50 protein-coding genes are annotated in these 55,770 nt (G+C 58.6%); 24 read left to right on the forward strand and 26 right to left on the reverse strand.

Annotation, left to right across the window (positions count from 1 at the left end):
* Positions 1 to 287 precede the first annotated feature (287 nt).
* Positions 288 to 896 carry a heme-binding protein gene (locus ACQ4N7_RS23785; RefSeq protein ID WP_430713932.1) on the reverse strand — a complete coding sequence of 203 codons (609 nt, stop codon included), beginning with the start codon at positions 894 to 896 and terminating at the stop codon, positions 288 to 290.
* A gap of 286 nt (positions 897 to 1,182) precedes the next feature.
* Here ACQ4N7_RS23785 and ACQ4N7_RS23790 point away from each other — a divergent pair, with 286 nt between their 5' ends.
* On the forward strand, positions 1,183 to 1,383 hold the full coding sequence (locus ACQ4N7_RS23790) for a chlorophyll a/b-binding protein (protein WP_430713933.1): 201 nt from the start codon (positions 1,183 to 1,185) through the stop codon (positions 1,381 to 1,383).
* 452 nt (positions 1,384 to 1,835) lie between these two features.
* The gene (locus ACQ4N7_RS23795; RefSeq protein WP_430713934.1) at positions 1,836 to 2,330 is read left to right on the forward strand and encodes a hypothetical protein; all 495 of its coding nucleotides are present in this window, start codon (positions 1,836 to 1,838) and stop codon (positions 2,328 to 2,330) included.
* A gap of 104 nt (positions 2,331 to 2,434) precedes the next feature.
* On the opposite strand, the gene ACQ4N7_RS23800 is transcribed toward ACQ4N7_RS23795, so the two are convergent.
* Entirely contained in the window at positions 2,435 to 2,707 is a 273-nt protein-coding gene (locus tag ACQ4N7_RS23800) for a WGxxGxxG family protein (protein WP_430713936.1), read from the reverse strand.
* A 636-nt stretch (positions 2,708 to 3,343) separates the two neighbouring features.
* Between ACQ4N7_RS23800 and ACQ4N7_RS23805 the strand changes: the two genes are divergently transcribed.
* The 3 genes from ACQ4N7_RS23805 to ACQ4N7_RS23815 all read left to right on the forward strand — a co-directional run bounded on the left by ACQ4N7_RS23805 (position 3,344) and on the right by ACQ4N7_RS23815 (position 4,544).
* On the forward strand, positions 3,344 to 3,823 hold the full coding sequence (locus ACQ4N7_RS23805) for a nucleoside deaminase (RefSeq protein ID WP_430713937.1): 480 nt from the start codon (positions 3,344 to 3,346) through the stop codon (positions 3,821 to 3,823).
* A gap of 191 nt (positions 3,824 to 4,014) precedes the next feature.
* Complete coding sequence (locus ACQ4N7_RS23810; RefSeq protein WP_430713938.1) at positions 4,015 to 4,242, forward strand: hypothetical protein; 228 nt, start codon at positions 4,015 to 4,017, stop codon at positions 4,240 to 4,242.
* Positions 4,242 to 4,544 (forward strand): hypothetical protein, encoded by a 303-nt coding sequence (locus ACQ4N7_RS23815; protein ID WP_430713939.1) that lies wholly within the window; start codon positions 4,242 to 4,244, stop codon positions 4,542 to 4,544. The genes ACQ4N7_RS23810 and ACQ4N7_RS23815 overlap by 1 nt, the downstream gene beginning before the upstream one ends.
* Here the strand turns inward: ACQ4N7_RS23815 and ACQ4N7_RS23820 are convergent.
* From ACQ4N7_RS23820 to ACQ4N7_RS23835, 4 genes are all read right to left on the reverse strand, one after another.
* Positions 4,522 to 5,184: an MOSC domain-containing protein gene (locus tag ACQ4N7_RS23820; protein ID WP_430713940.1), complete on the reverse strand. Its 663-nt coding sequence runs from the start codon at positions 5,182 to 5,184 to the stop codon at positions 4,522 to 4,524. The genes ACQ4N7_RS23815 and ACQ4N7_RS23820 overlap by 23 nt on opposite strands.
* Positions 5,185 to 5,252: 68 nt before the next feature.
* Positions 5,253 to 5,627, reverse strand: coding sequence for a group I truncated hemoglobin (locus tag ACQ4N7_RS23825; protein WP_430713941.1), 375 nt, complete (start codon positions 5,625 to 5,627; stop codon positions 5,253 to 5,255).
* A gap of 86 nt (positions 5,628 to 5,713) precedes the next feature.
* On the reverse strand, positions 5,714 to 6,457 hold the full coding sequence (locus tag ACQ4N7_RS23830; RefSeq protein WP_430713942.1) for an SIMPL domain-containing protein: 744 nt from the start codon (positions 6,455 to 6,457) through the stop codon (positions 5,714 to 5,716).
* Between the two features lie 323 nt (positions 6,458 to 6,780).
* Positions 6,781 to 9,366, reverse strand: coding sequence for an endonuclease MutS2 (locus ACQ4N7_RS23835; protein WP_430713943.1), 2,586 nt, complete (start codon positions 9,364 to 9,366; stop codon positions 6,781 to 6,783).
* Between the two features lie 406 nt (positions 9,367 to 9,772).
* Between ACQ4N7_RS23835 and ACQ4N7_RS23840 the strand changes: the two genes are divergently transcribed.
* Positions 9,773 to 11,704 carry a sensor domain-containing diguanylate cyclase gene (locus ACQ4N7_RS23840; protein ID WP_430713944.1) on the forward strand — a complete coding sequence of 644 codons (1,932 nt, stop codon included), beginning with the start codon at positions 9,773 to 9,775 and terminating at the stop codon, positions 11,702 to 11,704.
* A 367-nt stretch (positions 11,705 to 12,071) separates the two neighbouring features.
* Entirely contained in the window at positions 12,072 to 13,076 is a 1,005-nt protein-coding gene (gene arsS, locus ACQ4N7_RS23845; protein WP_430713945.1) for an arsenosugar biosynthesis radical SAM (seleno)protein ArsS, read from the forward strand.
* 142 nt (positions 13,077 to 13,218) lie between these two features.
* Here arsS and ACQ4N7_RS23850 read toward each other — a convergent pair whose 3' ends face one another.
* The 6 genes from ACQ4N7_RS23850 to ACQ4N7_RS23875 all read right to left on the reverse strand — a co-directional run bounded on the left by ACQ4N7_RS23850 (position 13,219) and on the right by ACQ4N7_RS23875 (position 17,663).
* Positions 13,219 to 13,863, reverse strand: a complete 645-nt coding sequence (locus tag ACQ4N7_RS23850) for a helix-turn-helix domain-containing protein (protein ID WP_430713946.1) — start codon at positions 13,861 to 13,863, stop codon at positions 13,219 to 13,221.
* A 112-nt stretch (positions 13,864 to 13,975) separates the two neighbouring features.
* On the reverse strand, positions 13,976 to 14,833 hold the full coding sequence (locus tag ACQ4N7_RS23855) for an urease accessory protein UreD (protein WP_430713947.1): 858 nt from the start codon (positions 14,831 to 14,833) through the stop codon (positions 13,976 to 13,978).
* 6 nt (positions 14,834 to 14,839) lie between these two features.
* On the reverse strand, positions 14,840 to 15,448 hold the full coding sequence (locus ACQ4N7_RS23860; protein WP_430713948.1) for a DUF3318 domain-containing protein: 609 nt from the start codon (positions 15,446 to 15,448) through the stop codon (positions 14,840 to 14,842).
* Positions 15,449 to 15,539: 91 nt separating this feature from the next.
* The gene (locus ACQ4N7_RS23865) at positions 15,540 to 15,734 is read right to left on the reverse strand and encodes a chlorophyll a/b-binding protein (protein WP_430713949.1); all 195 of its coding nucleotides are present in this window, start codon (positions 15,732 to 15,734) and stop codon (positions 15,540 to 15,542) included.
* 526 nt (positions 15,735 to 16,260) lie between these two features.
* Positions 16,261 to 16,977 (reverse strand): sensor histidine kinase, encoded by a 717-nt coding sequence (locus ACQ4N7_RS23870; protein ID WP_430713950.1) that lies wholly within the window; start codon positions 16,975 to 16,977, stop codon positions 16,261 to 16,263.
* 53 nt (positions 16,978 to 17,030) lie between these two features.
* Positions 17,031 to 17,663 (reverse strand): L-threonylcarbamoyladenylate synthase, encoded by a 633-nt coding sequence (locus tag ACQ4N7_RS23875; RefSeq protein ID WP_430713951.1) that lies wholly within the window; start codon positions 17,661 to 17,663, stop codon positions 17,031 to 17,033.
* Positions 17,664 to 17,784: 121 nt separating this feature from the next.
* Between ACQ4N7_RS23875 and ACQ4N7_RS23880 the strand changes: the two genes are divergently transcribed.
* Positions 17,785 to 18,180 carry a tetratricopeptide repeat protein gene (locus ACQ4N7_RS23880; RefSeq protein ID WP_430713952.1) on the forward strand — a complete coding sequence of 132 codons (396 nt, stop codon included), beginning with the start codon at positions 17,785 to 17,787 and terminating at the stop codon, positions 18,178 to 18,180.
* Between the two features lie 101 nt (positions 18,181 to 18,281).
* Here ACQ4N7_RS23880 and ACQ4N7_RS23885 read toward each other — a convergent pair whose 3' ends face one another.
* Positions 18,282 to 19,694 carry a thiol-activated cytolysin family protein gene (locus ACQ4N7_RS23885; protein WP_430713953.1) on the reverse strand — a complete coding sequence of 471 codons (1,413 nt, stop codon included), beginning with the start codon at positions 19,692 to 19,694 and terminating at the stop codon, positions 18,282 to 18,284.
* A 424-nt stretch (positions 19,695 to 20,118) separates the two neighbouring features.
* Between ACQ4N7_RS23885 and ACQ4N7_RS23890 the strand changes: the two genes are divergently transcribed.
* Positions 20,119 to 20,544, forward strand: a complete 426-nt coding sequence (locus ACQ4N7_RS23890) for an ExbD/TolR family protein (RefSeq protein WP_430713954.1) — start codon at positions 20,119 to 20,121, stop codon at positions 20,542 to 20,544.
* A gap of 56 nt (positions 20,545 to 20,600) precedes the next feature.
* On the opposite strand, the gene cobN is transcribed toward ACQ4N7_RS23890, so the two are convergent.
* Positions 20,601 to 24,530, reverse strand: coding sequence for a cobaltochelatase subunit CobN (cobN, locus tag ACQ4N7_RS23895; protein WP_430713955.1), 3,930 nt, complete (start codon positions 24,528 to 24,530; stop codon positions 20,601 to 20,603).
* A gap of 202 nt (positions 24,531 to 24,732) precedes the next feature.
* Between cobN and ACQ4N7_RS23900 the strand changes: the two genes are divergently transcribed.
* A complete protein-coding gene (locus tag ACQ4N7_RS23900; protein WP_430713956.1) occupies positions 24,733 to 26,946 on the forward strand; it encodes a hybrid sensor histidine kinase/response regulator in 2,214 nt (737 codons plus the stop codon).
* Positions 26,947 to 27,135: 189 nt separating this feature from the next.
* Here ACQ4N7_RS23900 and ACQ4N7_RS23905 read toward each other — a convergent pair whose 3' ends face one another.
* The 3 genes from ACQ4N7_RS23905 to ACQ4N7_RS23915 form a co-directional block, all read right to left on the reverse strand.
* Positions 27,136 to 27,927 (reverse strand): TPM domain-containing protein, encoded by a 792-nt coding sequence (locus ACQ4N7_RS23905; RefSeq protein WP_430713957.1) that lies wholly within the window; start codon positions 27,925 to 27,927, stop codon positions 27,136 to 27,138.
* A gap of 472 nt (positions 27,928 to 28,399) precedes the next feature.
* Positions 28,400 to 29,911, reverse strand: a complete 1,512-nt coding sequence (locus ACQ4N7_RS23910; protein ID WP_430713958.1) for a sensor histidine kinase — start codon at positions 29,909 to 29,911, stop codon at positions 28,400 to 28,402.
* Positions 29,851 to 30,534 carry a response regulator transcription factor gene (locus tag ACQ4N7_RS23915; protein ID WP_430713959.1) on the reverse strand — a complete coding sequence of 228 codons (684 nt, stop codon included), beginning with the start codon at positions 30,532 to 30,534 and terminating at the stop codon, positions 29,851 to 29,853. Before ACQ4N7_RS23915 ends, ACQ4N7_RS23910 begins: the two co-directional genes overlap by 61 nt.
* A 147-nt stretch (positions 30,535 to 30,681) precedes the next feature.
* Between ACQ4N7_RS23915 and ACQ4N7_RS23920 the strand changes: the two genes are divergently transcribed.
* A complete protein-coding gene (locus ACQ4N7_RS23920) occupies positions 30,682 to 31,227 on the forward strand; it encodes a hypothetical protein (protein ID WP_430713960.1) in 546 nt (181 codons plus the stop codon).
* A gap of 464 nt (positions 31,228 to 31,691) precedes the next feature.
* Entirely contained in the window at positions 31,692 to 32,132 is a 441-nt protein-coding gene (locus tag ACQ4N7_RS23925) for a GNAT family N-acetyltransferase (RefSeq protein ID WP_430713961.1), read from the forward strand.
* 164 nt (positions 32,133 to 32,296) lie between these two features.
* Here ACQ4N7_RS23925 and ACQ4N7_RS23930 read toward each other — a convergent pair whose 3' ends face one another.
* On the reverse strand, positions 32,297 to 32,743 hold the full coding sequence (locus ACQ4N7_RS23930; RefSeq protein WP_430713962.1) for a hypothetical protein: 447 nt from the start codon (positions 32,741 to 32,743) through the stop codon (positions 32,297 to 32,299).
* Positions 32,744 to 33,637: 894 nt separating this feature from the next.
* On the opposite strand from ACQ4N7_RS23930, the gene ACQ4N7_RS23935 reads away from it, so the two are divergent.
* Both ACQ4N7_RS23935 and ACQ4N7_RS23940 read left to right on the forward strand, forming a co-directional pair.
* A complete protein-coding gene (locus ACQ4N7_RS23935) occupies positions 33,638 to 34,468 on the forward strand; it encodes a hypothetical protein (RefSeq protein ID WP_430713963.1) in 831 nt (276 codons plus the stop codon).
* A 130-nt stretch (positions 34,469 to 34,598) separates the two neighbouring features.
* On the forward strand, positions 34,599 to 35,303 hold the full coding sequence (locus tag ACQ4N7_RS23940; RefSeq protein ID WP_430713964.1) for a histidine kinase: 705 nt from the start codon (positions 34,599 to 34,601) through the stop codon (positions 35,301 to 35,303).
* A gap of 441 nt (positions 35,304 to 35,744) precedes the next feature.
* Here the strand turns inward: ACQ4N7_RS23940 and ACQ4N7_RS23945 are convergent, their stop codons facing one another.
* On the reverse strand, positions 35,745 to 36,776 hold the full coding sequence (locus ACQ4N7_RS23945) for a sulfate/molybdate ABC transporter ATP-binding protein (protein WP_430713965.1): 1,032 nt from the start codon (positions 36,774 to 36,776) through the stop codon (positions 35,745 to 35,747).
* Between the two features lie 367 nt (positions 36,777 to 37,143).
* On the opposite strand from ACQ4N7_RS23945, the gene ACQ4N7_RS23950 reads away from it, so the two are divergent.
* From ACQ4N7_RS23950 to ACQ4N7_RS23980, 7 genes are all read left to right on the forward strand, one after another.
* On the forward strand, positions 37,144 to 38,220 hold the full coding sequence (locus tag ACQ4N7_RS23950; protein WP_430713966.1) for a sulfate ABC transporter substrate-binding protein: 1,077 nt from the start codon (positions 37,144 to 37,146) through the stop codon (positions 38,218 to 38,220).
* 93 nt (positions 38,221 to 38,313) lie between these two features.
* On the forward strand, positions 38,314 to 39,156 hold the full coding sequence (cysT, locus tag ACQ4N7_RS23955; RefSeq protein ID WP_430713967.1) for a sulfate ABC transporter permease subunit CysT: 843 nt from the start codon (positions 38,314 to 38,316) through the stop codon (positions 39,154 to 39,156).
* The gene (gene cysW / locus ACQ4N7_RS23960) at positions 39,149 to 40,021 is read left to right on the forward strand and encodes a sulfate ABC transporter permease subunit CysW (RefSeq protein WP_430713968.1); all 873 of its coding nucleotides are present in this window, start codon (positions 39,149 to 39,151) and stop codon (positions 40,019 to 40,021) included. Before cysT ends, cysW begins: the two co-directional genes overlap by 8 nt.
* 399 nt (positions 40,022 to 40,420) lie before the next feature.
* Positions 40,421 to 40,732, forward strand: coding sequence for an NIL domain-containing protein (locus ACQ4N7_RS23965; protein ID WP_430713969.1), 312 nt, complete (start codon positions 40,421 to 40,423; stop codon positions 40,730 to 40,732).
* 243 nt (positions 40,733 to 40,975) lie between these two features.
* Positions 40,976 to 41,773, forward strand: a complete 798-nt coding sequence (locus ACQ4N7_RS23970) for a Crp/Fnr family transcriptional regulator (RefSeq protein WP_430713970.1) — start codon at positions 40,976 to 40,978, stop codon at positions 41,771 to 41,773.
* Between the two features lie 11 nt (positions 41,774 to 41,784).
* The gene (locus ACQ4N7_RS23975; RefSeq protein ID WP_430713971.1) at positions 41,785 to 42,585 is read left to right on the forward strand and encodes a class II glutamine amidotransferase; all 801 of its coding nucleotides are present in this window, start codon (positions 41,785 to 41,787) and stop codon (positions 42,583 to 42,585) included.
* A 316-nt stretch (positions 42,586 to 42,901) separates the two neighbouring features.
* The gene (locus ACQ4N7_RS23980; protein WP_430713972.1) at positions 42,902 to 43,654 is read left to right on the forward strand and encodes a fatty acid desaturase; all 753 of its coding nucleotides are present in this window, start codon (positions 42,902 to 42,904) and stop codon (positions 43,652 to 43,654) included.
* A 120-nt stretch (positions 43,655 to 43,774) separates the two neighbouring features.
* Here ACQ4N7_RS23980 and ACQ4N7_RS23985 read toward each other — a convergent pair whose 3' ends face one another.
* A complete protein-coding gene (locus ACQ4N7_RS23985; protein ID WP_430713973.1) occupies positions 43,775 to 44,053 on the reverse strand; it encodes a hypothetical protein in 279 nt (92 codons plus the stop codon).
* Between the two features lie 196 nt (positions 44,054 to 44,249).
* On the opposite strand from ACQ4N7_RS23985, the gene ACQ4N7_RS23990 reads away from it, so the two are divergent.
* A complete protein-coding gene (locus ACQ4N7_RS23990; RefSeq protein WP_430713974.1) occupies positions 44,250 to 47,405 on the forward strand; it encodes a UPF0182 family protein in 3,156 nt (1,051 codons plus the stop codon).
* Between the two features lie 65 nt (positions 47,406 to 47,470).
* Here the strand turns inward: ACQ4N7_RS23990 and ACQ4N7_RS23995 are convergent, their stop codons facing one another.
* On the reverse strand, positions 47,471 to 48,070 hold the full coding sequence (locus tag ACQ4N7_RS23995) for a GIY-YIG nuclease family protein (protein ID WP_430713975.1): 600 nt from the start codon (positions 48,068 to 48,070) through the stop codon (positions 47,471 to 47,473).
* 258 nt (positions 48,071 to 48,328) lie between these two features.
* Between ACQ4N7_RS23995 and ACQ4N7_RS24000 the strand changes: the two genes are divergently transcribed.
* Complete coding sequence (locus ACQ4N7_RS24000; protein WP_430713976.1) at positions 48,329 to 48,565, forward strand: DUF2283 domain-containing protein; 237 nt, start codon at positions 48,329 to 48,331, stop codon at positions 48,563 to 48,565.
* A 56-nt stretch (positions 48,566 to 48,621) separates the two neighbouring features.
* Here ACQ4N7_RS24000 and ACQ4N7_RS24005 read toward each other — a convergent pair whose 3' ends face one another.
* Positions 48,622 to 49,110: a hypothetical protein gene (locus ACQ4N7_RS24005; protein ID WP_430713977.1), complete on the reverse strand. Its 489-nt coding sequence runs from the start codon at positions 49,108 to 49,110 to the stop codon at positions 48,622 to 48,624.
* A 197-nt stretch (positions 49,111 to 49,307) separates the two neighbouring features.
* Here ACQ4N7_RS24005 and ACQ4N7_RS24010 point away from each other — a divergent pair, with 197 nt between their 5' ends.
* Positions 49,308 to 50,246 (forward strand): glycosyltransferase family 2 protein, encoded by a 939-nt coding sequence (locus ACQ4N7_RS24010; RefSeq protein ID WP_430713978.1) that lies wholly within the window; start codon positions 49,308 to 49,310, stop codon positions 50,244 to 50,246.
* Positions 50,247 to 50,365: 119 nt separating this feature from the next.
* On the opposite strand, the gene ACQ4N7_RS24015 is transcribed toward ACQ4N7_RS24010, so the two are convergent.
* The 4 genes from ACQ4N7_RS24015 to ACQ4N7_RS24030 form a co-directional block, all read right to left on the reverse strand.
* A complete protein-coding gene (locus ACQ4N7_RS24015; protein WP_430713979.1) occupies positions 50,366 to 50,572 on the reverse strand; it encodes a hypothetical protein in 207 nt (68 codons plus the stop codon).
* Between the two features lie 270 nt (positions 50,573 to 50,842).
* Entirely contained in the window at positions 50,843 to 51,823 is a 981-nt protein-coding gene (locus tag ACQ4N7_RS24020) for a GDSL-type esterase/lipase family protein (RefSeq protein ID WP_430713980.1), read from the reverse strand.
* A gap of 160 nt (positions 51,824 to 51,983) precedes the next feature.
* Positions 51,984 to 54,860 carry a tetratricopeptide repeat protein gene (locus ACQ4N7_RS24025; protein ID WP_430713981.1) on the reverse strand — a complete coding sequence of 959 codons (2,877 nt, stop codon included), beginning with the start codon at positions 54,858 to 54,860 and terminating at the stop codon, positions 51,984 to 51,986.
* Between the two features lie 128 nt (positions 54,861 to 54,988).
* Positions 54,989 to 55,522: a pentapeptide repeat-containing protein gene (locus ACQ4N7_RS24030; RefSeq protein ID WP_430713982.1), complete on the reverse strand. Its 534-nt coding sequence runs from the start codon at positions 55,520 to 55,522 to the stop codon at positions 54,989 to 54,991.
* Between the last annotated feature and the right edge of the window lie 248 nt (positions 55,523 to 55,770).

Consider the following 55,770-nt stretch of genomic DNA (forward strand, 5'->3'; position numbering starts at 1 on the left):
CAGGCGACGATCCTCAAAAGCACTGCCCTCCAACGTTTCAGCGTGAATCATAATAGGATTCTTCACGGCGATTGCCCCATGATTACTGCCGCATCCTACTACAACATGACTTATGTGTACTTAGTAGGATATAAGGGGCAGAGGGATTTAGGGTGAGGGCTAATGCACCCCTAGTACAGCTCTATACACGCCCGACTTGTAGGGGCATTGCACCGCAATATCCTCCAAGGGGTGCCAGTTTTGAATCAGAGTTTTGTGAATCGGATTCGGTATGTAACGTCCTGGCGTTAGCGGCGCTCTACCGGAATTTGAATGTCGCTCCGCTTGAGCGGATCGGGAATGTAAGGCCCATCGTAGAAAAACCGTCGGGGCTGCCCCACCACCCTGTAGTCGGGATGAGCCAACAGCCAGGCCTGGAGCCGCTCGATGCTGCGGGTGTAAATGTCATAGTCGTAGCCGCCCCTGACGCCGATGCTGACCACCGTCATCGGCGGCATGTCTTCGACCTGCACCTCCTCGGCTACTTCCTGGGGCACGATATCCAGGCTGCGGTACAAAAATGAGACGGTGGCCTCTCCTTGGGCTGCCCCACCCTCCTCAAGCGTCGCCGCAGGGTACCGCGTCTCGACCGGGGCCGTCATCGAGATATCGTTGCTGCTGATGTGGCGAAACAGGGGCGAAAACCCTCGGGAAGAGGCGTTGGCCAGGTCCCCCGCTACCTGCACCGTCGCGGCTCGGTAGGGTGGATATTGCTTAAGCTCAATTTCACCCTCTGCAGTGGGCGGTGGAAAGCCCTGCGGCAAGGGAGCAGAGGCCGCACTGTAGGCCCAAAAGAGCAGACCCCCCACCCCCACCACAACGACTCCCAGTATCAGCAAGCTCTGGCTCAGTTTCATGGCAAATTGTCCTGTACATTCTCGACCGATTTTTCTGTCAATTATGCTGTTAGTGTAGCGACTGACAGAAAGGTGTAAATCCCAACAGTTTGGGTGGACAAAAACCGGGCTACTTTTAGCGCGATCGCCCTTTAGCAATCGGCCACTGATCTGCCCCTAAAAGGTATCTCTCCAAAAGTAGATAAGGCGGCGGCCCTAACCCCGCTACTATCTGTCTCTTTGGAAAGATGGTCCTTTTATTGAGCATTGTTAAGTTGTCGTCAGTGATGTCAACCAAGGTAACACTATGCAAGACGTTAAAGAACGCTCGACAGTAACCCAAGACGTGCAACAGCCTTACTACTATCCCGGTACTCACTGGCGCTTTGGCTTTGTTCCTAGTGCTGAGATTTGGAACGGTCGCCTGGCCATGATTGGCTTCCTTTCCGCCATTCTAATCGAGATCTTCTCTGGACAGGGTGTGCTCCACTTCTGGGGAATCATGTAGGCCCAGCGGTCAGCATTAAAATTGTATGAGCAGCGGCATTGAGACTAAATCAATGCCGCTTTTTTGCTTTTCTATTTCCTTGAAAAACCTTTAGAAGCCTATACAAGACCCAATCTGGCAATCCCCGACTCATGATCAGAAATCCCGCAGGGACGTAGCAGGCTACGCCCATACAAATTGAGGATATACATTCGGGATCTGGTATTGAATCGTTTTTTCCGTTTTGCGCTCTTTTTACAATCACCTGAAAAGCTGACGAGCAAAATTAGTCGAATACCAAATGGAGTACGAATAAAGATGCGAGAGCTTGCTTTGCAAGTCTACCTATCTACAGAGCATAGTTGTAGCTGATATTGTCACTATAAAAGGTGAATCTTGGGCTGGGTTACGAGGCTGAGCCGCAAGCCCTACTCAAGACCTAAACAGCATTTAGCATTTAAGGAATTTATCCTATGACAGCCCAAACAATGCAAGCAAGGCAAAACCGTGAAATCGTTGCGGTTTACGGCAGCCGTCGTGAGGCCGATCAGGCGAAAAAAGCTATTCAAGACTCTGGCATCACAGGGCAGCGAGTCTATATTGACGACCATGTTTCCCCCACTACTCAGGTGTACGCCCAGGGTACAACCGTAGGAGGCCAGGCGGGCTTCTTCGCCGGCGGCTTCTTAGGCGGCGCGTTGGGAGTGGTTATTACTATTATTGCTGTCTTCCAAATGACCGGAGACTACCCCCATTCAAACCTCAGCCGTTTGATGGTGCTTGGCTTCACGCTGGCAGGTGCGGTGTTTGGTGCCCTGGTGGGCAAAGGGCTACGAGACAGTCAGCCCATTGACCAGAAGATTAAAGGCGACCCTGATTTGTCTCGTCAATTTCGTCTGATTGTTGAGGGCAACAACGACGAACTGCGCCAGGCTCGGCAAGCGCTCAACCAACCGCCGACTAGCTAGGCTTAGTTCATTTGATTAGCTAATTAAAAAGCGGGGATTACCAGTTGTTAATCCCCGCTTTTTGGTTTGATTTTGCACCGCTGTTTAGCTATCTAAGCTACCAATTAATAGCGATGGGTGTAATCAGAAGGCGTGTTGACGCGATCGCTGGTGGTGACTGTACGGCGATCGCGCCCCTTCAGACCAGCCAGACCGATCAGGCCCAGCAGCCCTAGCCAGCCCCAGTCAAATCCATCATCCTCAGCGGCAACGTTTTCATAGGGGGCGATTGGGTCATCTACAGTAGCCTGGGCAGGCGAGTACAGAGAGGGCAGAACAGCCATGCTGGCGGCCAGCGCACTGACTCCAATCCATTTCGACAAAGCATTAGTTTTCATGATTTGGGTTCCTAAGAACAAACAACACTTTCTAAGCGAACAAACAGCTTTAGCACAATCAAGACTAGAGCTGTTAATCAATCCGCTTTGTCTAACAGGTTAGAAGGTTTTTCGCGGCCTGCTATTCATCGTTAGTCAGAGACTTTTTTGATTCAGCCTCTAGCAAAGGATTCACCCTATACTTAACCGCAAAAGCAAGAGAGCTTCGCCCTTGCCGTACTTCTGCGATAGGTAGAATTCGCCAACCCCATAGATTAAATTTAAGTAAGTAAGTCTAGTTATCTACAGGACGCATTTCGATTCCGCTCAACGCTCGATCCGTTGCTGAGCAGAGGGTTGAGCGAAGTCGTTTTGCTCCGCAACGCTATCGCGAACACGACGTGTCTCCCTTCGGGAGAAAACCCGGCGGCTAAACTGGATCTAATTTGACCCTCCTACTTGTTTCAGGTCTTTCTGCACAGGAACAGGTTTGACGTAGGGATGTTGCACCGCAATGCCTCTTCCAGAGAATTTTTCTGTTAAAGTATCTTCACTAAATCGACGGCTGCAAGACCTGCTAACTGGCTAATCCTTGGCGACTAATTAGCCTGGCTAAAACCGTTTTAGGGTTAACTTACTTGAGGTGTGAATGCGGTGATGAATAACCCCACCCCGGCCCAAATGGTTGAGCATCTGCGGCGAGCTAACCAGGTCGCTCAGGCGGCTTTAGCTCAGGGGCATCATCCCTTTGGGGCGATTTTGGTGGCCCCCGACCACCGTACCGTGCTGTTGGAGCAGGGCAACGTAGACGCGGTCAACCACGCCGAATCGACTCTGATGCGGCGCGCCCATGCCGAGTTTGAGCCTACTTTTTTGTGGGGCTGCACGCTTTACACAACGGTTGAACCCTGCGTCATGTGTGCCGGGGCGCAGTACTGGGCCAATGTAGGGCGGTTGGTTTACGGCCTTGCGGAACGGCAGTTGCTCTTGCTAACGGGCAACCACGCGGCAAACCCAACGCTGGATGTGCCCTGCCGCTACGTGTTCGACCACGGCCAAAAAGCGATTCAGGTTTGGGGACCGATCGCGGCGGTAGAGGCCGAGATTGTAGCCCTGCACCAGGGATTTTGGCGTTAGCCTACCCAGCACCCCTCTGAGTCTCGCTCTATCCCCACGCGCCGTTAAGTCATGGTTTGTGAACTTATCTAGCGCGATAGAGGCACATTCGCGCTAATTCTGTAAAAATAGATACAGAAATGCTTGACTAGTCCTCTTTAGCAGCGATGAAGAGGGCTGGTCGTCAGCCGTGATTCCTAGAAAGGCGACCTATGACCCCGCAACTTCAGTCTCAATCCGACGCTAAACTTGCTCCTAGTTGGCCCCCGGTTTGCCACATTGCCTACACCCGCGACACCTGGGTAACCTTGGCCAACCTGCCCAGCGAGTATGCTGCCGCCGAGGCCAAGCTGCTCTGTCAAGCCTCGCCCGATACCTGGGTGGCCTGGGTGCCCGACCACGGCGAAACCGTGCTGCACAAAAGCCACTTTTACGTCTAATGTATCCCGATTCTCTAGAAGGTTTAGCGGTAGATTTACCGCCAGACTCGCCCCCAGACTCGCCTATCGACTGGGACGAGCTGTTTGAATACCTGCCCGGCACCCTGGTCGAGCGGGTTGACGAGCCCGGCACCCTCTACGCTATTGAGGGCTATGAGGCTACGATGGTGCCGCCCATCTGGCTTGTGGATGATCCGCGTCCGCGCTACCCCCACGAGCTGCGGATTGTGTCTCGCCAACCGGCGCAGGTATGTACTCTGGCCCAGGCTGAAACCCAGGCTAGAGCGGCGCACCCCGCTTGAGCAGTTTGTCTTGCCAGTTGGGCGAGAGCAGAGGGCATTGGGCTAGCTCAACTGCGGCCGCCCGATCGCTCAGGTCGTGGTGCATGACCTGGTTGGCGCGGGCTACGGTCCACTGGGGGTAGGGGCGATCGCACAGCGTTATTGCCACCCCCGGCTCGACGACACCCTCCTGCAGCACCCGAAAATACCAGCCGCTGCGCCCGTTGGCCTTGACCTGTAGGGCCAGATCGGCAATGCGCCAGCGGCGAGACAGCTTCCAGCAGGGCTGTCGGGGCTGCGAAACCTGCACCCTGGCGCTGCCGATCGCATAGATATCGCCGATGCAGACGTCGGCTTCGGTTTGCCCTGCCACCGTAAAGTTTTCGCCAAAGCCGCCGTAGGGCAGCTCGGATTGGTTGAGGTGCGATCGCCAGTAGGGGTAGTGGTCGGCGCTGTAGGCCAATACGGCTTTATCAACGCCGCCGTGGTTTTTCAGGTCGGCCTGACCGTCGCCCGCCAGATTGGTTGGGCTCAGCCACACCTCCCCCTCGATCGGCTGCTTAAAAAATCCGGTGGTCCAGCGCCGATCCATAGGGTCGGGGGCCGCGTCGGTGCCCAGGGTTTGGGGCAGGCCCACCTGAATGCTGACAAGCTCGGGCATGGTAGTCAAACAATAAGCGACAAAAAAAGAGCGTGTCTTAGCTAAGACACGCTCTCTCTAGAATACGCCTACTGGTTCAAGACATCTCGCTTGTGCTGGGGTGCGGCTGCAATGGCGGCCACCTGCGACCTGAGTTCTTCAGATACGCCCATTTCCTCCAGGGTCAGCATGAGGTCTTCGGCAACGGCGTCAAAATGTTCGCTGCCCAAGCCGTGGTTTTGCACCAGTTCTTTATGGGCTTCGCGCATGTAGCGCCCGTCATAGCGATCGGTGCCGCCAAAGGCGTAGGTCAAAAAGGCTTTTTGATGCGATCGCTGCTTAGCCATATCAACATTGGCAAAGAAGTGTTTGATGCGATCGTCCTGTAAGACCCGCTCATAAAATTTATCGACCGCCAGGTTAACGGCAGAAGCACCACCAAGTTGGTCAAAAAGAGTCGTCATAGTCTGCTCTGGGGTAAGGGATAGTGACTTTAGAGTGCCCTAGCACCAAAAAACATCCCTCCCCCCAGGCATCTTAATCGGGTTCTTTAGTAGCGAATCTGGAGGGTTACCTGAGCCTGTACCGTTTGCTCACCTCCTACCACCGGAGTTGAGGCGTCGTTCTGCACGGCTCCGTACTCGGCCCGGCGCATCATGGGCACCGGCATGGGCGGCGCTGCCCCATTGATTTGAATGCTGACGATCTCCTGCGATCGCAGATTCAGGCTGCCCAGTACCGTGCCTGCCTGGGCCTGGGCGTCTTCTACGGCTTCGCGCAGCGCCTGCTGGCGGGCGGCCTCCAAAGTAGCGTCGTCGGCAATAAAGCTAACGCCGCGAATTTGGTTGGCCCCGGCATTCACCGCGTCATCAATCAGCGACCCTACGCTTTCGGTGGGCATGCGAAAGCTGACGGTGTTGCTGCCGGTGTAGCCAATTACATCCTGGCGACCGTTCTCGTAGTTGTAGCGGGGGCTAAGCTGAATGCCGGTGGTCTCCAGCTTTTCGACCTGGCGCGACCTGAGCAGCTCGACCACCGCCGAGGTGCGCTGAGCTACCTCGCGCTGTACGGCAGCCGCATCGGTGCCCTGCACATCGACCCCCAGCTCCACCCGGGTTTTGGTCGTCTGCACCGACTCCTCACCCTGGCCGGTTACGGTTAGCGTTCTCATGGCAGCCTCCTGGGCGATCGCGGTGGAAGTAAAGACAGGCGCAAAACCCAGACCCGAAACCAGGGTCGCAGACATCACCGCCGCCGCCGCCATTCGTCTGGGGGTAAAAGACTTAATTTTCATGGACCTCACACTCATTGATTAGAAGCTTGTCCATTCACTGTGCCACGGCGATCCCAGGCTGGCGGCGTTGTTACCAATTTCGATACAGAGCACCGAGGCCACTGGGCTTGATAGACTAAAACCATGGTTGCAGGGTGCTAATGCCAGCCGCTTTGAACTTGGCCATGGAAACTGATCGCACAGCACACGACAGTCTATATTTAGCATTGGCGATCGCAACTCAGTGTCGGCTAGCAACTGCCGATCTCAAGTTCTTTAATGCTCTCGCCAATAGCCACTACGCTGACCAGATGTGCTGGGTAGAGGCGATCAAATCCTGAATCTTACAAATAGGCCACCGTTACCCCAGTGCCACCGTCGGCCTGGGCGGCGGGCTCGAACCGCTGCACCTGGGGATGGCGCTTGAGGTAATCGTGTACCCCGGCTTTGAGCTTACCGGTGCCGTGGCCGTGGATGATCCACAGGGCACCGCTGCCCCTGGCAATGGCCTCCTCCAGCACCGACTCCGACTCCGCCACCCGCATGCCGCGCAGGTCAATGGTGTTGCGGCTGGTGCGAATGGCTGGGGCCGGGGGCGCAGCCTGGGCGGCGGGCACAGTGTCAACAGGTTTAGCCTTGACGGGCACCTCAGCCTTTTCGCCCCGCAGCGACTCGATATCGGCCAGGCTGACGGTGGTTTTCATTAGCCCAAAGCGGACGGTAATACGGTGGTCGTCGTCCGGGGCGGTGAGCACCTCGGCGGTTTGGCCCAGGCTGGGAATGCGTACGCGATCGCCCACCGTCGGTCGGTAGCCCGGCTTTGTCGGCGCAGGGGCCGCCGCTGGCAGATGAGCTTGAGCGATCGCATCGACGGCCTCGGTGGCCCGCTGGGCATCTTGAGCCGTAGCATCGCCCTTCTGTAGCCGTCGAATGACCTTGGCAATGTCGCGCTTGGCGTCGGCGATCGCCGCCTGCACTGCGGCCTGCTGCTGAAGCTTGAGCTCCTGCTCGCGATCGCGCAGCAGATCGGCCCGGTGCTGCACCTCGTCATGGAGCTTTTCGGTCGCCGCCAGTAGCTCTGCCGCCGCCTGCGATCGCGCCTCCTGATCGCGGCGCTGGGCCTCTAGCCCGGCAATCACCTGGTTGACATCATTTTGAGACCCCACCCCCATCAGGGCGGTGGCCTCATCGACAACCGTTGTATCAAGGCCCAAACGCCGCGCGATTGCCAGCGCATTCGATCGCCCCGGAATGCCCCACAGCAGCCGGTAAGTCGGCGACAGCGTGGTTTCGTCAAACTCCACCGAGGCGTTCTCAAACCGCGCATCCTGATACTTCAGCGCCTTCAGCTCGCCGTAGTGGGTGGTGGCCATCGTCAACTGAGCCCGATTGGCCAGGTGCTTAAGCAGCGCGATCGCCAGCGCCGTTCCCTCGCTGGGGTCGGTGCCCGCGCCTACTTCGTCGAGCAGGACGAGGGCGTTGGTGGGTGGATGGGTAGGCGGGTGGATGGGGGGATGAGGGGATGAGGGGGTGAGGGGATGGGGGGATGAGGGAGATGAACCCTGGTCGCGTGCCGCAGCCGCCGCAGCCGCGACTCCCTCACCGACCTCACCGACCTCACCGACCTCACCGACCTCACCGACCTCACCGACCTCACCTACCTCATCTACCTCATCTACCTCACCCTCTCCACTCCCCAATGCCGCCAAAATCCGCCCAATCCGGCGAATATGGCCCGAAAACGTGGACAAGCTCTGCTCGATCGACTGCTCGTCGCCGATGTCGGCCAGCACCTGCTCAAACCAGGGCAGCTCCACCGGCTCGCGGGCGGGAATGTAAAGGCCGACGCGGGCCATCAGCGCCGCCAGGCCCAGGGTTTTGAGGGTGACGGTTTTGCCGCCGGTATTGGGGCCGGTAATGGCCACTACCCGCAGGTCGGGGCGAATTAGCAGGTTAATCGGCACCACTTCGGGTCCTTGCTCGTGGCGCTGCTGCCACACCAGCAGGGGGTGACGCAGCTGGCGCAGGGTGGTTTGCTCGTGGGGCTCGGTAAAGCGGGGCGGGTTGGCCCCCAGCCAGAGCGAGTAGCGGGCGCGGGCGTGGGCCAGGTCCAGCTCGGTGACGATCGCGAGCAGCGCCGCCAGGTCGTCGTAAACCAACGCCACCGCATCGCTGAGCTGGCGCAGAATAACTTCTTCCTCGGTTTTTTCCTGGCGCTGTAGCTGGCGCAGGCGGTTGCCCAGCTCGACCACCGCCTGGGGCTCAATGTAAAGGGTGGCCCCGCTGGCCGAGGCGTCGTGCACAATGCCGGGTACGGCATCTTTTTGAGGCGCTTTGACGGGCAGCACAAAGCGATCGCCCCGCTGGGTTATCAGCGGCTCCTGCATGGCTCCGGCCTGGCGCTGCAAAATGCGCTGCAGCCGCTGCTGAATATCCTGGCGGGTTGACTTGATGCGATCGCGAATGCCCCCCAGCTTGGGGCTGGCCCGGTCGGTCACATCGCCGCGATCGTCGATGCAGTGGTAGATTTGCTGCTCCAGGTCGGGGTGAGTGCTCAGGTCGGCCACCAGCGCCTGCAGCACCGGCAGGTCTTCCGGTGGCTGACTATCGATGGTGCGGCGCAGCTGACGGGCACCGTTGAGGGTGGTGGCGATCGCCAGCAGTTCCTCGCCGCTTAGCAATCCCTGGCGATAGGCCCGCTCCACCGCCGCGCCCACATCGCGAATGCCACCAAAGTTGAGGCCGCTATTGTGTTCCTCCAGCCAATAGGCCTCCTGGGTTTGAGCCAGCAGCGCCTGACTGGCCGCCTGACTAGCCGGAGCCAGCAGCGCCTGGGCCGCCAGCGTGCCCATTTTGGTTGCAGCAAAGGTTGACAGGTGCTGGCACAGCCGAGGCCATTCCAGCAGGTTCAGGGTTTCTTGGTGAATCAACGACAGCTCAGACAGAAGAATACGCTCATTTAGGCAGATACATCCTTTTAGTATAAAGAACTCAGCCTGTAGAACGCCCCCTCGCTCGTCCAAAGAGCCCATCCCGTTTCCGTGATTCAACTGATTTGCCCTGTAACATAGCCGAGTAAAATCTGAGTCCTAATTTCGGTAAAGATACTCAACCTCTTCACCAGGCCAGTTGTTAAGCCCTCCTCAACAATGGCCCACCCGCACCAAGCAACGGGCACTCTAGATACTGAAGTAACGCACACTACAACAACAGCTGTGTCTGCTGACCCCAAGCGCCGCCAAGTCGCCATCTCAGATCACCCTTTAGGCCTTTGCTCCACTCGCCCTCAATTCCTCATACCCTCATCAATACTCACCTATCCCGGTTCCCGAATCTGTGCTTGAAAACGATCTGATCAACGCCGCTGCCTTAATGGCAACCATTGATCCCTCGCCCCTCAGCGTGGACGCAGAGAACTCTTTGCACCGGGTGATCAAAGCGATGGGGCAGGCCGCCAAAACCTATGCGCTGGTCTATTGCAGCGGCGCTTTATCGGGAATATTCAGCTACGACAATGCCGCCCAGGCCGCCACACATCAGGTCGACTTTAGCCAAACCTCAGTCGCCCTCTGGATGACCCCTATCGCCTGGCTGCGTCCCCTCAAGACCTTCCCGTCCTGGCCCCAGGGCTTTAGCCGCCTCCACCCCGAGCAGCCCTACCTACCCGTAGTCGATCAGGCCCAACACTGGCTCGGGCTGCTGACCCCAGACGGCTTCTGTACCCTCCCCAAAAGTGCCGAAACAGTATCAACTAGCCGAGCAGAACTCACCGCCTGCCACTTCTCCGTCGCCCTGTTTCAGCAGCAGCAAGAGCGGTTGGCGCTGGCGCTCCAGGGTGCCCAAATGGGCACCTGGGACTGGGACTTATCCCAGGGAACCATTGTGATTTCAGATGAGCAAGAGCGCTTATTGGGGCTAGCCCCAGGCGAGTTTGACGGCAGCTACGACACCCTCTTTACCCACCTGCACCACGACGATCAGGCTACCGTACACCAGGCTCTACAGAAGTCGATTCAGCTCAAACAGCGCTACGGGGTCGAGTTTCGAGTGCTGCACCGCAGTGGTCAGACCCGCTGGCTGTCGGCTCGGGGCCAGGTGTTTGATGACGGCGAACACGCTCCCCGACTGGCTGGAGTCACCCTCGACATCTCTGACCAAAAGCGGGCCGAGGCCGAAACCAAGCTCCAGTCGCAGCGGGAGCGGCTGGTCGCCGAAATTGCCCAGCGCATTCGGCATCTACTCGATTTAGACAGCATTTTGGCCCAAACCGTGACCTCGGTGCAAACCTTCATCGAGGCCGATCGCGTCATTGTGATCCAGTGCGGGGCCGATATGAGCGGCGAGGTCATTCAGGAATCACAGTCTGGAGCCTACCCACCCATGCTGGGCTGGGCGCTGCGCGATCCCTGGTCGGTGGGTGAGACGTTTTTGGCCCACTACCGGGCCGGGCGCGGGCTGGCCGTCGAGAACGTTTATACCCAAAATTTGCCCCCCAGCCAGCTAGCGTTTCTAGAATACTTTCAAATTCAGGCCGAAATAGTAGTGCCCCTGCTGGAGGATCAGACCCTGTGGGGGCTGCTGATCGCCCACCAGTGCCGATCGCCGCGAGCCTGGCGCACCTCCGATGTGCGGCTGCTGCAAAACCTGGCCACCCAGGTGGGCATCGCCATTCAGCAGGCCAGAATGCACCGCGAGCTAACGCTGGCCAATCAGCGGCTCAAGCGTATGGCCTATCTGGATGGCCTCACCCAGGTCGCCAATCGCCGTCGCTTTGAGCAGTATCTCGACCGAGAGTGGCGGCGTATGGGCCGAGAGAATGGCCCACTTTCGCTGATCATGGCGGATATCGACAGCTTTAAGGGCTTTAACGATTGCTATGGTCACCAGGCAGGCGACAACTGCCTGCGGCTGGTGGCCCGCCTGCTCAACCGAGCCGCCAAACGCCCCGGTGACCTGGTCGCTCGCTACGGCGGCGAAGAATTTGTGCTGGTGCTGCCCAACACCGACTTAACGGGAGCCGAAACCGTAGCCGAAGACATTCGCCTGCTAATTCGCGGTCATCGGATTGCCCACGAAGGGTCGGCGGTGGCCAAGATAGTGACCATGAGTTTTGGCGTCGCCAGCGCCCTACCTGCCGTTGGCGGCAGCCCCGCCGACCTGGTTAAGCGGGCCGACGATGCCCTTTACACCGCTAAGCACCAGGGCCGCGACCAGGTTAGGGTGGATGGGGAGCCGATATCGACTCTGGGCGGCAGTGAGGCCGACTAACCAATGGGACCGGCCAACATCTGTACCCCCCAGTCGTAGCCCAACAAAATGTAGCCTGGCAAAATGTAGCCTGCCAAAATGTAAAAGCGCAATAAACGCTGCTCTCAAGCTATTTTCAGCTCTTTGAGTTCTAATGATAGCGGTGGCCAGTTCGCTTAGGACCTTGGGTAAGCGCCAGTAGCGAAGACTCGGGTAGCAAACTGGCGTATAGCCATCGCTCCAGCAACTTCGGATTGTCCTATCGGATTGTCCTAAACGTCCTGGCGCTGGCTGTACAAAAGCTGCCTTCGACCGTCGGCACGCCCGGTTTTTATCCAGACCGGCCCGGTAATCGTATTACCAATGCTGTTTTACTGATATAAATTTCATGGTTCAGTCTCCCCCATCTCCTGCCGCTACCGTTACCCCCTTTGACCAGCGCCTCGACCATCCCCTGACTAAGCTGCCGATTAGCGTGCTGCAAATCAATTTGGGCCGCAGGTGTAACCTGGCCTGTACCCACTGCCACGTCGAGGCTGGCCCCAACCGCACCGAAGAGCTTTCCCCCGCCGTGACCGATCAGCTAATCGAGCTGATGCGCCGGTTTCCACAAATTACCACTGTCGATTTGACCGGCGGTGCTCCTGAGATGAACTACGGCTTTCGCCCCCTGGTTGAGGCGGCGCGCGAGCTGGGAAAGACGGTCATGGTGCGATCGAACCTGACCATTTTTTTTGCGCCGGGCTTTGCAGATCTGCCCGAGTACTTTGCCCGCCATCAGGTGCAGGTGGTGGCCTCGCTGCCCTGCTACCTGGAAGACAATGTTGATAAGCAGCGGGGATCTGGTGTCTACAGCGAGTCAATTCGGGCTTTGCAGCGGCTCAATCAGCTGGGCTACGGCCACAACCCGGCCCTGGGCCTAGACCTGGTATATAACCCGCCTGTACCCCGCAGCGCTGAGTTTTCGCTCACCCCCAGCCAGGCCGGGCTACAGAGCGATTATGAGCAGTATTTGCGATCGCACTTTGGCATTGTCTTTAACCACCTCTACACCATCACCAACCTGCCCATTGGTCGGGTGAAGCAGTACCTGCAGGGCAAAGACCTCTACTGGCCCTACCTGCGCTTTTTGGCCGACCACCACAACCCCGCCACCGTACCCAGCCTGATGTGTCGCAACCAGCTCTCGGTCGACTACGACGGCATTCTCTACGACTGCGACTTCAACCAAATGGAGGCTGTCCCCTCCCTATCGTCTAGCGGTCAGCCCCTAACCGTAGCCGATCTGCTGGCGGCTAACTCGCTCGACTTGATTGCGGAGGTACAGACGCGCCCCTTCTGCTACGGCTGCACGGCTGGGGCCGGGTCGAGCTGCGGCGGGGCGTTGACTTAGCCTGTTCTTGGGGCGGGCGTGGCAGCGCCAATGGGAGAGTTGTAGCCAGACTTGACGACAGGCCCTCACCTGTTGCTTGGGTCGGGCGTGGCAGCGCTAATGCGAGAGCTGTGGCCAGACTTGACGACACGCCCTAGAACCCTTACAGCGTGGGGAAATCGGCGGCCAGACTGGCCCCCTCTAAACCCAGAGCAGAGGCATATTTTTGAATAAAGGCGCGAATGTAAAACGGCTCTGGCAGCTGTTTCAAATTGCCGGTCTCAATCGCTTTGAGAGTGTAGGGCTGAATGTAGGTTTGCTGATAGATGTCGTCTAGCGACAGAGCTTTTTCCTGGCGAATCTGCTGCAGGTAGGCCCCAACTTTTTGCAGGCTAGCCTGCTGGATAGCGGCAAAATCGGCCCTGGCCTGCAGCTTTTTGGCCAGGGTTTCGTGAATGTAGTGGCGCTGGTCAGAAAAGCGGGCCGAGGGAGCTGAGGCTGCCCCCGTCTGAGGCCGAGCCGAAATGGCGTCGGGCCGAGGCTGAGCGGTGACGCGCTGGGGGGTAGATGGGGCCGGTCGAGGCGTCGCTGCTTCGAGGGTAAACCCCTCAGACTCACTGTCTTGCAGGCGCTGGTCGAGGCGGTAGCGATTGAGCAGGCCCAGGGCTACCAGGGTTGTTACCGGCAGAGTTGCGACCGCCACCTGCTGCGCCGCTATGGATATAGCGGCTGTCGCGCCTGCCCCCAAAATCAGAGCATACTCTGAGGAGGGTGGCAGCTTAGAGCCCGAAAATTGAGGAGTCTTCATAGCATCTTCAGGGAGTTTCTATGGTTTACCTTTTCGGCAAGGGCAACCCTGCGTCCGGAAGGAGCGGCTAAAGTTCTCTCGCTGGGGTGCAGCGATCGCACAGCCAGCCTTGCTAGCGGGGCCACAGCCGAGAGGCTGCCCCCGGTCGCCCCAGGTAGTGGGGGCGCAGGTATTGCCAGGCCATTAAAAACCAGCGCCGCGCCGCCTGGCTGGATGGGCCTCGGTAGCGGCAGAGGACGCCAGTTTGCAGGCGAGTAACACCGGTATCGCCAGGTTGATCGGAGGGCCAGAGCTGGCGGAGAGCTTCGATATGGGATGTGTCGGGGCTATAGCCGAGCAGGGCAAAACTGCCCACCACCGGGTGCCCAGCCAGGCCGTTAGGGCTATGTAGAGGAGCGCTGCCGCCGCCCAGCTGCTGGCGATCGCACCACAGAGGCCGGTCATCTTGCCAGACTTCGAGCTGCGATCGCCACTCGCCCCGCTCAAAGGTTTCGCCCCGAGCGCTGCGACCAAAGCGAGTGATCTCCCAGCCGACCCAGATCGCCCCTGGGGCCAGGTTTACCCGCAGCTGCTGCCGGTAGTGGGCCTGGTTAAACACAATGGTTTCCTGGGGCATCCACTCCAGGCAGCTGCTGGGGGCCAGGGTGATTTCAACCGTCTGGCTAGACGGCGACTCGGGGCCGCTGCCGTAGACTTTGCTGGCAGCAGCCGTGGTGATCAACACCTGGGCGCGCGGCGCAGCGGCGAGCTGCACCTCTAAACCATCGCCCCCGACCAGCCCCCCGGCGGTGTGCACCAGCACGCTGTGGCACAGCCCCTCGCCCTCAGGGTAGAGGGGGCGCTGCACTCGCAAGGGCGCGCGGGTATAGGTTTGGGTGGGTATACACCGACCCGCCTCGACAGCGTAGCTGAGGCGGGCGATACCGAGCCAGCCAGCCTGATTCGGCAGCGATGTTGACGACGGCACCATAGTCATCTAGCGCGGGTAGCTCTCGGGTACCGAAAACTCTGAGCGCCCCGCCTGCATCCGCAGGTTTTGGCAGCGAATTAGCTCGTTGACGGTCAGCACCCGTCGCCCCTCCAGCGGCGGTACAGCCTCAATGGCGCGAATTAGGGCGGTGGCGGCCTCGGCCTGGTCGTAGCCGCGTCGCTGGGCCACCTGCACCGCTTTGTCGTCAGCGGCAATATCGGTTTGGGGGCCGGTCACCCCTCGCCAAACTTGCCAGCCCGCCAGGGCGGTGACTCCGGCGGCGGCTACGACCCCCACCGCATCGGCCTGCAGCAGCTCAACCACGCCCCCCGCCAGCCCGGCCCCCGCCAAAGCCTGGTACCAGTTGGGCTTGAGCACGTTGGCCAGGGTGACCCAGCAGACGGTGCGCAAAAACAGCAGGTCGCGATCGCTGACCGCCAGCTGATGCCACAGATCAAGGTTAATGGAGACCGCGTGGGCCTGCTGCCAGGGGCGCGGAAACTCGGCCTTGATCACGCTCAGCTGGCGATCGTTGAGCATGAGCTTGGTTTTCATGCGGGCCGAGGCGGGCATTAGCTCCCGCAGTCGGCTAATTTCTGCGTTGGGGTTAACCACGGCCTACCCTTTCCAAAACCACCCCTAAGCCTACCATTTCTAATCGCTAGAATGGCGCATAGGTAAGGGGCAGAGCGATCGCCGCCGCCGCTCAGCGCAGCCCTAGCCAGCTAAAAAAGGTCTGGCCCGTAACCAGCTCTAGCAGCAGCAGCGCCACAAAGCCCACCATGGCAAACCGCCCGTTGATGCGCTCGGCATAGCGGGTCCAGCCAAAAGCAGGGGCGGGCTCGGCGGCTGCGGTCGCATTTGGGTCTAGCTGAGCGGAGGAAGCAGGATCCGAGGTCATAGACAATGGGAGAATTTCACTGAACACCTATGAGAAGTTTACCTGCAAACATCTACAAACGTCTGAGCCAAAGTCTTTTACCTATGAATCCTTACGGACTTTAAAACCTTCTTTGAGATAGTCTTTGATTGCCTCAGCTAGTTTTTCATCGACAGTCGGTTTCTTAGGTGGCGGTGGAAACAGAGTCGAATTGGTCCACAAAATGAAGACCACAATAAGAATGATAATAGGGTCCATAGGTTTGGCTGTGACTTGGTTTCAGGGATCCAATCGGGCAGACTGCGATTTAATATCTACAGAGCACCGAGACATCTTTAGCTACAGGGAGGCCGCAGTCGATTTCGGAAATGAGTTGCCCAAACTATATCGAAAGATCTAAAAATAGAACGCCAAATTGGCAATTTTTTTTGGCTAAATAACAGTTTTCTAGTGTTGTTCTACAGCAGGATAGTTTCTGACCAATCGCTTAGCGCTGAGCAGAGCTGCATTTTTAGGGGCGAACCAAGGACCAGATAGAAAGCCAAGTCTAGGCGGGACGGGGTAGCCGCAGGCTTATGTGGCTGGTGGGGTTGGTGCCAGGGCCGAGTCGTTCTAACGTGCCGCCCAAATGGGGCACCAGACGAGCCGCCACCTGGTAGCGAAACTCGGGCGATAGAGCAGCTACGGCTGGGGTTTGGGCCTCGCCGGGGTTGGCCCCCAGGTGAATGACAACGGTGCTGGCGGCGGCATCGTCGGCGACGGTGAGGCTAATTTGGGGGCTGCCCTGGGCCAGGGCGGCTTCGATCAGCATGACCAGCACCTGCTCTAGCCAGGCGGCATCGGTCTGAACGCTCAGGCTGGCCTCAACGGGGCCCAGGCTAAAGCGGCAGTGGCGGTTGATGCACTGCATTTCAATCAGGCGCTGTACACGGGTGAGCAATGGCTCTAGCAGAGTAGGTTGAGGCCGAGGCTGCAGGGTGCCGATGTCGAGCTTAGAGAGCGTAATCAGCAGGTCCAGGTTTTTGAGCACCGTCTGAATGGCCTGGTTGGCCTGGGCGATAAACTCGCGCTCTTCGGCGGGGTCTTCGCACAGGTCTTCGAGAATGAGCTGGTGCAGGCTGATGATTTGGTTGATGGGCGACCGAAGCTCGTGGGAGGCAGTGCCCAAGAAAGCCGCCTGATGCTGGGCCTGGTGTAGCAGGCGATCGTAGGCCAGCTGCAGGGTCGCCAGATCGGTGAAGTCTTTGCCCTGAGGATAATTCATGGCTGTGGGGGAGGAGGGGGTGTTCAAGTCAGACCAAAATTCAAAGTTCAAAGTTAGGGGCTGGGCAGGGCTACTGCGCCCGATCGCAGTATTTCCCAGCCCCCTTTCTGCCAGCGGGCTACGGTAGAGGGCCGCCCGGAGCCCTGGGGCTGGTCGTCGGGGGGCAGTTCACCGCCGATCGCGCCATAAATCTCGGCCTGGGCGGCGACGGCGAGCGTGAAAACCTGGGGAAAGCTGGCGGCGATCGCCCTCATGGTTTCGAGGGGGGGCTGGCCAGAGCGATTGGCGCTGGTGGTGGCCAGGGGGCCGGTGTGGCCCAGCAGATGCCGCGCCAGGGGATGGTCGGGCACTCGCAGGCCAATGGTGCCGGTATTCTGCGGGTTCATGGCGGCGGGCAGGCGGCGGGAGGCGGGCAGCACCAGGGTGAGGGCACCGGGCCAGTACTGGGCGGCGATCGCGCTCCACTGAGCTAGTTCGTCGTCGGTGCCGGTCATGTAGGGCAGCAGGTCGTCTAGACTGGCCCCCATCAAAATCAGGGGTTTGTCGGGGCTGCGCTCTTTGGCGGTGTAAATGCGATCGCCCGCCTCGGGCTGCGCCGCCAGCGCCGGGACTGTATCGGTCGGAAAGCTGACCAGCTCTCCAGCTCGCACCGCCGTAACCAGTTCTGTCAAAGATACTTCAGGCATAGGTTGAACTATAGAGCAATTTTCCGACGGGCTGTAACCCGTACCAAAGGCGGGTAGCATCTCCCCTCAGCGATCGCCTGCCGCAGCTCCACAATGAAAGCTGTTGTCCCAGCTTGCCCCCATGAATTCTATCCACGACCGCGATCGCAGCGCTGTCGCCCTCAATGCTAGAGGCTGTAGCCTGTGCGAACAGAACCAGTTTGCCCAGGCCCTCGACAGCTTTGATCAGGCTCTGGCCCTCGATCGCACCTACTGCACCGCCTGGAACAACCGCGCCAACGCCCTCTGTGGCCTCAACCGGCAGGCCGAGGCCCTGGCCGCCTACGATCGCGCCGTCGCCCTCAACCCCCAGTACCACCAGGCCTGGTTTAACCGGGGCAAGCTGCTGGCCGACATGGGGGCCTACGGCAACGCGGTAGAGTCTTACGATCGCGCGATCGCCCTGGTCGCCGCCCCCCTTTACCTGCACGCCAGGGCAGACATCTGGGTGAAAAAGCGGCTCGTTGCCACAGTGTAGCCCTGTGGCCAAAAACCAAATTAGGAAATCTCCCCGGCCTGGAACCTTCAGGCCGGGGAGATTTTTAGCAATTGACAGGGCTCAGGTTGAGCCGCAACGGGTTAGGCTGCGTCCCACTTGCGGTTCAGGGTAGTGCCATGTACCCGGTAGGTTTTGTTGGTGGGGCCATTCTCCTGGTGGTCCATAATTTGACCCCAGGGATTCCAGGCGAGTCCAGTTTTGGCCCAGGCCTGAATGCGCACATTGGCGGCATCACCCGGCAGGTTGAGCTGGTAGGTATACCCAGCGGTTTGGTTACCCGATTGCCACTGGCGGGCTACGGTGTAATTGCCGTTGGCGTCGGTTTCCTGCCAGGTAATGTCAAACTTGGCGACATAGCCGCCGCTGTGGCGCACGCTCACAAACCCGTTGTTGAACTGACGACACTCAGTTTCAAAGTAGCGGGTAGTGTAGCCCATAGTGGCGAGCGCGTTGTTTTTCAGAAATGCCACAGTATAAGCGATCGGGGTGCCGGGGTTGTCTTGGCGGTAGGCGGCCCCATCTCGAATGATGGAGCTGAGCTGGTCGATATCGTTGGGGTTGGCAATGCGGGCGGCCACGGTTGGGTTACCGCCCAGGGTGACAACCGTAAAGGTTGAGTTGCGAATAATTCGCTCGTAGTCGGCCTTGAGATTGCCTGCGGCGGTACCGCCACCGCTCATGGCGTAGGAGAATGCACCCTCTGCATTAACGCTGGTTTCGTTAGCGCTGGTTTCCATCCGCACCAAGATCATGCGGCCATAGTCTACAGAGCGCACATAGGCGGGGGGCGCACTGGCGCTCATCAGCTGCTGAAGCTGGCTGAGGCTGGTTTCGGGAGCAAACACCTCCGCTGGTTGAGCAGGCGGATCCATTGTGACTGTATAGAACACCTGCTTGTACAGCGCCACGTAGACTGAAGACTCTTGCTTGTGGCTGGCCTTGAGCTGAGCAGACACCTGGTTGCTGGCCCAGTTGGCGCTAAAGCCCAGCTCTAGGGCTGCCTGCTCCGAGGAGAAAGCCTTCTTAATCGATAGGTTCGACTTCGAGACATTCACATAGCCCTCGGCCCGCGACTGTTCGTTCCAAACCTTAAGCACCTCATCGATGGCGGTGGCTACGCTGGAGTTGGTGGGGCTTTGCACAACTTTGGTGCCCTGGCTGCCCAAGCCCGGTAGGTCAACGCGCAGGGTGACAGGGTTGCGAGCTACCGCAGCTGGATCGGGGCGGCCCTCAGCCAGGTTTTGGTTGGCCAGCACCAGTGCCCCAGGAAAGACCACCCCAGAAGTGGGGTTGACGATCGCGATATCTTGCAGGTCGCCCGTGAGAGACCGCTCCCGTTTGGTGCAGATGACAATAGCGTTGGGGTTGGCGGTTTTGGGTGCAGGCAGGGCTTCGGTGCTGCCGTTGGCCGGCAGGCTGAGCAACCGACGAGGATCGTAGTTTAGGCTTTGTACGAACTCATTGATAGCAGCTGGAGTGGTTAAGGTTTGCATTGGAATCTCCTAATGGGGGTGAATGGTAGGAGAGCCGTAGACGCACGATTGTTCGTACGGGGGGCTCTGTCGCAAACCACCGCAGCGGCTTGCTATAGAGAACAACAGCCCCCCTATCTACCATTCCTTGCCCCACTCCGTGATACTACGGAAGCTTCTTTGTGACCCAAATCAACGGCAATTCCTGAGTCAACCACTACACCAATCCTCGCTTACCCACCTCTAAACTCAACCAGCGACACTCTCACCCGCTGCGAGCCGATTGCCGTAGCAGGCGTTGAGAGCTATGAAGGCGATCGCGCCTCCGTTCCACCCCAGGTTAGCCCTATACTAGTGGCATTCCTAAACGTCGGATAACGCCGTTTGGAATCCCGCTCGGGCTGCCTCAGAACCCGTTTTCTGTACCCTCCCTGGGTTAACTCTCATGCGTGCTCGCCGTCGCCGTCAGGTCAACTCTCAGATTCCCGAAGTCAACCTCGTCCCCATGATGGACGTGCTGATGACGGTGCTGACTTTTTTCATCATTATTTCGATGAGTCTGACCGGACAGCAGTTGCTCAACGTGCGCCTGCCCCAGTCGGTATCGGGCGATGGCACGGTCGAAGAGCCCCAAATTGTGCCGGTCGATGCCCTGGTGGTGGGTCTGGATAAAGACGGCAATATGCTGCTAGACAACGAGATCATTACCTTTACCCAGCTCAGCCAGCAGGTACGCACCTACTTCGCTCAAAACCCCAACGGCAAGCTGGTGCTCAAGGCCGATCGCGAGCTGACCTACAGCCAGGTTTCGGGCCTGCTGACCGACCTGCGGGCGATCGGCGGCAACCGGGTCTCACTGGCGGTAGAGTAGCTGGCGGTAGAGTAGCTGACGGTAGAGTTCATGGTGCATCGCTGCCCGGATGCACCCTACGACTGCCGTGATTCCAGCACCCCTTCGGCCTCGTTGGCGATCTGCCGCAGAGCATCGAGCACGGGCTCAGGGGCCGTCTGCCACAGGCCGCGCTGATGGGCCTCTAGCAGTCGTTCGGCCATATCGCGCAGCGCCCAGGGGTTGGCCTTCTGCACAAAAGCTTGAACGTTTGGATCCAGCACGTAGGCCTGGGCCACCCCCTCATACATGTGGTCGGCGACGCAGCGGGTGGTGGCGTCGTAGGCGAACAGGTAATCGACGGTGGCGGCCATTTCAAAAGCCCCCTTGTAGCCGTGGCGCATCACCCCCTCGATCCACTTGGGGTTGACCACGCGGGAGCGGTAGACTTTGGCAATTTCAGCGGCCAGCGATCGCACCTTGGGCTTGGCCATTACCGCATTGTCGCCAAAGTAAGTGGCGGGCTGCTGGCCCTGGAGCGTGCGGGCCGCCACCGTCATCCCCCCCTGAAACTGGTAGTAGTCGTCAGAGTCGAGCAGGTCGTGCTCGCGGTTGTCCTGGTTGTGCAGCACCACCTGCAAGTGCCTGAGCCGCTGCTCAAAGGCCTCGGGCACAGCGTGGCCCTGGGCGCTGCGGCCGTAGGCGTAGCCGCTCCAGTTCAGGTAGGCGCGGGCCAGGTCTTCGTCGGTGGTCCAGTTTTGCGATTCGATCAGCCCCTGCAGCCCGGCCCCGTAGGCCCCCGGCTTAGAGCCAAAAATCCGGTAGCGCGATCGCTGCTCCGCCTGCTCTGCGGTGAACCCCTGCCGCTGCCAATCCTCGCTCTCCTGCCGCACCCGATGGGCCAGAGGATTTTGCTCCGGTGGTTCCTCCAGGGCCGCCACCGCCGCCACCGCCTGGTCAAACAGGTCAATCAAGTTGGGGAACGCGTCCCTAAAAAAGCCCGAAATGCGCAGGGTGACATCCACCCTGGGTCGCCCCAGCGCTGTCAGCGGCAGAATTTCAAAATCCACCACCCGCCGCGAGGGGCCATCCCACACCGGGCGCACCCCCATCAGCGCCAGGGCTTCTGCCAGATCGTCGCCCCCGGTGCGCATAGTCGAGGTGCCCCATACCGACAGACCCAGGGTTTGAGGATACTCGCCGTGGTCCTGGGTGTACTGCTCGATCAGCACTTCCGCCGCCCGTCGTCCCACATCCCAGGCGCTCTCGGTGGGGATGGCGCGAATATCTACCGAGAAAAAGTTGCGACCCGTGGGCAGTACGTCGGGTCGGTTGCGGGTGGGCGCTCCCGCCGGGCCGCTGGGCACGTAGCGTCCGTCGAGGCCCTTGAGCAGGTTGGCGATTTCGTCGGTGGTGCGCGTCAGGGCGGGGGTGAGGGTGTGCTGAATCCAGTGGAGTTCACCCCGTAATCCTGGGTTCTCCCATGAGATGAGTTTGGCCCTCACCCCCGGCCCCTCTCCCGAGAGGAGAGGGGAGCTAGAGCCAATTCCGGTTCCTTCTCCCCCTGGGAGAGGGCTAGGGTGAGGGTGGCTCGGTGCAGTGATTTCTGCTAATAACTCCTCTACCAGCCGAGCGGCCTCCTCTTCCAGCGCCTCGATTGCATCTCCGACAATGCGGCAGTTGGCCAAGGCAGTGAAAGGCTCCCCTGGGTCAGCGGTAAGGGGGTCGAAGTCGAGGCCCCAGGATTCTGCGATGGCGCGGGTCAGCCCCTGGCGACCGGGGCCGGGGTGGCGAGCGATCGCCACGATCAGATCCCGCCGCTGGCGACCCTCAGGGCAATGGCCAAAAATGTGCAGCCCATCGCGAATTTGGGCTTCTTTCAAATCGCAGAGATAGGTGTCGAGGGTGGGGAGGAGGGTGGGGAGTGGGGGAGTGGGAAGGTGGGTGGGTAGATGGGTGGATGGGTGGATGGGTGAGGGATTGGGGGCGAGATCGGCGAGGAGGTGGGTTTCGGTGAGCAGGGTGAGGATGCGATCGCCGATTAGCGCCAGTCGAGAGGGATCTAAGCTCTGGGCTTCGTAGTATTCGTCTACCAGGCCTTCCAGCTTTTCGAGCGGCCCGTAGAGTTCGGCGCGGGTTAAAGGCGGGGTGAGGTGGTCGAGAATCACCGCCTGGGCGCGGCGCTTGGCCTGGGAGCCTTCGCCGGGATCGTTGACGATAAAGGGGTACAGGTGCGGCATGGGGCCGAGCATGGCTTCGGGGTAGCAGTTTTGTGTCAGGCCCACGCCCTTACCGGGCAGCCATTCCAAATTGCCGTGCTTGCCCAGGTGCACGATCGCCTGAGCCCCAAAGCTGTGCCTCAGCCAGGTGTAAAAGGCGAAGTAGTCGTGGGTTGGCTCCAGGTCGGGGGAGTGGTAGTTGAGCGACGGGTCGAGGTCGTAGCCCCGGCTGGGCTGAACGCCGACGAAAATGTTGCCGAGTTGGATGCCAGGAATAGGGGAGCGGTTGGGTGAGGAATTTTGAATTTTGAATTTTGAATTTTGGATTTTCTCCTCATCTCCCCATCTCCTCATCTCCCCATCTCCCCAACGATCTGTCATCCCCGTCCGTACCGCTTCTGGCAGGGTCTCGAAATGCTTCAGGTAATCAGTGATTGAGAGGGACTGGTGGACCTGGCGGAAGTCACGGCCTTCGGGGTCGTTGGTTACCCCAGCGGTGAGCTGTTGAATTAGCGCGTCGCCATCGGTGGGGATGTCGCCAACGCTGTAGCCAGCGGCTTTGAGGGCGCGGAGAACTTCGATCGCGCTCTGGGGGGTATCGAGCCCCACCCCGTTGGCGAGGCGACCATCGCGGTTGGGGTAGTTGGCGAGAATGAGGGCAATGCGGCGATCGCAGATCGGGGTGCGGCGCAGGCTGGCCCACTGGGCGGCCAGGTCGGCCACAAACTCGATGCGATCGGCGACAGGTTCGTAGGTGACCACATCGGTTTCCAGCGCCTCGCTGCGCTGGTTGGCGGCTTTGAACGATACAGCGCGGGTAATAATGCGCCCATCCACCTCGGGCAGGGCCACATTCATGGCAATGTCGCGGGGCGAGAGGCCCAGGCTTTGACTGGTCCAGGCCGCCTCGGTGCCGCCGCTGAGAATGACCTGTAGCACTGGCACATCCAAGCGTTCCCAGAGGGCGAGGTTGGGGCTGGCTCCGTCGAGCTTGGCCACCGAAAAGCTGGTGGTATTCAGCAGCACGTCGATGCCGCTGCCATCCTTAGGCTGCAGCAGATCAACCAGTTCGGCCTGTATGTCAGGGTCTTGCAGCGACGACACAAACACCGGCAGCGGCTCCAGCCCTCGCTCGGCCAGGGCAGCGCAGAGGGCCTCAATGGGGGCGGTATTGCCGGCCAGGTAGTGGGCGCGGTAGAAGAGGAGGCCGACTTTGGAAGATGGGGGGATGGAGAGATGGGGAGACGAGGAAAGGGGTGGAGGGGTGGAGGGGTAGAGGCCGACTTTGGGAATGGGCTGGGGGTCGGGAGGCTGAAATGTGGTGTGAAGGGTGCGATCGCAAATCCACATCAGCCCATTCGCCATATTCTCAACACCGCCTTCGCTGAGGTAGCGCCACAGCTGGTTGGCCACGGTCAGCGGCACGGTCGAGTGGCTGATGAGATCGGGGGCGGGGCGATCGTCGCCGGGCAGCACAATCAGGGCGGCTCCGGTGTCAGCGGCCACCTCGCGCACCACTTCCAGGCCGTAGGGCCAGTAGGCGCGGCCCCCCAGCAGGCGCACTACGATCAGCTGGGCGTGGCGCAGCACGGCGTCGGCGTAGGTGTCGATGGCGAGCTGCTGCTGAAGCTGCAGCAGGCTGGCCACCCGCAGGGCCGGGAAACCGATTGGAAAGCTGGCTCGACTGAGGCTTTGAATATCGGTGTCGGCGGCGGTCAAAAACACCAGCGGTGCCGGGGTTTGCTCGACAAAGATAACGCCCTCGGTATCGGGGGTCCAGCCGCCGGGGGTGGCCGCTAAGCGATGCATGGGCGTTCTCTAAAACAACAAGTAAGGCAACGACAAATCTGAAGGAACTCTAGCGTAAGTCGGGACTGCACCAAAACGAAATGTACGATGGGGTCTATCAAATCTTTTTGCCAAATCCTTTTGTCAAATCCTTAAGGCTTTCTTCCGCCGAACCCCTCGTTCAACCCACCGCAATGGGCGCGTTCAGTCCCAAAATGTAAGGATGCCTAAATCTAAAGACCGTGGCACTGAACAGGCTATGCCCAGGGCCGCCCTGGTTTTGCTGGGGCAGTTTTTGCGTCAGTACAGCCAGCAGCACAAGCTTACCCTGCTCACCGAAGCAGACGCGTCCGCCGTTGACGACGTTAGTTTCTGGTACCTGCGAGGGGCAGATCTGGCGGTGGTGGTGACAGCGCGCCCCCACAAGACCGATCGCGATCGCGCCCTGGTCAGCTTAGTGACCGATGCCGATGCGATCGAGGCCAGGCTGGTGCAGCACGGCCTAGCGCCAGAGCCCCATCCCGGCGGCCCCACCAGCCTGGCGGCCCTGGGCCAGTTTATGCTCGCCTGGGTGCAGGCCTGCGCCGAGGCCAGTACCACCAGCGCCGTCGCCCCGGCCCAAACCGTGATCAATCGGCAGCAGGAGCGCCGTCTGCTGCTCAACCAGGTGATTACCAAAATTCAGGGCAGCCTGGAGCTAACCGAAATTCTCGAAACCACCGTTGCCGAGGTGCGTCGTTTTTTGCAGGCCGATCGCCTGCTGATCTACCAGTTTGACCAGCCCCCAATAACGACCGTCAAGCCGATGGAGGGCGCGGCAGCAGAGCCAAGCGGGCCGTTTGAGAGCGTTGGCTACATTACCTACGAGTCACGCGCCAGCGATCGCCTGCCCTCGGTGCTGCACTACACCGAACAGCTCTGCTTTCAAAAGCATCCCGACTACCCCGATCGCGCCGAGCACTACCGCCAGGGTTTGCCCATCGTCATTGACGATATTACCGACACCTACCGCGACATTCCCTGCATGCTGGCCTTCTTGCAGCAGGTGCAGGTCAAGTCAAAGGCCGTGGCCCCCATTGTGGTGGGGCAAGACCTTTGGGGCCTCTTGATTGTGCACCAGTGCGACAACCAGCGCTGCTGGCACCCCTGGGAAACCGAGTTTTTGCAGCATATTGCCGAGCACCTGGCGATCGCCATCAACCAGGCTCAGCTCTACCAGCGGCTGCAGCAGCAGACCCAAAACCTCGAAGTCTGCGTGGTCGAGCGCACCCAAGACCTGCGCGATGCCCTGGTTGCCGCCGAGGCCGCCAACCGGGCCAAAAGCGAGTTTTTGGCCACCATGAGCCACGAGCTGCGCACCCCTCTGACCTACATCATCGGCATGTCGGCCACCCTGCAGCGCTGGTCGCTGGGCGAGCTGTCTCCCCGCCAGCGCGACTACCTCTCGACAATTCAGGCCAGCGGCGAGCACCTGCTGCGCGTGATCAACGACATTTTAGATGTGTCCAAAATTGAGAATGGCCGCACCGTGCTGGACGTACGGCAGTTTTCTCTCACCTCCCTCTGCCGCCAAAGCGTCGATGCTTTTCGCAACGAGGCGACCCGCAACACCATCGACATCGGACTCGATCTCAAGCTCAGCAATGGCCAGGATACCTTTGTTGCCGACCCGCGCCGGGTGCGGCAGATTCTCGCCAACCTGCTCAGCAATGCCGTCAAGTTTACCCCCGCCAACGGCAAAGTCGTGCTGCGAGTGCGGCGCGAGCAAAACGACGCCGTGTTTCAAATTGAAGACACCGGCATCGGCATTTCACCCACCGCCCAGCCCCTGCTGTTTGAAAAGTTTCAGCAGCTCGAAAGCGTTCGCCAGCGAGAGCACCAGGGCACCGGGCTGGGGCTGGCGTTGACCAAACAGCTAATCGAGCTGCACAGCGGCTCAATCAAGGTGAGTTCTGAGGTGGGGGTGGGCTCTACCTTTACCGTGCGCATTCCGCTGCAGCGATCGGCAGCCCCTCCCGAAGCCGAAGCCCCCACAGCCGAACCCGTGGTCGGACGCATTGTGCTGGTCGAAGATAACGAAGAAACCGCCACCTTGATCTGCGACATGCTGACCGCCGCCGCCTACCAGGTAATCTGGATTGTAGACGGGTCGCGGGTGCTCGACCAGGTGCATCTGCTTCAGCCCGCAGCGGTGATTCTCAGCCTGAGTTTGGCCAGCGCCGACGGCAGCGATATCATTGTCGCCCTGCGCCAGGGGGCAGACCCAATGGAGACCAAAATACTGGCGCTCACCGAGGTAGACGACCCCGACCAGGCCGAGCGCGCCCTCACAGCCGGGGCCGACGACTGCATTGGCAAACCCATTGACCCCCGGCGGCTGCTGTCTAAGGTCAACGCGATCATGACGGCACAGCCATCGGTGAGAATGAACCACTAGTTTATAGCGCCGAGCCCTGGCCCTTGCCGCAACGGCTAGGGCATGATTCGTACCCCCGAAGCGATCGCCATCGCTCTGTTGCGCTAGCTCAATTCAAATTGGAATTTTTGGCTGTTGGATTTGTGCAGGGCCGAAAAAATCGGGTGCTGTTTTTTAGAACAGCACCCGCCTCAAGCCTTTAGCCCGGCGTTACGTTTCTGAATTGGAGGCCTGGCCACCAAAAGCCGGGGTGAGGTAAGCCACCAGTGCGCCAATCAGAAACCCTGCCACGTTGCGGGTGAGGGGCAGCCACTCGCTGGTGCGGGTGACAACGGGGCCAATGCCAAAGGCAAAGAACAAAATTCCCCACAGGGGCGAAAAAATCAGCACCCATTGCCAGGCTAAGACCTGACCAGGCTTGCGCGGGTGAGCGGCAAAGCCGCAGATTACCCCTCCCACAACGGAGGTAATTAGGGTCAGCACCCACTGCTCCTGGGGCAGACCAGGAACGACGTTACAGCCGCCCTGACGCAGGCAGCCCTGAATTGAATCTAAGGCACTGAGGATAGAGTTATCTTCGCCGTTTTCGCGCACAAAGAACTGATTGCCGTAGCGGGTTTGCAGCTCAATCCAAAAGGTGCGGGGCAGCAGGTCGTAGACGGCATCGCCAACGCTAAAGTTGAGCAGGTTGCCACCCCTGGGGTCGGCCACTAGCATAATGCTGCGATCGTCAAGGCCCCAAAAGTCTTTGACGGCGCGACCTGGGGTTTGGTCGTACTGGGTCAGCACCCGCAGCTTCCAGCCGGTTTCGGTTTCGAACTGGTTGAGCTGTGAGTCTAGGTCTTCTTCTTGGCGAGAGCTGAGCGACCGGGCTAGATCGATAATGGCGGTCTGGCTTTCGGGCAGGAGTTCGGGGTTGTCGTAGGCCAGAGCCGGTGCCGCAGGCAGCCAGGCGCAAAGGCTGATGAAACAAATGACCAAAATATTTAGCGCGTTTCTCATACTCACTTGTCGTAAAAACATGAAACTGACCACAACGACAAAGGCAACCCACCGCCAGCCCAAGCTAGATTAAATCCAAGTCCAGAAGCGGAGTTTTGCCGATGGCAAAACTTCAGATTCCGAGCTGGACTCGGTATCAAGCTAATAGTGGAGCGTATTCCTTAATTTAGTCTATACCTTTGTTAACAGTTGTTTACACAACTCTAATATTTCTCTGTCTTTAGAGCAAGACACACCAGTATTTGACTGATGCCAAATCCGAGTCACACAATCCCGATTCGCAACCGAGGCCTCGTAGGGAGCATTGCACTGCAATGCCGACAAACTGGGTGTATACAGATAAGATTTGGCAGGAGCCAATGGTGACGAGTTCTCGCAGCCGGGTATAGGGGTCAAGGTTTTGGGGCTGCGATCGGCCTTGAACCCCATACCTTAAACCCTTGATAACCTGCATCTTTGGTTTGGCGACCCGCTAGCTGGCGGGCAGGTGCAGGCTAAATCGGGCTTCGCCAGCGGGGCTGGGGGCCAGCACCAGGTCACCACCGTGAGCGCGGGCAATCTCACGAGCCAGGCTGAGGCCCAGTCCCAGTCCGTCGGTGGGGCGATCGCGGGCGGTTTTGCCCCGGTAAAAGCGATCGAATAGGCGGCTGGCCTCGGTGGCGGTGAGGGAGGTAGTGGCATTGGCGATGGTGAGCTGCACCTGCGACGGGTGGGGCTGTAGCTGCACGCGTACCCAGCCCTGGGGCTGGTTGTATTTAGCGGCGTTGGTAATCAGATTTTGCACCACCTGCCCCAGCAGATCGCGATCGCCCGCCACCATCACCCCCGGCTCAATCTCGGCACTCACCGCCAGATCGGGGGCCAGCAGCGACAAATCTTCGAGCTGATCCTGCACTAGAGCGCTGAAATCGACGGGCTGGCGCTGAATGCTCATTTGCCCAGCATCGGCCAGCGACAGCAGCAGCAGCTTGCGCACAATGCTGCTGAGCTGGTGCACCTGATCGAGCAGCTGGCCCAGGGTTTGCTGGGCGGCGGAGCCGGTTTCAACCTGCTGCATGGCCCGCTCTAGCTCACCCTGAAGAATGGTGAGGGGGGTTTTGAGCTCGTGGGCGGCGTCGCCGCTGAACCGCGAGGCCTGGTGAAAGCTGCGCTCCAGACGCTCAAGCATGGCGTTAAAGGCGGAGATCAGCGGCGCAAATTCTGGATCGGGATCGGCGGGCAGCCGCTGGTGCAGCCCCTGGGCGGTGACCTGGCTAATGCTTTGACTGAGCTGGCGCACTGGCCGCAGCGCCTGGCCCGCCAGCCCCCAGGCCCCACCGCCGATCGCCAGCAGCAGCCCCGGAATGGTCAGGGCGTAGATGCGGCGCAGGGTTGCCATCTCCTGCCGCAGGGTGCTGAGGTTGGCCGCGATCGCCAGCTGACCCAGGGGCGTCGTTCGCACCGCCACTCGCCAGGGGCCATCGGCTGACCGCACCGTCATCAAATGGCGCGATCTCTGGCGCGATCTCTGGCGCGAGCGATCACCATCGAACTGGCTCGGTTGAAGGGATATCTGAGTCAGGGCGCTGGGCCACTGGGGCGATTGATAGACCACTTCTCCAGCTCGATTGATCAACACAAGGCCGACCTCGGCATCGGCGGACAGGCCCAGCTCTCGGGCCAGGGCGGCCTCAGGGTCGGTAGGGAAGTCGCCGCGATCGCCGCCGGGGAGAAAATCGCGGCGATCGCCGGGTCCACCGGGGCGGGCCAGCGGCCCGGCGCTTTGCAGGCGGGCATCGAGACTGTCGAGCTTGGCCTGGTAGATCAGCCAGCTAGAGAGCAGGGCAAAGCCCAGCAGCGCTCCCCCGGCCAGGGCCGCCGACCACAGCGCCAGCCGCAGCCGCAGCGAGAGGTGACGAGCAGGATGGCGGTCAGCGGATGAGTTCAACCGCTGGCCTCCGCTGCCCGAAAGCGGTAGCCCACCCCGCGCACGCTCTCGATCCACTGGGCCGCCGCCAGAGGGTCGAGCTTCTTGCGCAGCCGCTGAATGGCGACATCGACCACGTTGGTGCTGGGGTTAAAGTCGTAGCCCCAGACATGCGCCAAAATTTGGGTGCGGGTGAAGACACGACCGGGCGATCGCATCAGATACTCCAGCAGGTTAAACTCGCGCGCGGTCAGCTCCACCTGTCGCTCGCCGCAGGTGACCTCGCGGGTAATGCGATCGAGGCGCAGGGGGCCTGCGGTCAGGATATTTTGGCGATCGCCGCTGGTGCGCCGCACGACCGCATGCATGCGGGCCACCAGTTCTTCTACATAAAACGGCTTGGCAATGTAGTCGTCGGCCCCCAGGTTGAGCCCGGCCAGGCGATCGTCGAGCTCGTTGCGGGCGGTAATTAAAATCACCGGCACCGTGTGCCCCGCCCCCCGCAGCGCCTTGAGCACCGCCAGCCCATCCATGCCCGGCACCATGATGTCGAGCAGCACCACGTCATAGGTGCGATCGCTGGCCAAAGCGTAACCCTCGCTGCCGTTGGCGCAGGTGTCAACCACAAAGCCCTGCTCCTGTAGCCCCTGAGCTACAAAGCTGGCAATTCTGACCTCGTCTTCTACTAATAAAACGTTCATGGGCGCTCACAGCCTAGTCCAGTACTAGCACAGCTAGCGAACCGCAACCATGACAAAGCTGTAATTTAGCGGCCATGGTTTTGCCATCGTGCCCAGGCTTAATAGAAATCGTCCACCTAACTCTATCGGAGTAAGTCACCCATGGTAATGCACCGTTCTCTGATCACCGCCGGTTTGGCTATGGCTCTACTGGGCGGCAGTCTGGGCCTCGCCGCCCTGAGCCAAACACCCCAGAACAACCCCGCTCAACCCAGCGCAGCCGAGCCCGGTCCGAGGGGTGAGGGTCGGGGCCGAGGCCAGGGCCTCGCCAACGCCGCCGCTCAGCTGGGAGTCAGCGAGGCCGACTTGAAAGCTGCCCTGGGCCTGCCTGCCGAACCGCCGCCGCGCCCCGACCTGGCCGCTGCCGCTACGCAGCTGGGCATTAGCGAGACCGACCTGCGGGAGGCGCTGCGGGGAGATGGCGATCGCGGCGATCGCGGCCAGCGCCTGGCCAATGCCGCCACCGAGCTAGGCATCAGCGAAGCCGATTTGAAAGCTGCCCTGGGTCTACCTGCCGAACCGCCGCCGCGTCCCGATTTGGCCACCGCTGCCGCCCAGCTGGGGGTGAGCGAAGCCGACCTGCAGGAAGCTCTGCGCAGCAATATGGGTCGTGGCCCTGGCGGCGGCTGCCAGGGGTCAGAGGCAGAGAGTTAGCCACCATCGAATTAGTGTAAAACTGGCGCTCTGGGGTTTGGTCGCAGTTTGATTCAAGCTCCAGAGCGCCTTGCTTACGCCATGTTGTTCATACCGCTAGCGCGACATTCTGCAACGAGCAAACCAGCTTTAGCCGTGCCCTGCGTGAATGTAGACAGAAATGGCTAGCTTTAGGGCAAAGTCTGCCTGATAATTCTGATTTTTGGGCAGCACCATTGCTCTCTATAGTTTGGCCTCTGTAGAATAGCGGCTACACGATTTGGAGCTAGCACCGAGGCTGGTGCTGGCCACTGGAGGCGATCGCGCTTTGACCACAGCTCCAGCCAGGCACAATTGAGCTATTGTTTCTTTCGATCGACAATGACGGGGTAACGGCCCTGTAGCGCCGTAGGGCTAGATGAAAGAGGTGTGCGGTGCCACCCGCGTCAGAGTCCTGTGGTGGCCGCTTAAATAGGATGCTGCCGATGCACATAAGACCTGGTGGGATGGACGACAGTGGGGCGATCGCAGCCCTGCTAAGCGACCTTGGCTACCCCGCTACCGCCGACTCTGTCGCCTCTAATCTGTCGCGCCAGCTAGCTCACCCCGATGCTGAACTGCTCGTCGCCGTCGAAAATGACGCAGTGATTGGCTTAATCTCGCTGCATTTTATTCCTCAGCTGGCGCTGACGGGCGACTACTGCCGGATCAGCTATTTTTGTGTGGCCCCAGAGGTCCGAAGCCAGGGCGTAGGGGCCGCCCTCGAAGCCGCTGCCTGTGGCTTAGCCAGGGCGCGGGGGTGCGATCGCATTGAAGTGCACTGCCACAGCCGCCGCGAGCTGGCCCATCAGTTTTATTACCGGCAGGGCTATACCGAGTCGCCTAAATATCTGCAAAAGTCTGTCCGAGCCGACCAGCCTGAATAAGTTTTTGATTCACTGTCCGGTTATTGCAGCAGTGTTCGGACAGCCAGGAGGTATATATACAAAATTAATGTGCACCGCTAATGTACACCGCTGCCCAGCTTTTTAGGCTAACAAAGGCAGCAGTGTACATTACCTCAAACTCAGCGATTAGAGATGGTCACAGATTAATCGCTAAAGGCATCCTTGATGTTATCTACCGCACGCTCAACAGCGTTCATAGATTTCTCTGCGGCTCTCTCAGTCCGATCGGCATCTTCCGATGCTCGCTGCTCAATCCGATCCCGATCTCTTTTGGCTTTGCGCTCAACAAAACTTCCTTCGTCGTCAGCCTGATCAACTTTAGAGGCATTTTGACGAGCGGCACGCTTAACGCTATCTTCAGCACTCCGAATAACGTTTCTAGAGCCCTGCTTAACATCATCAGCAGCACCTTTAACCTGGCTGCCCGCATCCGCCGCTGCAATCAAGGTGCCTGCTGGGGCAGCCAGGGCTGAGGCATTGGCAAAAAATGCACCCTGCCAAACGAATGCGATCGCCGATAAAAGGAACAGGGTTGTAGCCACCCAGCGGCCCACAGTCGGCAGCCCTTTGGCAAAATAGCTTGACTTCATGAAAATTGATCTCCGTGAGAGTTAGCCCTCTATTCTTACTGCATTCAACTGTTCAATTAAACCATTCCAAAGACATAGGTTCATCTCCCCTACCAGACTCAAAAGAAGCAGCCTCAGCAGCAGACGCTAATTGTTTTTATGAATTCGCAAATAATACAAAAAATCTAACTTTCGAGAGATACAATCGACGCGCTACTCAGATCGGCAACTACAAGCCTAAAATGTTAGCCAGCAATGGAATTAGCATAGCTGACAAGCTTTACAATAAATTGAGATCTCTAAATCAGCAAATCTGAACCTGAAAGCAATACCTTTTCTGGGAGCAAAATTTGCAGAAGAAATCTCTTTGAGTTTTGCAAAATCATTTGTAAAAATATTTAGATCACCCCAAAAATCCCGCGAAATTTAGATACACAAAACTACATAATCCAGGCAACTGTATCGTTGGTTGAGGCTAGATTTTCGACTTCTGATAGAGACACGAACTCTAAATTGGTTTTACTATAAAGTTGAAATGGTCAGTACTATTCACTGATATAGCGCACTGGTGGTTGGCTGGTGCTACCGAAAACATTTGCTCTCAAGCTGTTTTGGCCAGATTTAATGGCTCTGAGAGTTAGAGAATTTTCTGGCCGCTGAAACTTAGCCACCACATTTTTCGCTCAAGCCTTTTTCTGAGCTTTGCGGTAAAGTACCACCCTGGTCAGATATCAGCGGTAGCCCTTATCCCCATGATCAAGGTGGATGATAAGCCGGACAAAGAGGACGTCCAAAGGATCATTTCCAGGCAGTACCTATAGGCATCTTGTTATAGAGACAATTAAGCGGGGCTTTGCCGTTTCGTTACTGCCTTTGCAGCCATTACACATATACAACGAAGGAGGAGTTGAAGCCATGAAAAGTTTTCACAGTAATCAAAAATCGACCCGAGGCAGAAAGAGTTGGGCAGGTGCGATCGCCCTAGGTCTAACGCTTTCTTTAGTATCGGCCTGCAACACCGCCACTCCAGACACTCAGGCTGAGCAGGAAAATGTAACCTCTGATCAGATTACTGAGGTAGGACCCGGCGAACCCATTGTTGGTGAACTGGTAACCGTTAGAAGTGGAATTACTGAAACGATTGATGACAACAGCTTTGTCATGGAATCTAACAACGGCGATCCCATTTTAGTGATCAACCCTGCCGGTGCTGCATTCACACCCCCTGAAGAGGATATTCCTGTTCAAGTTACTGGGCAGCTAGAAGTCTTTGATGCGGCATCGATCGATCAGTATGGAGTGCAAGATTTAGACCCAGCTCTCTACGAAGAGTACGATCAGCAGCCTGTTATTGTGGCCGACAGTATTGCCCTGGCACCGCGGCCCCAAGATCTATCGGAGGCACCGGATGAGTACTTTGACGAAACAATCGCGATCGAAGGCGATCTCAGACCGTTAGAAGGAGCAGATAACGCCTTTGCTCTGTTTGAAGAAGGCTGGAATGACGATGTTGGCGTGCTAGTGGTTGGCGTCGATCAAGCCGTTGATACTGCCAGCCTTGAAGAGGGCGAAAACGTTGTCGTAACGGGTCAAGCGCGGCCCGCCGATGCCGCCGCACTGCAAGAGGCAAACTTTGGCTGGGATGACGACCAAATTCAAGAGTTTCTGTCGAGGTATGAAAATCGACCGGTAATTTTTGTCGAGGAAGTCTATCCATCGGCTGTGCCCCCTCACCCAAGCGTTTAATAGGCTGACTTCAGCCAGAGGTGAGCTGAAAAACATTGGCTCAGGCCTGCCTGAGCAGGCTCAAGGGAACGAGTTAACCCCACCCATTTAGCTCGCCCAACTTTTAATGAACGACAAACAAGAGGAAATCATGGTAAACACACGAAACAACATCAACCAAACCCAATACAAGCGCGTCGTCGGTGTTTTTAAGCGCCGCGAAGATCTCGAAAGCGCACTGCGCGCCCTCAGCGATGCTGGTATTAACAAAGAAAGAATTTCTCTGCTGGCAAAGCACGTAGAAAACGTTGAAGGTGCGGAAGACCTGACCGATCACCAGGGCAACGAAGCCAAAGAAGGGGCCGGTATTGGTGCCACTACAGGAACCGTACTCGGCGGCATCGGCGGCTTTTTGGTCGGCGCAGGCGTACTGGCCATTCCCGGTGTAGGCCCTGTGCTTGCCGCAGGCGTCGGGATTTCTGAAATTGCGGCTACCCTGGCTGGCGCTGGTATTGGCGCTGCTGCCGGTGGTCTAGTCGGTGCTCTGGTTGGGGCCGGCATTCCTGAAGACCGCGCCAAAGGCTACGAGAAGCGCATCAAAGCGGGCGATTATTTGCTGATGGTTGACGGCACCGCTGACGAAGTGCGCAATGTTGAGTCTATTTTGCGCGATCGCCATATCGAAGACATGGGCACCTACGATGCGCCTGACCTCGCCAACCGCTCCACTGCGGCTACAACTGCCACCACTGGTGCTGGGCGAACCAATGCCACTGGCACTCGCGACATCGACAACGATGGCGAGCCTGAAGTCATCATCGTAGATAATCGTTCTCAAACAACTCGGCGCAGCTAGACGCAGTGCTAAATACGCCAGGGGTTGAGCGCGTCGGCCTCACTGAACCCTGTAGCCTGGCCTCAGCCATGCCCACTCAGTTCCTCAAAATGGCGGGAACTGGGGGGCACCTCACTCAGCAGCGCTAACGAGTCCATTACTTAACTTACGCCAGCAGGGATTTTGTCTAAAGTCCCTGTTTTTTATTGTCAGTGAAGAGGAATGTCCTTAGGCGACGGGCAGCAGCGTAGCCAAAACCGATTATTGTTAGGCCTTGAGCGAGGTCACCAAGTTCAACATTCGAGCCGCAAATTCATTAAACTCATCGCCTGCTTGAGACTGAGAGGCGCATGGAATGTGAGTCGTGGAGAACACCGCCCAGACTAAAACCGCCTCAGCTGAGTAGAAAATGTGGCCGGGTACCGACCACGTTTTGCATTGCCGTAAACTTCCCTATCCTTCTCAGGCGACTGATTGTGAGTAGCTGGGAGATTTTTCGAAGCTGCGGATGAATTTGGCCCGCAGATATACGGTCTGCCCTGGCTGCAGGCCCAGCTCCTGATACTGCTCGCGGTTGATATGGGCGGTAATGGGATGACCATTGTCGAGGGTCAGTTCGACACGAATCGTCCAGCCCAGGTGAATGATGTGGTTGACCGTTGCCGCCACGCTGCCGTCGGAGTGGGCGGTAAAAATTTCGATGTCGTGGGGCCGCAAAAACACTTCCCCGTGAACTGGAGCATCGCGGTGGAGCGGCTTCCAGGTATTGTCGGGCGACAGTACGTTGACTGCGCCAATGAAGCTCATCACAAAGGGGGTGGCGGGGTTTTCGTAGATTTCGGCAGAAGAACCCACCTGCTCGACTCGGCCATTGCTCATCACCACAATCTCGTCAGAGATTTCCATCGCCTCTTCCTGGTCGTGGGTGACAAAGACCGTGGTTACATGCACCTCGTCGTGGAGGCGGCGCAGCCAGTCGCGCAGATCCTTGCGCACTTTGGCATCGAGGGCCCCAAAGGGTTCGTCTAGCAATAAGACCTGCGGCTCGATCGCCAGCGCCCGCGCTAGGGCCACCCGCTGGCGCTGCCCGCCGGAAAGCTGGGAGGGGTAGCGATCGCCCAATCCCTCTAGCTGCACCAGTTCCAGCAGAGTATCGACCCGGTGCTTGATGCGGTCTTTGGGCCACTTTTGCAGCTCCAGGGCAAAGGCAATATTTCGGCGCACGGTGAGGTGCTTAAACAGGGCGTAGTGCTGAAACACAAAGCCCACCCGACGGTCTTGCACCGACTTAGCGGTGGCATCTTGAGCAGAAATATAGATTCGGCCCGTGTCGGGTTGCTCTAGGCCCGCAATCACCCGCAGCAGCGTTGACTTGCCCGAACCCGACGGCCCCAGCAGGGCCACCAGAGAGCCGCTCTTGATATCCAGGGAGATGGGTTCAAGGGCCTGAAAATCTCCAAACCGTTTTGAAACGTTTTCTACTCGAATTCCCACGGGTGTTTTCCAAAATCGACATTGTGCTTTAACTCAGGCGCGACGCCGAAGACAGCGCTGTGGTGCCACTTGCTCGGGGCCACCTTCCAGAACCTAACTCTCGGCAGCGGAGCCAGGGTGCGCTTCAGGTGTATGTCCTGGGCCGGTTGGGCGATCGCCCGTCAACCCGACGGTAGCGTGACCTAACGCTATCCCAAACCCAGCTAAAATGCAACTCACTCTAAAATCAAGCTCAAGCAAGATCAAGTTAACAGGAAAATGAATTTGAATTCATTTTGAATTCAATCGCAAAATTTTGTGATACAGTCCGTAGACGTAATCCTCGAAACCCCTATCGAGTTACCGCAGATTCTTTGGAGAGCGACCCATGACATCACCTAAGCGCTATCTTTCGCGGCGATCGGCAGTTTTGTTTCTGGCTGGGCTGGGCCTGGCGGGTGGCTTAGCCGCCTGCGGTAGCACCCCATCGGCCCCAGAGGCCGACACGGGCGAATCGACAACCGCCGCCGCCAGCCCCGTAGAGCTAACGCTGGTTTCCTACGCCGTAACCCAGGCCGCTTATGAGCAAATCATTCCTAAATTTGTCGAGCAGTGGAAGGCTGAAACCGGCCAGGAGGTCACCTTTAACCAGAGCTACGGTGGCTCTGGCTCTCAGACCCGCGCCGTACTCGATGGGCTAGAAGCCGATGTCGTCGCCCTGGCCCTGGCCGGGGACACCCAAAAAATTGAGGCGGGTGGCCTGATTGAACCCGGCTGGGAAGGTGAAGCCCCCAACAATGCGATCGTGCACAAGTCAGTGGCCGCGCTCGTGTTTCGGGAGGGCAACCCTAAAAACATTCGGGGCTGGGAAGACCTGGCCCGTGACGACGTCCAGGTGGTGACCGCTAACCCCAAAACCTCCGGCGGGGCCAAGTGGAACTTTCTCGGAGCCTGGGGATTTCAGACTCAAACCGGCCGCGATGACGCCGCCGCCCTCGACTTTGTCACCCAGATCTACCAAAACGTGCCGGTGCTGCCCAAAGACGCGCGGGAATCCACCGATGTGTTCTTTACCCGAGGCCAGGGCGATGTGCTGATCAACTACGAAAACGAGGTACTGCTGGCCGCTCAGAACGGTGAAGACCTGCCCTACGTGGTGCCTGAGGTGAATATCTCTATCGATAACCCCGTTGCCGTCGTCGATGCCAACGTAGATAAACACGGCACGCGGGAGGTTGCTGAGGCCTTTGTGGAGTTTCTGTTTACCCCAGAAGCCCAGGAAGAGTTTGCCAAAGTGGGTTTCCGCCCGGTTGACCCCAGCGTGGCTGAGGCCTTTGCCGATCAGTTCCCCAAGGTGACTACCTTGTTTACGGTGGCTGACCTGGGCGGCTGGGAAGAGATTGACAAAAAATTCTTTGCCGATGGAGCCATCTTTGACCAGGTGCAGTCCAAGGTTGGCAAATAGGCAGCTGGCGCTTATCCCAGTTCTTTGACGCTTGAAAAAGGCTGGGGTAAAGCCCTTAGAGATTAACCAACCGACCTAATTTTTTCTGCACCCATGACTTCATCACCGTTTGCTGTCCAGGGTTTCTGGTCCCAAATTCTCCATGCCTCCTGGCCCTGGCGGATCACCTGGCTCTACCTAACTCTGTTCTTGTTTTTGCCCATCGCGGCGCTTTTGCTGAAGGCGCTGACCCTTAACCCAACAGAAATCTGGCGCATCGCCACCGACCCGGTGGCCATTTCGACCTACAACGTCACCTTTGTAACGGCGTTAGTGGCGGGTATTATCAACGGCTTTGCCGGGCTGATGATTGCCTGGGTGCTGGTGCGCTACGAGTTTCCGGGCAAGCGGTTTTTAGATGCCATCATCGATTTGCCCTTTGCTCTGCCGACGGCGGTAGCCGGTTTAACCCTCTCGACTATCTACAGCACCAACGGCTGGATTGGCGGATTTCTAGAGCCCTTTGGCATTCGGGTATCGTTCACCCGATTGGGGGTGCTGGTGGCCATGATCTTTATCTCGCTGCCCTTTGCGGTGCGAACGGTGCAGCCCGTGCTGCAAGATATGGAGTCAGAAATGGAAGAAGCGGCTTGGTCAATGGGAGCCTCGCAGTGGCAGACCTTTTGGCGGGTGATTTTGCCGCCGCTGCTGCCCGCCATTCTGACCGGGGTGGCCATGGGGTTTTCGCGAGCGGTGGGCGAATACGGCTCGGTGGTCATCATTGCGGGCAACATTCCCTTTCAAGACTTAATTGCGCCAGTGCTAATTATTCAGCGCCTAGAGCAGTATGACTACGCCGGGGCCACGGTGGTAGGTACGGTGCTGCTGATTATTTCGCTGGCGGTGCTGCTGATGATTAATCTTATTCAGGCCCGAGGGAGGCGCTTCTATGGCTGATTCGTCGTTAAGGCAACCCGTTGTTGCAGAGCCCAGGTCTCAGAATGCAGGCCGGTTTCAGTGGGGCAAGTGGCTGCTGGTGGCCTTTGTCTTTGGCTACCTGGCGCTAATTTTGCTGATGCCGACTCTCAACGTGTTTATTCAGGCGTTTAAGGCGGGGATGCCTGGGTTAATCGACACGTTTACCAGCCAGTTCTTTTTGAATGCGGTCAAGCTGACGGTGATTGCAACGGCGATTACGGTGCCGCTGAATACGGTGTTTGGGCTCTGCGCGGCGCTGTCTCTGGCTAATAAGAACTTTCCGGGGCGATCGCTGCTGATCAGCATCATCGACCTGCCCTTCTCGATCTCGCCCGTAGTAGCGGGTCTGATGCTGGTGCTGCTGTTTGGCAACCGGGGCTGGTTTGGGCCACTGCTCGACGCCGGCGGCATCAAGATCATCTTTGCCCTGCCCGGCATTGTGATGGCCACCATTTTTGTCACCATGCCCTTCATTGCCCGCGAGGTGCTGCCCGCCCTCGAAGATGCCGGTACCGAGCAGGAGGAGGCCGCCGCCACGTTGGGCGCGACCCCCTGGCAGACGTTTTGGCGGGTGACGCTGCCCTCAATTAAGTGGAGCCTGCTCTACGGCCTGATTTTGTGTAACGCTCGGGCCATGGGTGAGTTTGGGGCCGTCGCGGTGGTTTCGGGCAACATTGTGGGCAAAACCCAAACCCTGCCCCTGTTTATTGAAGAAGCCCACATACAGTACAACACTCAGGCCGCCTACACCGCCGCCCTGCTGCTGGCCTGTTTGGCCGTAGTCACCCTGGTGCTGAAGTATGTCCTGGAGCGCAGTGCGGGCATTCAGCACCGTGGTCACTAGAACGGTTTACAGCAAACTTTATAGCGCCAACAGTCGTTTTTGCCGTCGAAAAGCTCGAAATCATGTCCATTAAAATTTACTTTCTCGCCTCTTTTCTCGTGCTGGTACTGGTGCTCAAACCTTTTCTAGAAAAAGAACCTGAGGTCAAAAAACCTCTGTCTGAATGGCTGTTCTTATCTTTGATTGTTTTCCTGAGCCCAGTCACGCTGCCCAGCGTAACGTGGCACAAATTACGTAGATTCAAACACCACAATGATGTTCGAATGTTCTTTAAAAAGATAACCCGCAATTTTCTGCTGCTATCGAGAAAAATTGTAAAACTCAGCTGCTTTCAGTAAAAGTTCCGATTGTCAGCTAGCGAAATTTTTCGCTAGACCTCCTATTTTGATGAGATCAACTATGGCATCCATTTCTCCCGACTACGGTCTTGAGGCGCTGCACCTCAAAAACCCTGAAAGCCTGGTGCAAACCCAGGTCAAAATCCGCATTCCCAAAGCTCGACACTCCGACCCAGTGCTCTCAAACCTGATCAACCGCTACGGCCTCAAGGTCAATATTTTGGGCGCGCTGCTGGGGGCCAACGGCCAGGAAGATGGCTGGTTTGATTTGGCGATCGAGGGCCGTGCCGCCACCATTCACGAGGCGCTGCTAGATCTAGTAGAACTGGAGGCTGACCTGTGGTTTGACACCGAGGCTGAGGATGGCTGGTGATGGCCTAGGCGTGCCATCAAGTCTGGCCACAGTCCTTACCGCATCAGCATTGCCACGCTCGATCACCAAAACAGGCTGGGGGCTGTAACCGCTGATTTTCGCGTTATTAACGATTAATCGGTGACAGCCGCTAAATGGCAGACAGGCCGCAACACCCGACAAAAATTGGCAAAACTATAGCCTTGCTGAGGTATAACCCTAGTTCCGAGGGACAATGGCAGAGTACGGAACTGACAACACCTCATGGCAAAGGCAAAAAGCCCCAGCTTGGCTTCAAAAACGATCGAAACGTTGACGACCCAAAGCTTTTTATTTCAGGGGCTGGGGCAAGACCCACTGCTCAGCGACCTCGACCCCGATCTGCTAGTCACTGAAAAGCTCTACTCCAACCGCCCGGTCTACACCGCCTTTCGGCCCCACACCTGGCAAGAGCACCTGTATGTGGTCATCGACGGCGGCCCGGTGATTATGCGCAGTACTCCCCTCGACCGGGTCATGGCGCTCACCTACCCCGGCGGCTGCTTTGGCATGCGCAGCCTGCCTGTGGGGGTTGGGGCGGCGACGCGGGCCTTTCCCAGCCTGGTTGAGGCCTACAAAACCACCAACGTGATCAAGGTGCCGGTGACGGTGGTGCAAGATTTCTACAACCACAATGAAACGTTTCGCGATCGCTACACCCTGCTGTTTGAGCTGCGCGAAAAGTTTCAGTACCATCTGCTCAACTGCAGCACCTACCCGCCCCAGGCGGTGGCGGCAGTGCTGCGGGGGCTGATCTTTCAGGAGCGCAGCCTGGGTGCCCAGCCCCAGGGCGACCAGCCGGAATACGTGTTTGACCTGCCCATCGACCTGATCGCCCGCGCCTGCCAGCTCAACCACCGCACCGTAGAACAAGTGCTGAAGGGGCTGACCAAGGCGGGCTACCTCAAAACTGACAAACTGGCCGACTCGGCCAATGACCTGGTGAAGGTGGTAGACCCCGAAGGGCTTAAAGAAGTCTACGGGGCCACCCGCGACAAAGTTTCCTGGTGGCCGCTGAAGTAGGGATAGCCAGCATGTGTCAACTCCTGGGCATGAACTGCAATGTGCCGACGGATATTTGCTTTTCCTTTGAGGGCTTCTGCGCTCGGGGCGGCAAAACCGACGACCATAAAGACGGCTGGGGCATCGCGTTTTTTGAAGGGCTGGGCTGTCGGGTGTTTCTCGACGACGGCCCCTCCAGCACCTCCCCTGTAGCGGCCCTGGTGCGGCAGTACCCGATCAAGTCTATGAATGTGATCGCCCACATTCGCAAGGCCACCGTGGGGCCAGTGGGGCCAGAAAACTGCCACCCGTTCAAGCGCGAGCTGTGGGGGCGCTACTGGGTGTTTGCCCACAACGGCGATGTGCCCAGCCTGATGGCAGACCCCACCGGCATTTACCGCCCGGTGGGACAAACCGACAGCGAACGGGCTTTTTGTCTGATCCTCAATACCATTCGCCAGCGGTTCCCCGATCGCAAGCCGCCCATTGCCGACCTGTACGCGGTGCTGCAGACCGTCACCGCTGCGATCGCTCAGCACGGCATCTTTAACTACCTGCTCTCCGACGGCGAACACTTTTTTGCCCACTGCTCCACCAAGCTCTGCTACCTCGTGCGGCAGGCCCCCTTCGCCGCTGCCCACCTGATCGACGAAGACCTGACGGTCGATTTTCAGGAGTTGACCACCCCCAGCGATCGCGTCGCCGTCATTGCCACCACCTCGCTCACCGACAACGAACAGTGGACGCCCATTCAGCCCGGTGAGCTACTGGTGTTTCAAGACGGCGCGCCGCTGCTAGCGCTGGGTCAGCGCAGTAGTGTCCAGCTTGTCTAGCGCAGTGCGCTGGAAGAAACGGTTTTATGGGGCTTCGGCCCCTTTTTTTGCGTTTGCTGGGGAATGCGATCGCACTGCCCCTTAACCCGCTGCCTAGAGTTCTCCCAAAAGCCTCACTTGCGCCAAGGCAGGTCATCTAGAGCAACCCGTTTCTCAAGGTGAATACCACGAAAGATAGAAGTTTATGCCATGCCCGCAGCATAACGTTACATTGATCAAAGTGACGTTACTAACTACAGCTAAATCAAAGCTTTCAATGTTGCTCTAGACGCGCTTGCAAAGAAATAGCTTGTTCAGGTTGGAAACCTGATTATATATGTTCAGCCAATCACAATCGCCCCACTCTCAAAGCTTTAATTATTCTCAGCTGAGTTTGTGCTGGGCTAGCCTAATTGGATGTCTGTGGCTGGCTAGTTTGGTGGTCACCTTTACCCTATTTAATGCCCAAACTCCTTGGGTTTGTTGGCCCCTGGCAGTTTTAGTCAGAACGTTTTTGCATACTGGCTTGTTCATCGTCACCCATGAAGCCATTCACAACAATATTTCCAGTTCCCATCGGCTTAACGACGCCTTCGGGTACATAACCTCATGGCTGTACGCCCTGTTGCCCTATCAGCTATTGGCTAAAAACCATCGGCTGCACCACCGCTTTCCCGCGACCGAGCAAGACCCCGACTACTGTGACACAGAACGGGGAGGTTTCTGGTTATGGTACATCCAGTTTATGAAAACCTACCAGTCGGGCCAGCAATTTCAGGTCTCATTAATTGGGTTTACTCTCGTCTTTTTTGGCTTTTTGGCTTGCCAAGTTTCTCTGGTTAACGTAATTCTTTTTTGGGTTCTTCCCGTAGTGCTCAGCTCCCTGCAGCTGTTCACCTTTGGTATCTTTCTTCCCCATCGGCAACGCGACAATGCCGCTGACTGTGGTCACTACATCAGCAGCATTCGTCTGCCAGTCTTTTGGTCATTCATCACCTGCTACCATTTTGGGTATCACCGAGAGCATCATTCGCATCCTCATTTGCCCTGGTACCAGCTGCCTCAAATCTATAGAAATGGTGCAGCCTAACTGCTTGGCAGTACCAAGAGGCCGGGATGCCCTGGAATAGTCGTCAACCCGCTGCCGCCTATCGCTATATCGACTGATGACCAGCCGTTGAGGCGGCTTGACGCGTAGCCTGTCGTTTCCCTAGCCTGCCGGTTTTTTTTCGCGGCAGTGGATACCAGCGTGAGTCAGGATTAACTGGTGGCCCTGAATATGGCGCAGTCTGCCGCTGACAACACCGTCCCAGTAGTCGTACTCCATAGCCTTTTCAATAAAGCGTTTAAACGTCTTGGTTTTAACATCGGCCAAAACAACATAGCCGTTGCAGTACATTTCAATTTTTGTCACTCCACCAGGAGCAGCGGTGGCGATTGGGATACCGCTAAATTTGACTGTGATGTCGATTTCACCTTTTGCAGGCATGACCTAAAACCCAGTTGAAGTGGGGCGTATACGACGATGTCATATATTACGGGGTAATCCGTGACGAATAGCATATGAGTTAGGGCGTTAGACGTTGCTGCCCTGCGCTCCTTTTCACGGCAGACTGCTCTAGTGGCGCGGCGCGGCGGCGCTACAATCTAGGCATTGCTGGGGTAGCTGTCTAGCCGTAGGGCCCATGGTAAGTAAGGCGATCGCAAAGAGTTTTTCTCAGTGGGGTCTGCCCCGGTGGGGGTGGCTGAGCCTGGGGCTGGGGCTGCTCACCCTGCTTTTTTTCGACGCGATCGTCAACCTTCAGGCGGAGCGCCTCTGGTTTGTGGAGGTCAACTATCCAGACGTGTTCTGGGTGCGACTGGGGTCGCAGCTGGTGCTCGGCCTAATTCCCATTTTCTCGACCCTGCTGTTTACCTGGGGCAACCTCACCCTCGCCGATCGCGCCAAGCCCCTAGAGATACCGAGCGATCGCACCTCCCGAGTCCGCAGTTTGGGGCTGAGTGGACTGCTGCTGTTGGGGGCCACGCTGAGCTTTTTGGTCGGGGTGCAGCTCATCTACCAGGGCCAGACAGCTGGAGACTTTTGGCAACAGTCCACTACCCTCTACGACACCAGCCCGCCGCTGCCCCTGTGGCCCAAGCTGCAGCTGTTTACGGTGATTGGCCAAATTTTTGTTGCCCAGCCCTGGCTAATTGTCGCCCTGGGCATTAGCACCGTGGCGTTTTTGATCTATCCCCGACAGCTGGGGCGGCTGGCGGCGGTGTTGATGAGCCTGGGCTACGGCCTCGTGTTGGCCAACCAGTGGCCGTCGGTGCTGCTGGCCCTCAACCCGGTGCCCTACAACCAGGTTGAACCCATCTTTAACCGAGATATTTCCTTCTATATCTTTCGCCTACCGGTGCTGCACCTGCTGGAGTTTTGGGTGGTGGGCACCCTGTTTTTTACCCTGGTCAGCGTTTACCTCGTCTATCTCTTAGCCCACAACACCCTCAGTCGAGGCCGGTTTTACGGCTTTTCGCCGCCGCAGCAGCAGCATCTCTATACCCTGGCCGGGCTGCTGTTTTTGGCCACCAGCTTTAGCCACTGGCTGGGCCGCTACGAGGTGCTCTACTCCCGCGAGGGAGTGGTGTACGGGGCGGGCTATACCCATATTCACGTGCTGCTGCCTGCCAACTGGGGGCTGGCCATTCTCACCCTGGTTTTGGGTCTGGTCTTTTTGCTGCGGGGGCGGGTGCAGGCACCGGGCTACATCAACCCGATGCGAAGCGGGGCGCGGGCGCAGGGGCCAGGGGCCGCCCTGGGCTGGTGGGCGGGGTTTGGGCGCACGAGTCTCTTGGTCAAGGGGGTGTGCGGCTATCTGGTGCTGACGGTGCTGGGGCTGGTGCTGGCCCCCATGGTGGTGCAGCGGCTGGTGGTGCAGCCCAACGAGCTGCAGCGCGAGCGGCCCTACATCACCAACTCCATTGCCCTCACCCGCTCAGCCTTTGACCTAGAGGCGATCGAGTCGGAGCCCTTTGACCCCAGCGGCGACTTGAGCGCCGCAGATCTAGAAGAAAACGACCTTACCCTAGAAAATATTCGCCTGTGGGACTCGCGGCCCCTGCTCGACAGCAACCGCCAGCTCCAGCAAATTCGGCTGTACTACGAGTTTAAAGATGCCGATTTTGACCGCTACAACATTTTGAACCAGGAGCGGCGATCGGAGCGCCGTCAGGTGATGATCTCGGCCCGAGAGCTGAACTACCAGCGGGTGCCTGAGATCGCCAAAACCTGGGTCAACGAGCATCTGGTCTACACCCACGGCTTTGGCTTTACCATGAGCCCGGTGAATACCGCTGGCCCCGACGGGTTGCCCACCTACTTTGTGCGCGGTATCGACAACATCCCCAGCAGTGATGAGGTGCGCCAGAGCATTCCAATTGGCGACCCACGCCTGTACTTTGGCGAGCTGACCGATACCTACATCATGACCAATACCCAGGTGCTGGAGCTTGACTACCCCAGCGGCAATGAGAATATCTACACCACTTACCTGGGTCGAGGCGGCATTAGTTTAGACAGCTTCTGGCGGCGACTGCTGTTTGCCCGCCACCTGTTCGACTGGCGAATGCTGTTTACCGAAGACTTTACCGACAATACGCGGCTGCTGTACCGCCGCAACATTGCCGATCGCGTGCGGGCGATCGCACCCTTTCTGCGCTTCGACACCGACCCCTACCTGGTCACCGTCGATATTGACGATGCCTCCAGCCGGTGGGGTACTGGGCCTACCCACGGCAGCCAGGCCCCGCAGAGCATTGACTTTGACTCGTTTCGCGATCGCGACCCCAACTTTATTGCCGAAAACTTCAATGCCCAGACCGGCGAGAACTACCTCTACTGGATTATCGACGCCTATACCGTCAGCGGCCGCTACCCCTACTCCGACCCCGGCGACAACGACTTTAACTACATTCGCAACTCGGTCAAAGTCGTTGTCGATGCCTTTAACGGGTCGGTGAGCTTTTTTGTCTCTGAGCCCAACGACCCCATTATTCAAACCTGGGAGCGGCTATTGCCCAACATGTTTGAGTCGCTGGAGGCCATGCCCGACAGCCTGCGTGCCCACATTCGCTACCCGCAGGACTTGTTCTCGGTGCAGGCCGACTCGCTGATGACCTACCACATGACCGATCCCCAAGTGTTCTACAACCGAGAAGACCAGTGGCGCGCCCCCAGCGAGATCTACGCCAGCGAAACCCAGCGGGTAGAACCCTACTACCTGATCATGAAGCTGCCCCTGGAGGATACCGAGGAGTTTATCTTGCTGCGGCTGTTTACCCCGGCCCAGCGCAACAACCTGATTGCCTGGCTGGCGGCCAGATCAGACGGCGATCGCTACGGGCTCAGGTTGCTCTACCGCTTCCCCAAACAGGAGCTAGTGTTTGGCCCCGAGCAAATCGAGGCCCGCATTAACCAAGATCCCGAAATTTCTCAGCGCATCTCGCTGTGGGATACCCAGGGGTCGCGGGCGCAGCAGGGCAACCTGCTAGTGATACCGATTGAGCAGTCGCTGCTCTACGTCGAACCGCTGTACCTGGTGGCCGAACAAAACCAGCTGCCTACGCTGACGCGCGTGATTATGGTCTACCGCAACCGCATCGCCATGGCCCCCACCCTGCAGGCAGTGCTGTCGGCAATCTTTTTAGAAGAGCCGGAGCAGGCTGCCCCCATTCTGCGCAACCTGGGAGAAGACGCCCCCGACGACGACCCCCTGCCAGGGCTGCTCGACATCGAAACCCCTACCGGTGCGCCAGCCAACGAGGGCGAAGACCTCGACCCCATTGTGCCCGAGCTGTAGCCCGTAGGTGCGATCGCACAAACAGCTATAGCTTCAGTCGCTTTCGGTCTAGCCACTGGACTAGGTTAACCGCCAGTCCAAATCCCATTCCATATTGGCAGCTCCCGTGCCTTTTGCCTGCAGCTCTTGCGCAGCTCCGACAAAACCGGATAAAAGGGATGGCTCTCGTTATGCTCTAAGTTCAGAGGTAGAGACAGTTGAGAGATAATCTGCGGTTCCAACACCCACGGTTCTACTGTCTCCATCCAAGTAACCAGGGCATTAGTTGCCATCCAGTCAGAGAGCGTCTGCTCCCCATCCACAAAGGTAAGGCGTTGACCACTGCTACCTTCCCTCCTGAGTTCAATTCCCAGTTCATTGGCCAGCAGACAACCCAGGGTAAGGCGTAGGGTAGAGCCAAAGGCATTGTTGTTATAGTGCTGGCGCACCCGCTCCTTCAGCTGTTGGCGACCTGATGAAGGTTTGCTAGGTGAAATGCCGACGTAAAGCAGGGTTGCTCCTTCCACCCGATGACAGTTTTCTACAGGCACCTGAGGAGGAATCTTGCGGAAGTACCAGGCATAAACCCCGGCCTTCTTTGGAATTGGGCTGTTTCTAGCCAATACCTCTGAGCGAGACCAAAGGCGCGTGGGAGTTAGGATCGGATCAAAATCTGACTGATTCATAAGGCCGAGCATTTTTGCTGCTTACTCTGTCAAAGTTCCCGCACCTGACTACCTCGACCAACTAGCTGAAACCCTTGCGACCCCCGACCAGATTCGTTCCAGTGTCCGTGATGAGCAGGCCTTGCTGTTTTCCAAATGGTTCACCACAATTCGGACAGGGCGATATCTCGTTGTAGTGGTGGTGAAAGGTACTGACCCGGAACGGCACTGGGTCATCACAGCTCACACAGCCCGTCGGCTCAGTGGAGGAAAGGTGATATGGCAAACGGGAAATTGACGTTTCGTTACGATCGGGTGGGAGACATTCTGTATATCGATCAGTGTGCGCCCTACGCTGAGCAGGAGTCAGAGGAAATTGGAGATGATGTGATCGCCCGATTAAATCCTGAGTCGGGGGCGATTGAGAATCTTGAGGTCCTGTTTTTCTCAAAGCGAGTGATGGAGTCAGAAACCCTGGAACTCCCTATCGATGGGGAGTTGCAGTTGGCTGGATAGGTGCTATGTCAACAACTGAACTCTGAAAATATTGGATTTCGGTAGTTGACGCCCTGCTAGGGCTGGTCTAAAAACTGCTCGATCATTTCTTTGGCGGGTTCGACCATGGCCCAGGTGCCATCGGCCTGGCGGCGCATGGTAGCAAAGGAAACGCTGTCGCCATGGCCAATGGGGTCGCCCTGGGCCAGGTCGCCCAGCTTGGGCTGACGCAGCCCGCAGAGGCGAAACAGGTAGGCGGGCACATCTGGGCTCGACAAAATAACGCACAGATCGGCCTTGCCCTCGGCGGGCTGCACCTGGCCGTCGAAGGGCATAAACACGCGCTTGCCTTTAATGTCGAGGGTGATATCGCCCAGACCGCTCTGCACCTGGTACCCGGCCAGGCGATCGCCCGGCTGCAGCGCCCACTTTTGAGACAGGGTAACGTTGCGGGGGCCGGGGTTAGCGCTGGGGCTAGAGCAGCCCCAAAGGCCGCCCAGCAGCACCAGGGTCAGTAGTCCCAGGCGGCGTTTTAACTGGTTTTTCTTCTGACTGCGATCGCTCACCATGTGCCTTTGCCGTGCGCCCTGTCTAAACCCTATCGCTCGCGAAAATAAGTCCGCAGAAATACACTTGAACTAAAGTTCATTCATACTGGAATTATGCCACGGATCTTTCAGGGTGGCGCAGCAACCCGGCACAACGCTATGCCTTGGGGGCCAGGGAAGGCGCTAGGATAATAGCGCCATTTGGAAGGTTTACCGTGTTTATCAGCGTTGTTACCCCCACCTACAACCGCCAGCCCATCCTGGAGAAATGCCTCCGCGCCCTGGAGCGGCAGGTTTACGACCCAACGCTGATCACCGACTACGAACTGGTGGTGGTCGACGACGGCTCCACCGACGGCACCCAGGACTGGCTGCGCCAACATGCCGCCGAGTTTCCCCACGTGCGGCTGGTGGAGCGCAACCACGGCGGCGCGGGGGCGGCCCGCAACTACGGGGTTGAGGTGGCTCGGGGCGACACCATTGCCTTTATCGACAGCGACGTAATTTTGGTGCCGGGGGCGCTACAGGCCCACGCCCAGGCCCTGAGTGATGCCTACCGGCGGCTGGGGGACGATCGCGCCTTTAGCGCTGGCCGCCTGGTCAACACCTGCAACTTTGAGCAGCCCACCGCCGAACCGGCCAAAGTCACCGATTTTTCCAACGCCTTTTTTGACACGGCCAATGTGGCGATCGCCCGCCACTGGCTGCTCACCGCTGGCCTGTTTGACCCCGACTTTCGCCTCTACGGCTGGGAAGACCTGGAGCTGGGGGTGCGGCTCAAAAACCTGGGTGTCTCGATGGTCAAGGTGCCCGAGGCCCTGGGCTACCACTACCATGCCCCCTTCGCCCTCGATCAAATTCCCAAAATGATCGATCAGGAGATTCAGCGGGGCCGCATGGGGGCGCTGTTTTACCAGAAGCACCCCACCCGCGAAGTCAAGATGATGATTCAAATGACCTGGCTGCACCGCATTTTGTGGGGGGCGCTCACCGCAGGCGGCAGGCTGAACGAAAAGACGATGGCCCCCCTGCTGCGCTGGCTGATCGACCAAGGCAAACCCCAGGTGGCGCTGGAGCTGGCGCGGGTGTTTTTGAACTGGTACACGGTGCAGGGGGTGTATGCGGCCTACAGCGAGATGCAGCGGGAGGGGTAGGTGGGTGGATAGGGAAGTGGAGAAGATAAGGAGGTGAGGACGGCAGAGTGAATTGTTCTTTCCCTCATCTCCTTATCCCTCTACCTCCTCATCGTCTTACGCCAACCCCTCTGGCGGGTCTACAGCAAAAGCATTTCGGCGGCGCTGGCGATCGCCATGGCCAGCAGCGCTACCGATACGTACTGCATAACGGGTGTTTTGTGCTGGCGTCGCCGTTCGGCAGAGCGCAGCGCTCCTGAAATGTGGGGGGCACCCAGCAGGAAAAAGAACAGTTGGAGGATATCGACCTTCCGCCGTTCCAGAGTCATGGGGGATTGGGGATGCATCGGTGGTTCTCCTTTGCGTTTACACAGGCTCGGCTCAAACATGGCCAGGCACAATGTAACACAATATTAAAAAATGTTGTGTAATTGCACGTTGCGATCGGTTATCTGCTCGCGCAGGAACTCGCGGTGTAATGTTTCGTGTATAGCTCTTCGGGCATAGCCAACACCAGGACGGAGCCTCGCCTCAGCACTATTTGCTCCGTAGGGTTCCTCAGATTGGCATAAAGCGCCTCTAGTTTTAAGACGAGGCGGCGTTGCCAAAGGTTGCCGTTACCAGAGGTCGCCAAGGGGGGCGTGGGGGGGTGGCAAAGCGGCCTCAGGCGAGGGATGCCAAACCTCGGCCACAAATTCGGCCAGGGCCTGCCCTACCCAGCGGTTGCCCTCGGCGCTGAGGTGAATATGGTCGAAGTAGAGCGCTTCATAGCGGGTCTGCTGTAGCTGGGGCAAAAAATCGAGGTAAGGAATTCCCTCGGCCTGGGCGAAGGCGGTCAGTCGCTGGCGGGCAACCTGCTCGTAGTCGCGGGGGCCGCCGTCTAGCTCGCGCCGCAGGGGGGTCATGGCGATCGCCAGCTGTCCCCCGGCGGCCTCGACCACCTGCTTGAGCTGGCGAATGGCTTCGAGATTGACGCCAACGCGATCGCTCCCCTGATCGTACAAGGCTTGCAGTTCGACGCTAGGGGTGTATTTGCGGCGGCGGGCTATGGCCTCGGCCAGGGCCAGGGGCGGGCGACGGGTGGGGTACTGGGGGCTGCGGCCCAGGTCGTGGCTATGGGGGGCGACAGCAAACAGATCGTCGGTGTTGAGCACCAGCAGCAGCACCTGGGCCTCAAAGGTGCCAAACCGCAGCACGTAGCCCAGCTCGTTGCGCGGCCCCCAGGAGTTAGCCGAGGCGTTGAGCACCTCCACCTGCTGAAACTGGGCGGGTTTGAGCAGCTCCAGGGCCGTCTGCACCCGGAGCGACAGCAGCTCGGCCTGGTCGGTCCACCAGCCGCCGTTGACAATCGAATCGCCCACCATCAGCACCCGCAGAGTATCGGCGGCCCGCTGCGGCGCAATAGCTGGCCCCCGCATCGAGTAGGCGTTGATGGCAATGCGGTTGCCCCGCCGCCGCAGGTTTTGGTGGGGGGCCAGCCGGTAGCCGGTGCGGGCATCGGCGACGTAAAGGGGTGGGTTGCCCAGACCGTACCTGAGCCGCAGAAAAATCTCAGCGCCGATCAGGGTCACCACCCCAACGGCCAATACCCAAAGCACAATTTTTACCAACGTTCTGCCGATTGCAGCACCAGCATTTTATCGAGTTTCTCGGAGTCAGGGCTATTTTGGGGGCAGGGAAGATAAGGAAGGTAAGGAGATGGGGAAGGTAAGTTTTCTCCTCATCCCCTCATCCCCTCATCTCCGCCACAACCTACCCTCACTCCACCAGCTCGCGGAACCAGTTGTCGCTCCAGAGTTCGTCGAAGGCGGGTTCAGTGCGGGCCTCTTCGCGGTAGTCGGGGTCGAGGCGCACCGCCTGCTGCAGCGCTTCCATAGCGTTGTCAAACTGGCGCTGAAGGGCGTAGCAGAGGGCCTTGTTGTAGTGGGCCTTGGGGTAGTCGGGGTCGATGGCAATGGCGCGATCGAAGCTCTTGATCGCGTCGTCGTCGCGGCCCAGCTTGACCAGGGCCAGCCCCCGGTTGTCCCAGGCTTTGGGGGCGTCGGGGTTGAACCGGGTGGCCTTGTCAAAGCTGACCAGGGCGTCGTCGTAGCGCTCTAGCTCGATCAGCGAGAGACCCCGGTTGAGCCAGGCGATCGCGTCGTTGGCCTGGTACTCGACCGCCTTGTCAAAGGAGTTAAACGCCTCCTCGTGCTGCTGCAAAATGCCGTAGGACACGCCCCGATTCACCCAGGCCTCGTGGTATTCGGGGTGGATTTCGAGGGCGCGATCGAAGGCGGTAATGGCGTCTTCGCGGCGCTTCAGGCGGCTCAGCACCATGCCCCGGTTGAGCCAAACCTTGGCGTCTTCGGGAGTGATCTCGGTGAGCTGGTCAAACACCGTCAGGGCGTCTTCGTGGCGGCGCAGCTCGCGCAAAATCAGGCCTTTCTGCATTAGCGCCCCGGTGTGTTTGGGCTCTAGCTCCAGGGCGTGGTCGAGGGAGTCGATCGCCCCTTCGAGCTGCTCCAGGGCCTGCTGGGCCTCGGCGCGGTTGATCCACACTCGGGTGTTGACGGGCTGAATGTCTAGCGCTTTGTCGTACTCGGCCACCGCCAGGGCGTAGTCGTTGTCGGCCAGGTAGCGATCGCCCCGAGCAATGTACTCATCGGCGGTGAGAAACAGCTGGGGCCGGTTGGTCTCCAGCCGACCGATCTTGTCGGTAATGGTCTCAAACTGCTGCCGCGCCTCGCTCATAAACGAGTCGGCCAGGTACTGGGGTGACACTTCGCCCAGGCGGCGCATGATGTCGTCTTTCTGGTGCTGGGCCTCGGCGGCGATCGCCTCCAGTCGCACCCGGTAGCCCTGCTGCAAATCCTCCAGGCGGCCCAGGGAAACCTCGCGCCCCGCTTGAATATCGGCTTCGAGCTGGGCAAAGCGCTCGGCCATTTCGGCCATCAGCCCGTCGAGCTGGCGGCGGGCGGCGGCCTCGCGCTCGGCGGTGGTGGTGCCCAGGTTGGCCAGATCTTCGCTGAGGCGGGCATCAAAGCTGTCGATTTTGTCGAGGACGCGATCGCGCTTGCTGAAAATTGCCCCTCGCACCTGATTCAGCTGTTCGGTAAAGGCCGCTTCCATCGCCCGCAGCCCGTCGATAATCTGGATTTGCTGCTCGCCCGTGGCGTCCTGCAGCACCCGCACCTGCTGGCGAAAGGCGCTGGCGGTGGCGTCGATATCGGCCAGCAGGGTCGATCGCTGAATTTCGGCCTCGGTGGCCATCTGGCTCAGCTGGTTTTGCAAATCTTGAGCGGCGCGCTGAAAGTCGTCGAGGGTGTTTTGCTGGCGGGCATCGACCTCGGTGCGGGTGGCGGCAAAGCGCTCCAGAGCTTCGTCGGCGGCCCGGCGCAGGTCGCCCAGCAGCATATCCTGGCGGTTTTCGATCTCGATCTTGAGGCCGCCAAACTGGGCCAAAAACTCGTCGGCCTGGCGACGCAGATCGGCCAGAATGCGGCTGCGCTGGCCGTCTACCTCGGTGCGCAGGTTGGCGAAGCGCTGGGTAAACTCGTCGATCGAGCGCTGAATGGTTTGCAGGGCCAGATCGCGCTCGCCCAGGGCGCTGACCTGCAGCTCGCCCAGCTGACGGCTAATCTCATCGGTCTGGGTTTGCAGGCGGCTGAGGCTGCTCTGGCGCAGAGCGTCGAGGGCCTCGGCAATGGCGGCGGTCTGACGATCGACCTGGTCGCTGGCCTGGGTGGTGAGCTGCTGGCGCAGATCGGCCAGGGCTACCATGACGCGATCGCGCTCCTCCTGCATGGCCTGGGTCATGGTGCCCATCTGGTCGGCAAAGCTGGCTTCGGCATTGCCAATCTTTTGCAGCACCGCGTCCTGCTGCACTTCTACATCGCTGCGCAGGCGGTTGATGTCGCGCAAAAAGCCGGTCTGGTTTTCCTCTAGGGTGCGAAACACCACGTCGCGCTGGAGCTGGGTGTCTTTGCGCAGGGTGGTGATTTCGTCGTCGGCTGCGGCCCGCAGCCCGGTCAGGTGGCCGACAAAGTTGGCCTCGGTGCTCTCCAGCTTGACCTGCAAATCGCCCAGGGTGGACTGCCAATCGTTGATGGTGCGGGCCTTAAACTCGGCCAGGTCATCCACCAGTCGATTCAGCACCTGCTTTTTGGTGACGGCCTCTTCCTGAAAGCGATCGGTGCGGCTGTTGAGTTCGCTGGCCCGCTCCTTGGCCTGGGTCAAAATGTAGTCGAGGTCGCGGGTGGCGGTTTGAATCTTGGTTTCAAGATCGGTGATGTCGTTAATTTGGTTGCGCACCACCACCGAAACTTCCTGAATTACCGATCGCCGCATCAGCCACAGCATTACCACCCCCAGGCCCAGCAGCAGCAGCAGAGTGCCCAGCATGACAAAGAACAGCGTGGTAGCGCGGCGAAAGGCCAGATCGGCCTCGGTGCTGAGCCGCTCGATCTCGGCGGTGGTGGCCGCCTGGGCCAGCAGCACGGGTTCCTGGGCGGCCTCAGGAGCGGCGACGACCGCTTGGGCAGCGGCTCGTTCCGAAAACCCAGGCTGAATCACCGCCCCGCCGCTGAGCAACATCAGCACCAGCAACAACAGGGGGCGGGGAACATCGGCCAGGGAACGCATGGGCTGCCTCATCAGGACTTTCCTAATGGAATATGCTTAGGATACCTGATACTTCAGGGGGTTAGGGCAGCGGCGCTCAACATTCGCCCCTGGAGCCAGCCCGTCTTTGATATGGGTCTAGCGACCATTTTAACGATCCCCTAGCGACCATAGTTGTAGCCGCTGGGCAGGATGGTGGTGCGATCGCAGCGGCTCTGGTCTAGATCGACCCCGGTGGCGCGAAACAGGTTGCAGCGGCTGAGGCTGGCCTGGGTAAGGTCGGCCCCCTCAAGCTTGGCCCCGCTCAGGTTGGCCCCGCTCAGGTTAGCTCCGCTCAGGGTGGCCCCGCGCAAATCGGCTCCGCTCAGGTTGGCTCCGGTCAGGTTGGCTCCGGCTAAGCTGGCCCCCCGCAGGTCGGCGCGGCCCAGGTCGGCCTCGGTCAGCACCGCTCCAGCTAAGTCAGCGCTGTAGAGGTTGACGTTGCCCAGATGGGCCTTGATCAGGCTGGCCCCGGTCAGCTTGGCCAGACTGAGATTGCCGTAGGGAATGTAGCAGTCATCCAGGCAGCTGCCCTGCAGGTCAACCTGACGCAGATCTACCTCAAATAACTCCACCCCGGTCAGATTGACGAGTGAAAAACACCGCTGACCATCTGCATAGGCCGCCAGTAAGGCATCTTTGGTAAGTCGATCCATCGTAGTTGTCAAAGTAAGGCCGTGAGCCTAAGTATTTGTGCTCAACATAAAGAACATCTGCCAATGTAATCGTTCACGTTTTGTAACAACGAAGCGTTAATGATGTCTTCAGGTTTTTGAGGATGCCCCCTCTAATCTGGAACCGGCACGAAACTGGCCTAGGCCAACATCTTTGCCCTAGGCCCCAATCCCGATCTGCTCCAGCCCAACCCTCCCCCACCCCATCCACCCCATCCACCCATCTACCC

The sequence above is a fragment of the Nodosilinea sp. AN01ver1 genome, assembly GCF_050565655.1.
GTDB lineage: Bacteria > Cyanobacteriota > Cyanobacteriia > Phormidesmidales > Phormidesmidaceae > Nodosilinea.

Bases quoted from the DNA above. Each gene is read 5' to 3' on its own strand.
- ACQ4N7_RS23785 (WP_430713932.1), bottom strand. From the start codon at position 896: ATGAAACTGAGCCAGAGCTTGCTGATACTGGGAGTCGTTGTGGTGGGG.
- ACQ4N7_RS23790 (WP_430713933.1), top strand. From the start codon at position 1,183: ATGCAAGACGTTAAAGAACGCTCGACAGTAACCCAAGACGTGCAACAG.
- ACQ4N7_RS23795 (WP_430713934.1), top strand. From the start codon at position 1,836: ATGACAGCCCAAACAATGCAAGCAAGGCAAAACCGTGAAATCGTTGCG.
- ACQ4N7_RS23800 (WP_430713936.1), bottom strand. From the start codon at position 2,707: ATGAAAACTAATGCTTTGTCGAAATGGATTGGAGTCAGTGCGCTGGCC.
- ACQ4N7_RS23805 (WP_430713937.1), top strand. From the start codon at position 3,344: ATGAATAACCCCACCCCGGCCCAAATGGTTGAGCATCTGCGGCGAGCT.
- ACQ4N7_RS23810 (WP_430713938.1), top strand. From the start codon at position 4,015: ATGACCCCGCAACTTCAGTCTCAATCCGACGCTAAACTTGCTCCTAGT.
- ACQ4N7_RS23815 (WP_430713939.1), top strand. From the start codon at position 4,242: ATGTATCCCGATTCTCTAGAAGGTTTAGCGGTAGATTTACCGCCAGAC.
- ACQ4N7_RS23820 (WP_430713940.1), bottom strand. From the start codon at position 5,184: ATGCCCGAGCTTGTCAGCATTCAGGTGGGCCTGCCCCAAACCCTGGGC.
- ACQ4N7_RS23825 (WP_430713941.1), bottom strand. From the start codon at position 5,627: ATGACGACTCTTTTTGACCAACTTGGTGGTGCTTCTGCCGTTAACCTG.
- ACQ4N7_RS23830 (WP_430713942.1), bottom strand. From the start codon at position 6,457: ATGAAAATTAAGTCTTTTACCCCCAGACGAATGGCGGCGGCGGCGGTG.
- arsS (WP_430713945.1), top strand. From the start codon at position 12,072: ATGGTTCAGTCTCCCCCATCTCCTGCCGCTACCGTTACCCCCTTTGAC.
- ACQ4N7_RS23850 (WP_430713946.1), bottom strand. From the start codon at position 13,863: ATGAAGACTCCTCAATTTTCGGGCTCTAAGCTGCCACCCTCCTCAGAG.
- ACQ4N7_RS23855 (WP_430713947.1), bottom strand. From the start codon at position 14,833: ATGGTGCCGTCGTCAACATCGCTGCCGAATCAGGCTGGCTGGCTCGGT.
- ACQ4N7_RS23865 (WP_430713949.1), bottom strand. From the start codon at position 15,734: ATGACCTCGGATCCTGCTTCCTCCGCTCAGCTAGACCCAAATGCGACC.
- ACQ4N7_RS23870 (WP_430713950.1), bottom strand. From the start codon at position 16,977: ATGAATTATCCTCAGGGCAAAGACTTCACCGATCTGGCGACCCTGCAG.
- ACQ4N7_RS23875 (WP_430713951.1), bottom strand. From the start codon at position 17,663: ATGCCTGAAGTATCTTTGACAGAACTGGTTACGGCGGTGCGAGCTGGA.
- ACQ4N7_RS23880 (WP_430713952.1), top strand. From the start codon at position 17,785: ATGAATTCTATCCACGACCGCGATCGCAGCGCTGTCGCCCTCAATGCT.
- ACQ4N7_RS23885 (WP_430713953.1), bottom strand. From the start codon at position 19,694: ATGCAAACCTTAACCACTCCAGCTGCTATCAATGAGTTCGTACAAAGC.
- ACQ4N7_RS23890 (WP_430713954.1), top strand. From the start codon at position 20,119: ATGCGTGCTCGCCGTCGCCGTCAGGTCAACTCTCAGATTCCCGAAGTC.
- cobN (WP_430713955.1), bottom strand. From the start codon at position 24,530: ATGCATCGCTTAGCGGCCACCCCCGGCGGCTGGACCCCCGATACCGAG.
- ACQ4N7_RS23900 (WP_430713956.1), top strand. From the start codon at position 24,733: ATGCCTAAATCTAAAGACCGTGGCACTGAACAGGCTATGCCCAGGGCC.
- ACQ4N7_RS23905 (WP_430713957.1), bottom strand. From the start codon at position 27,927: ATGAGAAACGCGCTAAATATTTTGGTCATTTGTTTCATCAGCCTTTGC.
- ACQ4N7_RS23915 (WP_430713959.1), bottom strand. From the start codon at position 30,534: ATGAACGTTTTATTAGTAGAAGACGAGGTCAGAATTGCCAGCTTTGTA.
- ACQ4N7_RS23920 (WP_430713960.1), top strand. From the start codon at position 30,682: ATGCACCGTTCTCTGATCACCGCCGGTTTGGCTATGGCTCTACTGGGC.
- ACQ4N7_RS23925 (WP_430713961.1), top strand. From the start codon at position 31,692: ATGCACATAAGACCTGGTGGGATGGACGACAGTGGGGCGATCGCAGCC.
- ACQ4N7_RS23930 (WP_430713962.1), bottom strand. From the start codon at position 32,743: ATGAAGTCAAGCTATTTTGCCAAAGGGCTGCCGACTGTGGGCCGCTGG.
- ACQ4N7_RS23935 (WP_430713963.1), top strand. From the start codon at position 33,638: ATGAAAAGTTTTCACAGTAATCAAAAATCGACCCGAGGCAGAAAGAGT.
- ACQ4N7_RS23940 (WP_430713964.1), top strand. From the start codon at position 34,599: ATGGTAAACACACGAAACAACATCAACCAAACCCAATACAAGCGCGTC.
- ACQ4N7_RS23950 (WP_430713966.1), top strand. From the start codon at position 37,144: ATGACATCACCTAAGCGCTATCTTTCGCGGCGATCGGCAGTTTTGTTT.
- cysT (WP_430713967.1), top strand. From the start codon at position 38,314: ATGACTTCATCACCGTTTGCTGTCCAGGGTTTCTGGTCCCAAATTCTC.
- cysW (WP_430713968.1), top strand. From the start codon at position 39,149: ATGGCTGATTCGTCGTTAAGGCAACCCGTTGTTGCAGAGCCCAGGTCT.
- ACQ4N7_RS23965 (WP_430713969.1), top strand. From the start codon at position 40,421: ATGGCATCCATTTCTCCCGACTACGGTCTTGAGGCGCTGCACCTCAAA.
- ACQ4N7_RS23970 (WP_430713970.1), top strand. From the start codon at position 40,976: ATGGCAAAGGCAAAAAGCCCCAGCTTGGCTTCAAAAACGATCGAAACG.
- ACQ4N7_RS23975 (WP_430713971.1), top strand. From the start codon at position 41,785: ATGTGTCAACTCCTGGGCATGAACTGCAATGTGCCGACGGATATTTGC.
- ACQ4N7_RS23980 (WP_430713972.1), top strand. From the start codon at position 42,902: ATGTTCAGCCAATCACAATCGCCCCACTCTCAAAGCTTTAATTATTCT.
- ACQ4N7_RS23985 (WP_430713973.1), bottom strand. From the start codon at position 44,053: ATGCCTGCAAAAGGTGAAATCGACATCACAGTCAAATTTAGCGGTATC.
- ACQ4N7_RS23990 (WP_430713974.1), top strand. From the start codon at position 44,250: ATGGTAAGTAAGGCGATCGCAAAGAGTTTTTCTCAGTGGGGTCTGCCC.
- ACQ4N7_RS23995 (WP_430713975.1), bottom strand. From the start codon at position 48,070: ATGAATCAGTCAGATTTTGATCCGATCCTAACTCCCACGCGCCTTTGG.
- ACQ4N7_RS24000 (WP_430713976.1), top strand. From the start codon at position 48,329: ATGGCAAACGGGAAATTGACGTTTCGTTACGATCGGGTGGGAGACATT.
- ACQ4N7_RS24015 (WP_430713979.1), bottom strand. From the start codon at position 50,572: ATGCATCCCCAATCCCCCATGACTCTGGAACGGCGGAAGGTCGATATC.
- ACQ4N7_RS24025 (WP_430713981.1), bottom strand. From the start codon at position 54,860: ATGAGGCAGCCCATGCGTTCCCTGGCCGATGTTCCCCGCCCCCTGTTG.
- ACQ4N7_RS24030 (WP_430713982.1), bottom strand. From the start codon at position 55,522: ATGGATCGACTTACCAAAGATGCCTTACTGGCGGCCTATGCAGATGGT.